The organism is Empedobacter brevis (genome assembly GCF_965118635.1).
Classification (GTDB): Bacteria; Bacteroidota; Bacteroidia; order Flavobacteriales; family Weeksellaceae; genus Empedobacter; species Empedobacter brevis_A.
This window is the reverse complement of the sequence record NZ_CBCPHV010000006.1, coordinates 115,343-173,013: the sequence shown is the minus strand read 5'-3', so window position 1 is coordinate 173,013 and position 57,671 is coordinate 115,343. Positions and strand designations below refer to the sequence as shown.

50 protein-coding genes (2 of these 50 running past the window's edge) are annotated in these 57,671 nt (G+C 30.9%); 24 read left to right on the top strand and 26 right to left on the bottom strand.

Annotated elements, in window-relative coordinates; translation table 11 throughout:
- A protein-coding gene (locus tag ACMHJW_RS10035; protein WP_413533277.1) for an FMN-binding glutamate synthase family protein crosses the window boundary here: on the bottom strand, positions 1-367 show its 5' portion. Its footprint begins 1,217 nt before the window's first position; only the first 367 of its 1,584 coding nucleotides appear in the window; it begins with the start codon at positions 365-367; its stop codon lies off the left edge, out of view.
- A 231-nt stretch (positions 368-598) separates the two neighbouring features.
- The gene (locus ACMHJW_RS10030) at positions 599-2,182 is read right to left on the bottom strand and encodes an ABC transporter substrate-binding protein (RefSeq protein ID WP_413533276.1); all 1,584 of its coding nucleotides are present in this window, start codon (positions 2,180-2,182) and stop codon (positions 599-601) included.
- A 59-nt stretch (positions 2,183-2,241) separates the two neighbouring features.
- Here ACMHJW_RS10030 and mtaB point away from each other — a divergent pair, with 59 nt between their 5' ends.
- The 3 genes from mtaB to ACMHJW_RS10015 all read left to right on the top strand — a co-directional run bounded on the left by mtaB (position 2,242) and on the right by ACMHJW_RS10015 (position 4,928).
- Positions 2,242-3,579, top strand: coding sequence for a tRNA (N(6)-L-threonylcarbamoyladenosine(37)-C(2))-methylthiotransferase MtaB (gene mtaB, locus ACMHJW_RS10025; protein WP_413533275.1), 1,338 nt, complete (start codon positions 2,242-2,244; stop codon positions 3,577-3,579).
- Between the two features lie 109 nt (positions 3,580-3,688).
- Entirely contained in the window at positions 3,689-4,219 is a 531-nt protein-coding gene (locus ACMHJW_RS10020; protein ID WP_413533274.1) for a DUF4136 domain-containing protein, read from the top strand.
- A 106-nt stretch (positions 4,220-4,325) separates the two neighbouring features.
- Positions 4,326-4,928 (top strand): porin family protein, encoded by a 603-nt coding sequence (locus ACMHJW_RS10015; protein WP_413533273.1) that lies wholly within the window; start codon positions 4,326-4,328, stop codon positions 4,926-4,928.
- Positions 4,929-4,959: 31 nt separating this feature from the next.
- On the opposite strand, the gene ACMHJW_RS10010 is transcribed toward ACMHJW_RS10015, so the two are convergent.
- Positions 4,960-6,429: a helix-turn-helix domain-containing protein gene (locus tag ACMHJW_RS10010; RefSeq protein ID WP_413533272.1), complete on the bottom strand. Its 1,470-nt coding sequence runs from the start codon at positions 6,427-6,429 to the stop codon at positions 4,960-4,962.
- Between the two features lie 229 nt (positions 6,430-6,658).
- Here ACMHJW_RS10010 and ACMHJW_RS10005 point away from each other — a divergent pair, with 229 nt between their 5' ends.
- Positions 6,659-8,971: a TonB-dependent receptor domain-containing protein gene (locus ACMHJW_RS10005; protein ID WP_413533271.1), complete on the top strand. Its 2,313-nt coding sequence runs from the start codon at positions 6,659-6,661 to the stop codon at positions 8,969-8,971.
- 73 nt (positions 8,972-9,044) lie between these two features.
- Here ACMHJW_RS10005 and odhB read toward each other — a convergent pair whose 3' ends face one another.
- Positions 9,045-10,280 carry a 2-oxoglutarate dehydrogenase complex dihydrolipoyllysine-residue succinyltransferase gene (gene odhB / locus ACMHJW_RS10000; RefSeq protein WP_413533351.1) on the bottom strand — a complete coding sequence of 412 codons (1,236 nt, stop codon included), beginning with the start codon at positions 10,278-10,280 and terminating at the stop codon, positions 9,045-9,047.
- A 12-nt stretch (positions 10,281-10,292) separates the two neighbouring features.
- Positions 10,293-13,076: a 2-oxoglutarate dehydrogenase E1 component gene (locus tag ACMHJW_RS09995; protein ID WP_413533270.1), complete on the bottom strand. Its 2,784-nt coding sequence runs from the start codon at positions 13,074-13,076 to the stop codon at positions 10,293-10,295.
- A gap of 157 nt (positions 13,077-13,233) precedes the next feature.
- Between ACMHJW_RS09995 and ACMHJW_RS09990 the strand changes: the two genes are divergently transcribed.
- Positions 13,234-14,388, top strand: coding sequence for a sensor histidine kinase (locus tag ACMHJW_RS09990; RefSeq protein ID WP_413533269.1), 1,155 nt, complete (start codon positions 13,234-13,236; stop codon positions 14,386-14,388).
- Here ACMHJW_RS09990 and ACMHJW_RS09985 read toward each other — a convergent pair.
- From ACMHJW_RS09985 to rsmA, 4 genes are read right to left on the bottom strand one after another with little or no spacing between them, the layout of a single operon-like run.
- Complete coding sequence (locus tag ACMHJW_RS09985) at positions 14,366-14,779, bottom strand: hypothetical protein (RefSeq protein ID WP_413533268.1); 414 nt, start codon at positions 14,777-14,779, stop codon at positions 14,366-14,368. The two genes, ACMHJW_RS09990 and ACMHJW_RS09985, sit on opposite strands and share 23 nt — an antisense overlap.
- Before the next feature lie 32 nt (positions 14,780-14,811).
- Positions 14,812-15,261: a GyrI-like domain-containing protein gene (locus ACMHJW_RS09980; RefSeq protein ID WP_413533267.1), complete on the bottom strand. Its 450-nt coding sequence runs from the start codon at positions 15,259-15,261 to the stop codon at positions 14,812-14,814.
- 11 nt (positions 15,262-15,272) lie between these two features.
- On the bottom strand, positions 15,273-16,628 hold the full coding sequence (gene mgtE / locus ACMHJW_RS09975; protein ID WP_413533266.1) for a magnesium transporter: 1,356 nt from the start codon (positions 16,626-16,628) through the stop codon (positions 15,273-15,275).
- Positions 16,629-16,630: 2 nt separating this feature from the next.
- Positions 16,631-17,398 carry a 16S rRNA (adenine(1518)-N(6)/adenine(1519)-N(6))-dimethyltransferase RsmA gene (rsmA, locus tag ACMHJW_RS09970; protein ID WP_413533265.1) on the bottom strand — a complete coding sequence of 256 codons (768 nt, stop codon included), beginning with the start codon at positions 17,396-17,398 and terminating at the stop codon, positions 16,631-16,633.
- A gap of 107 nt (positions 17,399-17,505) precedes the next feature.
- On the opposite strand from rsmA, the gene ACMHJW_RS09965 reads away from it, so the two are divergent.
- From ACMHJW_RS09965 to truB, 4 genes are read left to right on the top strand one after another with little or no spacing between them, the layout of a single operon-like run.
- Positions 17,506-18,399 carry a cell division protein FtsX gene (locus tag ACMHJW_RS09965; protein ID WP_413533264.1) on the top strand — a complete coding sequence of 298 codons (894 nt, stop codon included), beginning with the start codon at positions 17,506-17,508 and terminating at the stop codon, positions 18,397-18,399.
- Entirely contained in the window at positions 18,399-18,701 is a 303-nt protein-coding gene (locus tag ACMHJW_RS09960) for a DUF3098 domain-containing protein (protein ID WP_413533263.1), read from the top strand. The genes ACMHJW_RS09965 and ACMHJW_RS09960 overlap by 1 nt, the downstream gene beginning before the upstream one ends.
- Positions 18,701-19,585, top strand: coding sequence for an undecaprenyl-diphosphate phosphatase (locus ACMHJW_RS09955; protein WP_413533262.1), 885 nt, complete (start codon positions 18,701-18,703; stop codon positions 19,583-19,585). The genes ACMHJW_RS09960 and ACMHJW_RS09955 overlap by 1 nt, the downstream gene beginning before the upstream one ends.
- Before the next feature lies 1 nt (position 19,586).
- On the top strand, positions 19,587-20,297 hold the full coding sequence (truB, locus tag ACMHJW_RS09950; protein ID WP_413533261.1) for a tRNA pseudouridine(55) synthase TruB: 711 nt from the start codon (positions 19,587-19,589) through the stop codon (positions 20,295-20,297).
- A 40-nt stretch (positions 20,298-20,337) separates the two neighbouring features.
- Here truB and ACMHJW_RS09945 read toward each other — a convergent pair whose 3' ends face one another.
- The 3 genes from ACMHJW_RS09945 to ACMHJW_RS09935 are packed head-to-tail and all read right to left on the bottom strand — an operon-like array spanning position 20,338 to position 22,596.
- Positions 20,338-21,078 carry an alpha/beta hydrolase gene (locus ACMHJW_RS09945; RefSeq protein WP_413533260.1) on the bottom strand — a complete coding sequence of 247 codons (741 nt, stop codon included), beginning with the start codon at positions 21,076-21,078 and terminating at the stop codon, positions 20,338-20,340.
- A 25-nt stretch (positions 21,079-21,103) separates the two neighbouring features.
- Positions 21,104-21,766, bottom strand: coding sequence for an alpha/beta fold hydrolase (locus tag ACMHJW_RS09940; RefSeq protein WP_413533259.1), 663 nt, complete (start codon positions 21,764-21,766; stop codon positions 21,104-21,106).
- Between the two features lie 8 nt (positions 21,767-21,774).
- Positions 21,775-22,596 (bottom strand): AraC family transcriptional regulator, encoded by an 822-nt coding sequence (locus tag ACMHJW_RS09935; RefSeq protein WP_413533258.1) that lies wholly within the window; start codon positions 22,594-22,596, stop codon positions 21,775-21,777.
- A gap of 189 nt (positions 22,597-22,785) precedes the next feature.
- Here ACMHJW_RS09935 and ACMHJW_RS09930 point away from each other — a divergent pair, with 189 nt between their 5' ends.
- The 5 genes from ACMHJW_RS09930 (at position 22,786) to ACMHJW_RS09910 (ending at position 27,147) form a co-directional block, all read left to right on the top strand.
- Positions 22,786-24,297 carry a succinate CoA transferase gene (locus ACMHJW_RS09930; RefSeq protein ID WP_413533257.1) on the top strand — a complete coding sequence of 504 codons (1,512 nt, stop codon included), beginning with the start codon at positions 22,786-22,788 and terminating at the stop codon, positions 24,295-24,297.
- 103 nt (positions 24,298-24,400) lie between these two features.
- A complete protein-coding gene (locus tag ACMHJW_RS09925; RefSeq protein WP_413533256.1) occupies positions 24,401-24,682 on the top strand; it encodes a hypothetical protein in 282 nt (93 codons plus the stop codon).
- 6 nt (positions 24,683-24,688) lie between these two features.
- Positions 24,689-25,078: a hypothetical protein gene (locus tag ACMHJW_RS09920; RefSeq protein ID WP_413533255.1), complete on the top strand. Its 390-nt coding sequence runs from the start codon at positions 24,689-24,691 to the stop codon at positions 25,076-25,078.
- 9 nt (positions 25,079-25,087) lie between these two features.
- Entirely contained in the window at positions 25,088-26,224 is a 1,137-nt protein-coding gene (locus tag ACMHJW_RS09915) for a glutathionylspermidine synthase family protein (protein ID WP_413533254.1), read from the top strand.
- A gap of 263 nt (positions 26,225-26,487) precedes the next feature.
- On the top strand, positions 26,488-27,147 hold the full coding sequence (locus tag ACMHJW_RS09910) for a DUF4240 domain-containing protein (RefSeq protein ID WP_413533253.1): 660 nt from the start codon (positions 26,488-26,490) through the stop codon (positions 27,145-27,147).
- A gap of 130 nt (positions 27,148-27,277) precedes the next feature.
- Here ACMHJW_RS09910 and sucD read toward each other — a convergent pair whose 3' ends face one another.
- From sucD to ACMHJW_RS09895, 3 genes are all read right to left on the bottom strand, one after another.
- The gene (sucD, locus tag ACMHJW_RS09905) at positions 27,278-28,147 is read right to left on the bottom strand and encodes a succinate--CoA ligase subunit alpha (protein WP_413533252.1); all 870 of its coding nucleotides are present in this window, start codon (positions 28,145-28,147) and stop codon (positions 27,278-27,280) included.
- A gap of 164 nt (positions 28,148-28,311) precedes the next feature.
- The gene (locus tag ACMHJW_RS09900; protein ID WP_413533251.1) at positions 28,312-29,238 is read right to left on the bottom strand and encodes a UDP-3-O-(3-hydroxymyristoyl)glucosamine N-acyltransferase; all 927 of its coding nucleotides are present in this window, start codon (positions 29,236-29,238) and stop codon (positions 28,312-28,314) included.
- Between the two features lie 86 nt (positions 29,239-29,324).
- Positions 29,325-30,107, bottom strand: coding sequence for an META domain-containing protein (locus tag ACMHJW_RS09895; RefSeq protein WP_413533250.1), 783 nt, complete (start codon positions 30,105-30,107; stop codon positions 29,325-29,327).
- A 167-nt stretch (positions 30,108-30,274) separates the two neighbouring features.
- Here ACMHJW_RS09895 and dnaG point away from each other — a divergent pair, with 167 nt between their 5' ends.
- From dnaG to ACMHJW_RS09875, 4 genes are all read left to right on the top strand, one after another.
- Positions 30,275-32,221 carry a DNA primase gene (dnaG, locus tag ACMHJW_RS09890; RefSeq protein WP_413533249.1) on the top strand — a complete coding sequence of 649 codons (1,947 nt, stop codon included), beginning with the start codon at positions 30,275-30,277 and terminating at the stop codon, positions 32,219-32,221.
- 246 nt (positions 32,222-32,467) lie between these two features.
- Positions 32,468-32,959 carry a septal ring lytic transglycosylase RlpA family protein gene (locus tag ACMHJW_RS09885; protein WP_413533248.1) on the top strand — a complete coding sequence of 164 codons (492 nt, stop codon included), beginning with the start codon at positions 32,468-32,470 and terminating at the stop codon, positions 32,957-32,959.
- 317 nt (positions 32,960-33,276) lie between these two features.
- Complete coding sequence (locus ACMHJW_RS09880) at positions 33,277-33,585, top strand: hypothetical protein (RefSeq protein ID WP_413533247.1); 309 nt, start codon at positions 33,277-33,279, stop codon at positions 33,583-33,585.
- A 4-nt stretch (positions 33,586-33,589) separates the two neighbouring features.
- Complete coding sequence (locus ACMHJW_RS09875) at positions 33,590-33,967, top strand: VOC family protein (RefSeq protein WP_413533246.1); 378 nt, start codon at positions 33,590-33,592, stop codon at positions 33,965-33,967.
- Positions 33,968-34,069: 102 nt separating this feature from the next.
- Here ACMHJW_RS09875 and ACMHJW_RS09870 read toward each other — a convergent pair whose 3' ends face one another.
- Genes ACMHJW_RS09870 through ACMHJW_RS09845 form a run of 6 tightly spaced genes read right to left on the bottom strand, consistent with a single transcriptional unit; the run spans position 34,070 to position 42,699 of the window.
- Positions 34,070-35,407: a hypothetical protein gene (locus ACMHJW_RS09870; RefSeq protein WP_413533245.1), complete on the bottom strand. Its 1,338-nt coding sequence runs from the start codon at positions 35,405-35,407 to the stop codon at positions 34,070-34,072.
- An 18-nt stretch (positions 35,408-35,425) separates the two neighbouring features.
- Positions 35,426-36,109 carry a c-type cytochrome gene (locus ACMHJW_RS09865; protein WP_413533244.1) on the bottom strand — a complete coding sequence of 228 codons (684 nt, stop codon included), beginning with the start codon at positions 36,107-36,109 and terminating at the stop codon, positions 35,426-35,428.
- Positions 36,109-36,678: a DUF3341 domain-containing protein gene (locus ACMHJW_RS09860; protein WP_413533243.1), complete on the bottom strand. Its 570-nt coding sequence runs from the start codon at positions 36,676-36,678 to the stop codon at positions 36,109-36,111. Before ACMHJW_RS09860 ends, ACMHJW_RS09865 begins: the two co-directional genes overlap by 1 nt.
- Positions 36,659-38,062: an NrfD/PsrC family molybdoenzyme membrane anchor subunit gene (nrfD, locus tag ACMHJW_RS09855; protein WP_413533242.1), complete on the bottom strand. Its 1,404-nt coding sequence runs from the start codon at positions 38,060-38,062 to the stop codon at positions 36,659-36,661. The genes ACMHJW_RS09860 and nrfD overlap by 20 nt, the downstream gene beginning before the upstream one ends.
- A 34-nt stretch (positions 38,063-38,096) precedes the next feature.
- Positions 38,097-41,258: a TAT-variant-translocated molybdopterin oxidoreductase gene (locus ACMHJW_RS09850; RefSeq protein WP_413533241.1), complete on the bottom strand. Its 3,162-nt coding sequence runs from the start codon at positions 41,256-41,258 to the stop codon at positions 38,097-38,099.
- A 22-nt stretch (positions 41,259-41,280) separates the two neighbouring features.
- On the bottom strand, positions 41,281-42,699 hold the full coding sequence (locus ACMHJW_RS09845) for a c-type cytochrome (protein ID WP_413533240.1): 1,419 nt from the start codon (positions 42,697-42,699) through the stop codon (positions 41,281-41,283).
- Between the two features lie 389 nt (positions 42,700-43,088).
- Here ACMHJW_RS09845 and ACMHJW_RS09840 point away from each other — a divergent pair, with 389 nt between their 5' ends.
- Positions 43,089-43,577 carry an SPOR domain-containing protein gene (locus ACMHJW_RS09840; protein ID WP_413533239.1) on the top strand — a complete coding sequence of 163 codons (489 nt, stop codon included), beginning with the start codon at positions 43,089-43,091 and terminating at the stop codon, positions 43,575-43,577.
- A gap of 105 nt (positions 43,578-43,682) precedes the next feature.
- Here the strand turns inward: ACMHJW_RS09840 and ACMHJW_RS09835 are convergent, their stop codons facing one another.
- Entirely contained in the window at positions 43,683-44,003 is a 321-nt protein-coding gene (locus ACMHJW_RS09835; protein WP_413533238.1) for a hypothetical protein, read from the bottom strand.
- A gap of 156 nt (positions 44,004-44,159) precedes the next feature.
- Here ACMHJW_RS09835 and ACMHJW_RS09830 point away from each other — a divergent pair, with 156 nt between their 5' ends.
- Positions 44,160-44,483 (top strand): HopJ type III effector protein, encoded by a 324-nt coding sequence (locus ACMHJW_RS09830; protein ID WP_413533237.1) that lies wholly within the window; start codon positions 44,160-44,162, stop codon positions 44,481-44,483.
- 65 nt (positions 44,484-44,548) lie between these two features.
- Here the strand turns inward: ACMHJW_RS09830 and ACMHJW_RS09825 are convergent, their stop codons facing one another.
- Together ACMHJW_RS09825 and ccoG are read right to left on the bottom strand one after the other, a co-directional pair.
- Positions 44,549-46,681, bottom strand: coding sequence for a TonB-dependent receptor (locus ACMHJW_RS09825; RefSeq protein ID WP_413533236.1), 2,133 nt, complete (start codon positions 46,679-46,681; stop codon positions 44,549-44,551).
- A 352-nt stretch (positions 46,682-47,033) separates the two neighbouring features.
- Positions 47,034-48,479: a cytochrome c oxidase accessory protein CcoG gene (gene ccoG / locus ACMHJW_RS09820; RefSeq protein ID WP_413533235.1), complete on the bottom strand. Its 1,446-nt coding sequence runs from the start codon at positions 48,477-48,479 to the stop codon at positions 47,034-47,036.
- Between the two features lie 142 nt (positions 48,480-48,621).
- Here ccoG and ACMHJW_RS09815 point away from each other — a divergent pair, with 142 nt between their 5' ends.
- A complete protein-coding gene (locus ACMHJW_RS09815; RefSeq protein ID WP_413533234.1) occupies positions 48,622-49,050 on the top strand; it encodes a hypothetical protein in 429 nt (142 codons plus the stop codon).
- A gap of 13 nt (positions 49,051-49,063) precedes the next feature.
- Here the strand turns inward: ACMHJW_RS09815 and ACMHJW_RS09810 are convergent, their stop codons facing one another.
- Positions 49,064-49,945, bottom strand: a complete 882-nt coding sequence (locus tag ACMHJW_RS09810; protein ID WP_413533233.1) for an AraC family transcriptional regulator — start codon at positions 49,943-49,945, stop codon at positions 49,064-49,066.
- A 50-nt stretch (positions 49,946-49,995) separates the two neighbouring features.
- Between ACMHJW_RS09810 and ACMHJW_RS09805 the strand changes: the two genes are divergently transcribed.
- Complete coding sequence (locus tag ACMHJW_RS09805) at positions 49,996-51,099, top strand: patatin-like phospholipase family protein (RefSeq protein ID WP_413533232.1); 1,104 nt, start codon at positions 49,996-49,998, stop codon at positions 51,097-51,099.
- Positions 51,100-51,136: 37 nt separating this feature from the next.
- On the opposite strand, the gene ACMHJW_RS09800 is transcribed toward ACMHJW_RS09805, so the two are convergent.
- Entirely contained in the window at positions 51,137-51,463 is a 327-nt protein-coding gene (locus ACMHJW_RS09800; protein WP_413533231.1) for a hypothetical protein, read from the bottom strand.
- A gap of 138 nt (positions 51,464-51,601) precedes the next feature.
- On the opposite strand from ACMHJW_RS09800, the gene ACMHJW_RS09795 reads away from it, so the two are divergent.
- Positions 51,602-52,639, top strand: coding sequence for a serine hydrolase domain-containing protein (locus tag ACMHJW_RS09795; protein WP_413533230.1), 1,038 nt, complete (start codon positions 51,602-51,604; stop codon positions 52,637-52,639).
- 319 nt (positions 52,640-52,958) lie between these two features.
- On the top strand, positions 52,959-57,671 hold the 5' portion of the coding sequence (locus tag ACMHJW_RS09790; RefSeq protein ID WP_413533229.1) for a translocation/assembly module TamB domain-containing protein. It continues 342 nt past the right edge of the window; the window shows 4,713 of its 5,055 coding nt (coding positions 1-4,713); its start codon is at positions 52,959-52,961; the stop codon falls past the right edge of the window.

Below are 57,671 nucleotides of genomic sequence, written 5' to 3'. Positions count from 1 at the left end.
ACCATTCGTAACCTGGTTCGTAAACATCTAATTGTGTTCCGAAAGGAACAGTATCTATCACGTTTTTAGAACGACGATAAACCATACTTCTCATCAAACGGTCAATTGGTTTACCTTCTGTATCCGTTTCAACAAAATATTGCATAATTTCTGGACGAATACTTTCTAATAAATAACGACCATGTCCAATTATAGGAAAGTTTCTTCTGATCGCATGTTTTGTTTGTGTGATGTCAGAAATGCCTAAAGCAATCAATGGAAGAACAATTATTAAAGACCATAAAATCCCTGGCCAAAAATAAGAAATTACTCCAATTGCAACTAGAGTAACGATAGATCCTACTACGAAAAGTTGTCTTACTTTCATAAGTAAAAATTTAAATGATTTTGATTAAAAATTTGGTGTCAAATATATCTAAAAAACTCGGTTTAACTCCTTTATTTTTGAAATAATTTCTTTTAAAATATTGATTTCAAACGATAGAGAAAACTGATTATTTCAAATAAGTTAACAATTATCTAATGTCGTAAAATAAAATGAAAAATTATTCAGTTTTCTTTAAAAGATATTCAAATTTTCGGTAGAATGTCAAAAGAATTATTGTTTATAAACTCTTGTTAAATCTAACAATTTGATTGGTCCCATCGAAAAATTCTTCACTTTTTTATTTAAAAATAACGTTGTTTGATCATAGAATAATGGTAAAATCGGAGCATTTTGCATCATCAATGCATCCATTTTTTGATAAAGTTTAGCACGTTCGTCCGGATTATTAGTCAAAAACGCTTGTTCATACATTTTATCAAACGCACTATTTTTGTAATGTGAGTAATTTGGACCTTCTGGCGCAAAGTTTTTCGAATAATATAAAGACAAAAAGTTTTCTGCATCTGGATAATCTGCTCCCCAATTTGCACGAAAAAGTGTAAATTTCCCTGTTGCTTTTCCATCACGCATGGTTGGTCCAGGAACAACATTCACTTTTATTGGCAAACCTAACTTTGCCATTTCTGCAGCAATATATTCGCAAACATCAACATATTCTTGCACAGTTGTCAACTCTATTGGTGTAATTTTTCCTTGCGATTTTTTATAGCTATTGATTAATTCGCGTGCTTTTTCAGGAGAATATTGATAACCACTTTCGGCAGAATAACCTGGTAAACCTTTTGGTATAAAACCTCCATCTGCTTCAAAAGCTTGACCTTTCATCATATATTTTATGATTTTACTTTTATCAACTCCATAATTTAACGCTTGGCGCAATTTCAAATCAACAGCATTTGGCGCATCAAGATAAAAACATAAATAAACGGTACTTAAATAAGGCACTTTTTGAATGGTTAAAATATTTGAATATTTTGAATTCAAATTTCCGATTGGATCTAAAATCTCATCTTTATAAGAAGGATCTAAATCTGCCATCATATCTAAATTTCCTTTTATTAATTCTAAAAATTCAGAATTTTTCTCTGGCAAGAAAGATAAATTAACCGCTTCCAAATAAGGTAAACGTTCTCCCTTTTCATCAAATTCAAAATATTTTGGATTTTTTCTAAAAACCATTTTTACATTATCTTCCCAAATCTTAAATTGAAAAGGTCCTGTTCCAATTGGATGTTTCAAAAATTCTTCATTACCATTTTTGAACAGTTCTTTCGGGACAACAGAAGCATATTTCATTGAAATTAATCCTAAAAATGCAGGATAAGCTTCTTTCAATTTAATCACGAAAAGTGTATCATTTATTGCTTTATACGAATCAATATTATTCATAATCCAACCGCCAGAACCGCCAGCTTTTGGATCTTTTAGTCGATTAAAACTATATTCAAAATCCGAAGCTTTTACAATTCGTGTCGAATCTTTTCCGAAGGCTTCATGTTTATGAAAAAAAACATTATTTCTCAATATAAAAGAATACGTTTTTCCATCTTCAGAAATTGTCCAAGATTTTGCAATATCAGGTTTAATTTCTAATTCATTATCAATTTTAACTAAACTATTGTACATCAAATTACATGCCCAAGTATTAGCTTGTGTTCGTGCATTAATAGGATCTAAAGAAGAAATATTATCGTAACGATTTAATTTAAATACTTTGTTTTCATCGATTTCAATTTTCTTCGAACATGAAAATATCGAAACGAATAACATGATGTAGATAAAGTATTTAGTCATTTTTAATAGTTGATTTATTTATGTTTCAAAACTATGGATAATTTCTTAAATTTGCAGCTATGAATAATCAAACTAAAACAGTTGCATTTCATACATTGGGATGTAAACTTAATTTTTCTGAAACTTCAACGATCGCGAGAAACTTGAAAGATAATGGTTATCAGAAAGTTGAGTTTACAGATTCTGCGAATGTGTACGTCATCAATACATGTTCGGTAACCGCAAATGCAGACAAAGAATGCAGAACAATTGTGAAAAATGCAATGAAAGCAAATCCAGAAGGTTTTGTTGTCGTTGTAGGTTGTTATGCGCAGTTGAAACCGCAAGAAATTGCGGAAATGGAAGGTGTTGATTTAGTTTTAGGAGCTGCAGAAAAATTTAATATTGCTGAATATTTAGACGATATCAATAAAAAAGATGAAACAATTGTACATTCTTGCGAGATTGAAGAAGCCGATTTTTACGTTGGTTCTTATTCGATCGGAGATCGTACGCGCGCTTTCTTGAAAGTGCAAGATGGTTGCGATTACAAATGTACATATTGTACAATTCCTTTAGCTCGTGGAATTTCGCGTTCAGATACAGTTGAAAATGTTATCAAAAATGCAAACGAAATTGCAGAAAAAGGAATCAGAGAAATTGTCTTAACTGGTGTAAATATTGGTGATTATGGAAAAGGTGAATTCGGGAATAAAAAACACGAACATACTTTTTTAGAATTGGTACAAGAATTGGATCAAGTTGAAGCGATAGAACGAATCAGAATTTCTTCTATTGAACCAAATTTATTGAAGAATGAAACAATAGAATTTGTTTCAAACAGCAATCGTTTTGTTCCACATTTCCATATTCCTTTACAATCTGGTAGCGATGAAATTTTGAAAAAAATGAAACGTCGTTATTTATCTAATCTTTATTTAGATCGCGTTACAAAGATTCGTGAAGTTATGCCAAATGCATGTATTGGTGTAGATGTTATCGTTGGTTTTCCAGGCGAAACAGAAGAATTGTTTATGGAAACTTATAATTTCTTGAATGAATTACCAATTAGTTATTTGCATGTTTTCACTTATTCTGAAAGAGATAATACAGAAGCAATAGAATTTGAAGGAATTGTAGAGCAAAGTGAGCGTAAACGTCGCAATAAAATGTTGAGAATTTTATCGGAGAAAAAACGTCAAGCTTTTTATCAATCTCAATTAAATTCTACTCAAAAAGTACTTTGGGAACATGATAATAAGGATGGAAAAATGTTTGGATTTACAGAAAATTATGTGAAAGTTCAGACAGATTATAACCCAGAATTGGTCAACAAAACCCAAATTGTAGATTTAACAAGAATCAATCACAATGGTATTGTTGAAGTAAAAATTAAAGAGCTAGAATTAGCAAATTAAAATTGTAAATATTAGTTAAAAAGAAGTTTGAATATTTCAAGCTTCTTTTTTTTATTTTACTTTTACATTTAGGAATAATAATTGTAGTTTTAAACAAAAAATCAAGGTCATGAAAATTATACATTTTACTTTTATAATTTTGTTGTCACTATTTGTAACAAGTTGTGGAACAGTCCAAGTAAGTACAGATTACGACAGATCAACAAACTTTTCAGGATATAAAACTTATTCTTTTCATCAAAAAGGATTAGACAAACTAAAAGTTAATGATTTGGATAAAAATAGATTAATCAAATCAATTGATGCACAAATGGCTACGAAAGGATTTACAAAAGTAAGTTCTGATGCAGATTTAGTAATCAACTTATTGACAAGTTCGAAAGAACAAATTTCTGTAAATAATAATAACTGGGGATACGGACCTTATGGTTATTATGGCGGATTTTACGGAGGGAATAGTGTTTCTTCTTATCAAGCAGGAACAATTATTGTAGATATTATTGATGACAAACGTAATATCTTAGTTTGGCAAGGCGTTGGTTCTGATTTAAATTTGAGCAATATTAGTGCAAAAGCAGAAAGGATACCTAAAGCAATTCAAGAAATTTTAGCTAAATTTCCGCCTCAACCAAAAAAATAATTTTTATAAAATAATGATATAAGCTCTTCAGTTGAAGAGCTTTTTTTATGAAATGAAGTTTGTATCGAAAAAAACTTTAATTTTGCTAAAATATATACAATAACTTATGAAAAATTTTAAAACCAATCTATTAAGTTTATTTCTATTAAGTTTATCAACTTTTTCTTTTGCTCAACTTGAATTTGGGGTAAAAGGAGGTGCTGGACTTAGTAACACAACCATTGTCCATGGTGTTTCTAAAGAAAGAATTGGATTCTTAGTTGGGGCTGTTGCTAAATATCCATTAACTACAAAAAACGAAAATCATTATTTACAAGCAGAAGTATTATATACAAATCAAGGAGAATATTCTTTATATAAAGAGGGAGGAAAAAAATATAAAGCCTTCTTAAACTATATTAATATTCCGATTATGTATAAATATTATTTTGATGATCAAGGAAAAGATTTCTTTGTGGAAGCTGGTCCTCAATTAGGTTTTAAAGTATCTGAAAAATTTGATGAAGGAGAACCTGAAAAAGAAAACAATGTTCCAAAATCATTCGATTTTGCATTTAATCTTGGTGGAGGATATTCTATTAATAGACAAATTGAGTTCAACCTTAGATATCAATATGGATTAATCGATACATATGATTTTAAAAATTGGGATAATGGAAAAAATCGTTCTTCATTTCTAACTCTAGGCATAACGTATTTCATTAAATAGATTAAAAAGAACCGCTTTATAGCGGTTTTTTTTATTTTGATAAGTTTTTAATAAAATTAGAAGGTCGAAATCCTGTATGATCTAAAAACGCATCCGAAAAAGTTTTTCTTGAATTAAAACCTGTTTCCTCAGCTAAAGCATCAATTGTATATTTTTTGAGATATGGTTCATCGACTAAACGATTCAAAAGATGATTAATTCTCAATTCATTAATATATTGATTAAAATTTTTGGACCTAGAACGGTTAATATAATTTGATACAATTGTTCGATTAGCATTCAATTCCTTAACCAAATCATTCAACGAAATTTTTGGATTTAAAAACAGTTTCTGTTCTTCAAATAATTGTAAACTTTGTTCAAAATCTTCATCTATTATAACTTCATATTTAGTTTTTTCTAATTGATTTCCTTGCGTAATTTCAGTTTCAATTATTGAAATTTCATCAAGACATTTTTGTAAATATTCTTTCTTTTTTTGATGATTTTGATTCATTTTATAAAAGAAAATTCCACTAAAAATTAAGATTGCTACTAAACAAAAAAATGAAATTCTTTTAAAGCTTTGATTTTTTTCTTTCAATAAATTTCGTTCTGTTTTCAGAAATGTATTTTCATATTTTTCGAGATTTGGTTTCAAAACAGTATGATCAGCCAAATAAAATAAACTATCAAAAGACAATAAATTATTTACAGCTAATAGTTTATCACGATTATTGCCAAACTTCTCGTTGTATTCAACTACTCGTTCATAAGAAAGTCGTAATTCTTCATCAAGAATTTTATATTGTTTCGAGAATTCCACAACATTTTTAAAATAGGCAATAGCTTCTTTATTTCTCTTTTGTTGATATAAAATTTCACCTAAAAATTGTTCCGAAATCACATACCATTTGATATCATTTTGCTTCCAAAAAACTCGTTGCGCTTTTTTCAACGTATTAAATGACGAATAATAATCTTTTTTGTAAAAATCAATAATACCTTTATTCTTTAAAGCATAGTGATAATTTGCTGTATCAACCGTTTCAGACAACTCAATTTTATTGTAATAATTGCTTTTATTCAGCCGATTTGTCTTGCTATACAAATAAGACAATTTCCCAAGAATTGAAAGATAAATACTGAAGGATTTTGACTGCTGTTTATGTTTTTCGAAATATAACAAAGAAGCTTCATACAACTCTATAGACTCCTTTATTTCATACAGATTTTCCTTTGCTTTTGCTATTCCTACAAGAGAAGAATAAAATGTAAAATCATCTTTTATTTCGGTTGATAACTGTTTCGAAATAGTAAAATTTTTCAATGCACTATTGTAATTACGTTGCTCCAAAAAATAATTTCCTTTTTCAATATAAGCTTCACCCAAAACAACTTTATCATCCAATCGATATGCTACTGAGATAGTAGAATCTATCATTCGAAGATTTTCTTCGACTAATTCATTATTTTTTTCACGCAAAAATTCAACTTTACCATTTTCTGTTTTTCCAAACATGTTTACTGAACTGAATATGAACAGAATAATTATGACAAATTTAAGAAATCTATTTCCGGAAATTATAAAGCGTAACATATTGTATTTGTTTAATTTAAATAATATTGTAAACAATTATCATTTGACACCAAGTTGATGAAAAACATTTAAAAATATAAATTAAAATTGTTCAAACAAAAATTTTACTTCTGCTAAATGTAAGTAAAACAATAATTAACACAATTTTATTATGAAATTTTTACAATTAATTCTCATTTTGATCAGCTCTTTTGCTTCTGCGCAAGCAACATATTCGATTACAGGAAATATTTCATTAGAAAATGAAGCAAAAGCAATTCACATAAAAGTTATTTTGTACGATGAATTTCAAAATGTTATTCAAACAATCGAAACTGAAAATTCAAGATTTAACTTTGAAAATTTAGATCCAAAAACTTATTCAATTTCAATTATTTACAACAATAAAATTCAAGATGAAGAACCTTTTTATTTAAATGAAAATAAAATATTTCTCTTTAATATTGATGAAGCTGTGCAAATTGATGAAGTTGTAATCAATGGAAAAAAAGAAACTTTTAAAATAGAAAATGGCAATTATAATATCGATGTCGCTAATTCAAATTTCAATAAACTTGCTACAACCAAAGAATTATTTTCAAAATTACCAAATGTCATCTTAGGCGCAGATCAAGAAACATTGACCATTATAGGAAAAGGAAATCCTTTGCTATATTTGGACGATCAGCAAGTTGATTTTTCGACCATTTCGAACTTAGCAATTGAAGACATAAAATCGATTGAGATTATCAAAAATCCTTCTGCGAAATATGAAGCAAATGGAAAGTCTGTCATAAAAATAAACCTTAAAAAAAGTAAAAAAGAAGGTTTAAAATTAACTTTACAAGAAACATTATCTTTCAAAAGGAAGTTTAATAATTATTTCAATTCGACTTTTCAAATTCGTAAAAATAAAAGCGAGTTTAAATTGAACACTTCTTATAATCAATTAAATCCGTGGGAAGGAAATGGATTTGATTATCGAGTAAAAGACAAAAATATTCAATCCAATTATTTCATAAAATCTCAAACTAAACGTCCACATTTTATTGTAAACACAAACTTTTTTCAAAAATTAAATGAAGCTGGAGATTATCTTTCATTCGCTATTCATTCGAATTTTAGAAAAGATAAAGGTTTGATCTACACCAAAACAGCATACTCAGAAAATAATGAAAATCAATCTATTTTAACATTAAATGATAATGAAAATCACCGAAATCTTGTGAATACTTTGATGAATTACAATAAAAATATTAAGTCAATTGACGCAAGTATTTTAACAGGTTTACAATACACGATTTATAATACAGGAACAACGTATGATTTTTACAATAAGATGGATGAAAATGATGTAGAATACAATCAATCGCGCTATCAAAAATATCGTCTTAAGGTTTTTGCAGGGAAATTTGATGTTGAGAAAAAGTTTGAATCAGACCAAAAAATTGAATTTGGTGGACGTTTTACGCATGCAAAATCAGAAACAACTAATCAAACGTTTTTTCCTAATGAATCATCAGAAGAATTTCTTTATAATTTCAAAGAACTGAATCTAGCAGCCTATTTACAATACACAAAAAACTATGAAAAATGGAATTATAAAGTTGGATTAAGAACAGAAACAACCAATTCTAAAGGTTTTGATGAAATAAAACAACTTTCGGATATTGATAAAAAATACATCGATTGGTTTCCGAATGCAGAAATAAATTACACTTTTGAGAATAAAAATGCACTGACAATCTATTATAAAAGGACAATTGACAGACCGAATTACAGCAATCTTTCTTCTGGGAATTTGTACGGAAGTCCTTATATCGAATATAGCGGAAATTTTGATATTCGTCCAACTTACACTAACACATTTTCGGCAAATTATTCATTGAAAAAATGGAATATGAACGTAACGTATTATCAAAGTAAAAATCCGATGAATTACACATTGATTTATGATAATGTGAGAAATGTATCAATATTTACCACGGTAAATTTTGAAAAAGAAAAAAATTTTTCAATTAGTTTGGATGTTCCTTTTGAATATAAATTTTGGTCAACACAAATTAGTTTAGCCATGATTTACAATAAAATTCTTGATTCGAAAGCTATACTCAATAAATCTGCTCCGTACATCTATTTCTATTCAAATCACAATTTCAAATTAGGAAAAGATTTCAATTTTATGGTTGATGGTTATTGGTTAAGCAAACGAACAGAAGGAATTTATGATCGAAATTCTCAAGTAATGATTAATCTTGGATTGACAAAATCATATAAAAACGTGGATTTTTCAATTCGCTTCAATGATTTATTCAAACAAATGAAGTTTAGCGAAACATTGAATTATGATAAAATTAGTTCTAAGAATTTATTTTTAGTCGATTATCAAGAATTTTCTTTAGGTATTAAATATAATTTTGGTAGACTAAATAAATCGATCTCGAAAGAGAATAAAGTAAATGAAGAAGAGAATAGGATTAGATAATTTCGATGTAAAAATAAAAAAGCCATTCTTACGAATGGCTTTCAATTTATGGATTGTTAGAATGTTTTTTGTATTACAATTCTAAAGCTCTTCTAGCATCTCCTCCCATTAATACATTTAATGGATCTTCTACCGCTTCTTTAACCGCAACTAAGAATCCTACAGATTCACGTCCGTCAATAATACGGTGATCATAAGATAAAGCAACATACATCATTGGAGCAATAACGATTTGTCCGTTTTTGACTACTGGACGCTCAACAATATTGTGCATACCTAAGATACCTGATTGAGGTGGGTTGATGATTGGAGTTGACATCATAGATCCAAATACACCACCATTAGTGATTGTAAATGTACCTCCTGTCATTTCATCAACAGAAATTTTTCCGTCACGTACTTTGATCGCTAAATCTTTAATAGATTGCTCAACACCACGGAAAGTTAAGTTTTCTGCGTTACGTACTACTGGCACCATTAAACCTTTTGGTCCTGATACAGCAACAGAAACGTCAGCAAAGTCAAACTTCACTTGGTAATCACCATCAATCATAGAGTTTACATCTGGATATAACTCTAATGCACGTGTAACAGCTTTTGTAAAGAAAGACATAAATCCTAAACCAACACCATGTTTAGCTTTGAATTCGTCTTTATATTGATTACGTAATTCAAAAATTGCAGACATATCAACTTCGTTGAATGTTGTTAACATTGCAGTTTCGTTTTTAACAGAAACTAAACGTTGTGCAATTTTACGACGTAATGAAGATAATTTTTTCTCAGACTGAGAACGGTTTCCAGAAATTGGAGCTGTTCCCATAGCTGGAGTAAAACGTACAGCATCATCTTGAGTGATACGTCCGTCACGTCCTGATCCTTTTACTTGAGAAGCATCGATACCTTTTTCATCTAAAACTTTTTTAGCAGCTGGAGATGGAGTTCCCGTAGCATAAGTCGTAGCTGGAGCAGCAGGTGCTGGTGTAGCAACTGGAGCAGCTTTTACTTCTTCTTTAACTTCCGCTTTAGGTGCTTCTGCAGCTGGTGCACTTCCTCCTTCTGGTTTAGCAGCTGATGTATCAATAAGACAAACAACTTGTCCTACTTCTACAACATCACCTTCTTCAGCTTTTAAAGTAATAATTCCACTTTCTTCTGCTGGTAATTCTAATGTTGCTTTATCTGAGTCTACCTCTGCTATTGCTTGGTCTTTTTCTACGTAATCACCGTCTTTTACTAACCACGTAGCAATCTCTACTTCTGTGATTGATTCCCCTGGTGATGGGACTTTCATTTCTAACATATCTATTAGCTTTATTTTTTAATTGAATACTTTATTAATTACCTCTTCGTAAATTGCAGCCCAACGTTTACTTGAACCTGGTGCTGTAGCAGCACTTTCTGCTGGAGAAACTACATCGAATGGATATTTTCTTAATTTACGTAAGATGTACATCCAAGCTCCCATATTTTCTGGTTCTTCTTGTGCCCAAATCAATTTAGCTTTACCAAATTTAGAGATGATAGCATCTACTTTTTCTTCATTTAAAGGATATAATTGTTCTAAACGAATAATTGCAGTTTCTGTATCTCCTAATTCTTGGCGTTTTTTGTCTAAATCGTAGTAAATTTTTCCTGAACAGAAAACTACTTTTTTAACTTTTTTCGCATCTACAGTTACATCTTCGATTATTTCTTGGAAACCTCCGTTTGCAAAATCTGCCAATGATGATACTGCTGATGGATGACGTAATAATGATTTTGGCGACATTACAATCAACGGCTTGCGGTAATCTGTTACAACCTGTCTTCTTAATGCATGGAAGAAATTGGCTGGAGTTGTGATATTAGCAACAAACATATTGTTACCAGCACACATTTGTAAGAAACGCTCTAAACGTGCTGAAGAGTGCTCTGCTCCTTGTCCTTCATATCCATGAGGTAATAACATTACTAAACCATTTTGTAATTTCCATTTATCTTCTGCTGCAGAAATATATTGGTCGATTACAATTTGTGCTCCATTTACGAAATCACCAAATTGAGCTTCCCAAATAGTTAACGCTTTTGGATTTGCCATTGCATATCCATAATCAAAACCTAAAACTGCATATTCAGATAATAATGAGTTGTAAATTCTTAATTTACCTTGCTCATTATTGATATGATTTAATAAAATAATTTCTTCTTCTGTGTCTTCAGTTTTTACAACTGCGTGACGGTGAGAGAACGTTCCGCGTTCTACGTCTTCCCCAGAAACACGTACATTACGTCCGTCTGTTAAAATAGAACCGAAAGCTAAAGCTTCTCCTAATCCCCAGTCGATTTTATCTTCCTCAATCATTTTTCCTCGACCTTCAATTAAACGAGAAACTTTTTTGATTAACTTTTTACCTTCTGGAACTGTAGAAACAGCTTTTGCAATTTCTCTTAATTTAGCTTCATTATAAGCTGTATCTGCATGTTCAAAGACTTTCGCCTCGTCTGCAATTTCAAATCCTTCCCACTCTTCTGGCATGAAAGGGAAAATGTGATTACGTTCTATTTCTTTAGAAGCTTCGAAATTGGTTTCTAATAAAGCTTTAAATTCAGCTTCTTTTTGTTTAACAATTTCTTCTCCTATTACACCTTCTTTTAATAATTTATCCTTGTAAATTTCACGAGGATTTGGGTGTTTAGCGATTAAGTTATATAATTTAGGTTGAGTGAATTTTGGTTCATCACCTTCGTTATGTCCATATTTACGGTATCCTAATAAATCGATGAATACATCAGAACCGAATTGTGCACGATAATCTGCTGCAAAACGGAAAGCATGAACTACCGCTTCTACGTCATCAGAATTTACATGCATTACAGGAGATGATGTTACTTTAGCAACATCTGTACAATATGTAGATGTACGTCCATCTAAATAGTTTGTTGTAAATCCGATTTGGTTATTTACAACAACATGTACTGTACCACCTGTTTTGTAACCATCTAATCCTGCCATTTGAACAACTTCGTAAACGATTCCTTGTCCAGCTACTGCAGCATCTCCATGAATTAAGATTGGAATAATTTTAGAATAATCATCTTTGTAATCTTCTTCAACTTTTGCACGAGTTATCCCTTCTACAACTGCATCTACAGTTTCTAAGTGAGATGGATTTGGTGCCAAATTAATTAAGATTTCTTTCCCATTCAATGCTTTGATTTGATTTGAAGATCCCATGTGATATTTAACATCACCTGCCATTAAATCTGTATCAAAAGCTTTCCCTTCAAATTCTGAAAAGATTTGAGAATATGATTTTCCAAAAATGTTAGCCAAAACATTCAAACGTCCACGGTGAGCCATCCCAACGATAACTTCCTGTACTCCGTGATCTGCAGAACGATTAATCAATGTATCCAAAGCAGGAATCAAAGATTCATTTCCTTCTACTGAGAAACGTTTTTGTCCAACATATTTTGTGTGCATAAAGTTTTCAAAAGCTGTTGCTTCATTCAACTTTTCTAAAACACGTTCTTTCTCCTCTTTAGATAATTTTGGTTGATTCAAATTTTGGTTTAACCAATTTTGAATCCAATTAATTCTTTGAGGTTCTCTTACATACATATACTCGATTCCGATAGATCCGCAGTACATGTTTTCTAAGTGTCCAATGATTTCACGTAAAGTGATTGGTCCACCAATACCTAAAATTTCACCAGCATTGAATCTTAAATCTAAATCAGCATCAGTTAAACCGAAGTTTTTGATATCTAATGAAGGTTCAAAAGTTCTGCGAGATCTAACAGGGTTTGTCTTTGTAAACAAGTGTCCACGCGTACGGTAAGCATCAATTAAATTGATTACTTTAAACTCTTTTTGTACATTGTCTGGAACTTGATTAGAAACAGCAGGATTTACAACTGCTTGTGGTGTTTGACTACCTCTGTTAGAAGCTGCTTGCGGTGCAAATAATGGTTCTCCATCATATGTTGCATTTGCAAAGTCATATCCTTGGAAAAAAGCTTTCCAACTTGGTTCAATACTATCCGGATATTGGACGTATTGATCATATAAGTCGCCTATTAACTCTAAATGAGCGGCATTTAAAAACGAAAAACGATCCATAAATTTTACTCTCTATGAGATTTAGCTACAAAAATAAACTATTTAAGGTTTTAAAAAAAATTACTTTCATCATATTTATCTTATCCTGCCATAAAAATATACTATAATCAAATAATCATTACATTTGATATAAATTTAAGAAAGATTTTACACTTAGATGATAAATTTTCTAACAAAAAAAATAAATAAACGTTGGATCGGCTTCTTTATAATATTTGCTATTTTTGCCATTACAATATGGTCGAGTAACAAAATTGTTCAAGAACTAAAACGTGAAGAACACAAACGTGTAGAGAATTATGCACGATCATTGGAATTGATTAGCTCATCTGAATTTTTGGATTCTAAAACACAAGATTTTTTGTTTAAATTAATCGAAGACAACAAATCTATTCCCGTTGTTCTTGTCGATGAAAAAGGTGTTATTATAGATTCTAAAAATATTGATAAATCAATCTTGAATGATTCAGTTCAATTAGAAAAATATATCAATAAAATGAAATCTTCGGAGCAAACTATTGATGTTGAATTGATCGGAACTAAAAATTATGTGTATTTCAAAAACTCAAATCTTCTCAATCAATTACAATATTATCCACTCATAATTATTGTGTTGGTCTTATTGTTTTTTGGTTTTTCGTATTGGTATTTCAAAACGATTCGTGATACCGAAAGAAGTTATTTATGGGCTGGAATGGCTAAAGAAACTGCGCATCAAATAGGAACTCCGCTTTCATCTTTAATGGGCTGGGTAGAACTTTTGAAATTAGAAGATATTGACCAAACATCGGTTATCGAAATTGAAAAAGATGTTGATCGATTGAAACATATTGCTGAACGTTTTTCTAAAATTGGTTCAACTTCTGAATTAAAATTATCCGATATTGTTTCGACTTCAAAACAAACTGTTGATTATATTTCTCAGCGCATTTCTAAAGGAATTGAAGTGAATTTCAAGACCGATGTCGAAGAATATAATATTTACCTCAACGCTTCTTTATATACTTGGGTGATCGAAAATTTAATGAAAAATGCAGCCGATGCAATGCAAAATAAAGGCGTTTTGGATATTGTGATTACAACAACTGCAAATAAATTTGTAGAAATTTCTATATCAGATACAGGTTCTGGAATTCCTATTAAATTACAGAAAAAGATCTTCGAACCTGGATTTACAACCAAAAAACGTGGTTGGGGACTTGGTTTGTCTTTAGCCAAACGAATTGTAGAAGAATATCACAATGGAAAAATATTTGTTTCCAAATCTTCCAAAGAAACTGGAACAGAATTTAAGATTTTGTTGAAGAAGTAAACGTTATATTTTTATTCCATAAATCTCGCATATACGGTGAGATTTTCCACGTATCTTCTAAATTTTCTTGATCGAAAGACGACCAATAGAATATTGTGTATTCATGTATTTTGAAATTTGTATAAAGTAATTTTTGTACGATTTCTAAATATTTAAAAAAGTCCATTTCTTCTTGTTCTTCTAATACTTGAATAATAATCTCCATTAAGGCAAATTTGTTATCTTCATCAACTTCAGAATTATAGTAATTGATATACTTTTCTATATCTTCAGGTTGACCAACAATATATTCCCAATCTTGATAATCCTCTAAATTATAGACAAGATTTAAACCTTTTGTTAATTCCTCAATCGCTTTCTTCGTTACAAATCTCGGTTTTGGTTCTTTCATTATTTTTAATAGAAATGAACAATTCAATCACACTAATCCTTCACTCCAATATAAATTTCAACTTCGGCATCAGCAGGATTTTGAGCTTTTTCTGTGTACAATTCATAATCATAATTGTAAGTACGATTTAGCTTCGCATCATCCTTCCAGATTTCGTTCCACATTCTACCGACAGCTTCGTGCAGCTCTCCTTTTGCACTATATTTTTTGAAAGTTTGAGGTTTGAATTCGCGTCCAATCATTCCTGTCGGAATATCATCTAAAGAAGAAACTTCTAAACCAATTAATGTTGTATATTTTCCTGTAAAATCATTTTCGTAATCTGTGTAAACAGCATAAATATTAGAATTGATTGTGTTCGGAATTTTAGCTATAATATTTTCAGTAAAAAATTGATTCCACAATTTTCCTAAATCTTCTATTGCTTGATTATTATTGTTCGATGTTTGCGTTGCTATTCCTATAATCTTTAAAGTTTTCATTCTATTCCTTTTTAAAATCCTAAAATCATTTTTGCGATTGAGAAATAAATCAATAATCCAAAAATGTCATTACTTGTTGTAATAAATGGACCAGTTGCGATTGCTGGATCAACGCCATATTTATGCAACATAATTGGAATAAAAGTCCCGATTAAACTTGCTAAAATCATTACAATTACTAAAGCTAATACAATGGTTGATGAAATTTCGTAACTCGTACTCATTAAAAAATGTGTGGCTAATAATAAAACTAACGCTAATAATGTACTATTAAGCAATGCCAATAACATTTCTTTTCCTAATCGTTTCCATATAGATCCTGTGATATTACTATTTGCCAAACCTTGTACAATAATCGCTGAAGATTGCACGCCTACATTTCCTGCCATCGCGGCTACAAGTGGTGTAAAAAAGAATAATTGCGGATACAAATTCATTGCATCACTAAAACTTTGTGAAACATTTACAGCAACAAAACTTCCTACCAAAGCTAACAAAAGCCAAGGTAAACGCGCTCTTGTTAATTTCCATATATTATCGTCAGAATCTACATTTTGTGTAATACCTGCTGCTAATTGATAGTTTTCTTCAGCTTCTTCACGAATTACATCAATCACATCATCTACTGTAATTACACCAACTAAACGCATTAATTCATCCACAACCGGAACTTCGTACAAATCATATTTTTCGATTACTTTCGCAACCTCCATATCTTTTGTATAAGTTTTTACATATTGAATTTTTTCATTGTAAACATCGGCTACTTTTGTTTTTGCAGAAGTTGTTAATAAACGTTTTAGACTTAAGGTTCCAAGTAATTTTTCGTCTTCATCTACCACATAAATAGAAAAAACCTCTTCGAAATCTTCAGCTTGTTTTCTCATTTGTTTAACAGCAGTTATTACAGTCCAATCTTTATTGACTTTAATTAACTCTTTTCCCATCAAACCTCCTGCTGTATCTTCGTCATAACGTAGAAGATCTACAATTTCTCTTGCATGTTCTTGATCTTCTAATTGAGCAATTACTTGGTCCTTTTTCTCGTCTGAAAGTTCATTGATGACATCAACAGCATCATCAGTATCCATTTCATTGATAACATCTTCAGCAATTTCTTTCGCTGTAAGTGTTTTCAAGAATTTACGACGATCATCTTCTTCTAATTCGAGAAGAATATCGGCAGAAATCTCATTATCGAGTAAATCAATTACAAAGGATTGTTCCTTGGTCGAAAGCTCATCGAACAATTCAGCAATATCAGCAGGATGCAAGTCTTGTAACATCTCCTTAACTGCTTTTGCATTTTGTTCATTAATTTTTTCGTTTAAAAGTTCAATAAAATCTTTTGTAATTTTCACCTCCATCTCTATTTCATTCTTTTCGTTAATTCAATAAAATCCTCAACAGATAATTGTTCTGCTCGCATACTCAAAAATTCGTGATCATTTAAATCTTCTGGAATACCTAAAGCTTTCAATGAATTACGAAGCGTTTTTCTTCTTTGCCCAAAACCCGCTTTTACAACTTGAAAGAATCTTTTCTGTTCAACTCCTTCAATTTCTGTACGGTAACGTTTCATAATAATCACACCAGATTTTACTTTTGGTGGAGGTGTGAAAACATGTTCGGGTACAGTAAACAAATATTCGCAATGATAATATGCTTGCGCTAAAACAGAAAGTATTCCATAATCTTTTGTTCCTTTTTTAGATGCAATTCGTTCAGCAACTTCTTTCTGAAACATCCCACAAACTTCTGGAACGTTATGACGTTCTTCTAATGCTTTAAAAATAATTTGTGAAGAAATATTATATGGAAAATTTCCTAAAATAGCTATTTGTTCATCAAACTTTGATGAAAAGTCCATTTTCAAGAAATCTTCAGAATGAATTTTAAATCCTGGATGAAATGGTTGATAATATTCTTTTAAATATTCTACCGATTCTGTATCAATCTCTACAACTTCTATATTTTTCTTTGCTTGTAAAATATATTTTGTCAACACGCCCATTCCTGGCCCTATCTCTAAGACACGATTATAACCTTGCCATGTTAAACCTTCGGCAATGTCTCGTGCAATATTTTCATCATTCAAAAAATGTTGACCTAAATGTTTTTTAGCTTTTACTTTCAAAAATTCTAAATTTTAAGTTTTCTTTAACCAACTTACCGTAGAATATATATTAGAATATCTTTCTTGCGAAATAAGTTTTTTTTATCTTAGCCCCAAAATTAACCCAAATGTCAAAAACGAACGATAAATTTGAGAAAAAAAGACTGCGATCATCAAACATCACTGTTGTGATTAGTATTTCGCTTGTTTTATTTCTATTAGGTATTTTCGGCTTAATTGTCATTAATGCACAAAGTTACGCAGAACATCTAAAAAGAGAGTTAAAAATCGAGGCATATTTTAAAGATGTCGAAGATCCAAAATTAAAAGATAAGGAACTTGATTTACAAAAATCTTATATCGATTCGTTGAAAGTTAAATATCCTTTTGTTGAAGCAACACAATATATTAGCAAGGAAGAAGCTGCTAAAATTGCAAAAAAGGATTTAGGAACAGATGGAAGTGATTTCTTTGAAGAAAGCATTTTCCCTGCTTCAGTTCAAATTACTTTGAACCCAGCCTTGATACAATCTGTTGAACAAATTGATTCTATTAATAAAGTATTAGCTAAAAATCAAATCATCGATGAAGTAAAAAGTGATAAAGAAGCTATGGTAACAATTTATCACAGCATCAACAAAATTACTTTCTGGATTATGATTTTCGCTATCATCTTCCTAATTATTGTTGTTGTTTTAATCAACAACTCTATACGATTGAAAATTTACGCAAAACGTTTCAGCATCAAAACAATGCAATTAGTTGGTGCACGTAGACGTTTTATTGTAAAACCATTCTTGATAGAAGCTGCCATTCTTGGTTTCTTCGCTGCTTTTGTAGCCGTAATAGGATTAGGCTTTCTATGGTATATTCTAGCTACAAAAGTAGGTTTAGTACTTTGGAATCCTAACTTTACTCCATTGATTCTTGTTCTTATCGGAATTGGAGTTATCATTGCAGTATTCAGTACATTATTTGCTGCATGGCGTTATTTAAGATTAAAAACTGATCAACTTTACTAATGAAATCAAACACTATCGATACAACAAAAAAATCAGCATCTAAGAATGATGCTGGTTTTACTTTTTTATTCGGAAAAAGAAATTACATCTTTATGGCAATTGGTGTTGCCTTAATTGGTCTTGGATTTTTATTAATGACAGGACACGATGCTAATACAAGACCAGATGGAACTTGGGACGCAAATTATTGGAACGACGAAATTTATTCTTTTCGAAGAATTCGATTAGCGCCATTCTTAGTTGTCGTTGGTTTCATCGTCGAAATTTATGCCATTTTAATCAACCCGAATAAAGAAAAATAATGAATACGTTACAAGCAATTATCATTGCTATTATAGAAGGACTTACTGAATATTTACCAATTTCTTCTACAGCACACATGGGATTCACAGCTGCATTAATGGGAATGCCAGAAAGTGAATTTCTTAAAATGTTTCAAGTTTCTATTCAATTTGGAGCTATTTTATCAATCGTAGTTTTATATTGGAAAAAATTCTTTGACTTCAAAAATTTTAATTTCAATTTTTATATCAAATTAGCTTGTGCAGTTGTACCTGCTCTTATTCTAGGAAAATTATTTGACGATAAAATCGAAGCTGTTTTAGGAAATCAAGTTGCTATTTCTGGAATGTTAGTTTTCGGAGGAGTTATTTTATTATTTGTGGACAAATGGTTTAAAAATCCTAAAATTAACGACGAAAAAGATATTACAATAAAAAAAGCTGTTATTATTGGTTTTTGGCAATGTTTAGCTATGATGCCAGGAACTTCTCGTTCTGCCGCTTCAATTATTGGTGGTATGACACAAGGTTTATCGCGTAAAGCAGCAGCAGAGTTTTCATTCTTTTTAGCTGTTCCTACCATGTTGGCTGTTACCGTTTATTCTATCTTCGTAAAAACTTGGGGAGAAAATACAGCAAATCCAATGAAAGGTTACGAAATGATTTTGCAAGATCAAGAACATATAATGTTATTTGTAATTGGAAATGTTATTGCATTTATTGTTGCCTTAATTGCCGTGAAAACATTTATCACAGTTTTAACAAAATACGGTTTCAAATTTTGGGGTTGGTACAGAATAATAATCGGTATTATTTTATTGATTTATTTCTGGAATAATAATCCTTCTCAAGTAGAAAAAGACAATGCTGCTTCTATAGAAACTACAATGATTCAGCACAAATAAAATGAATGTAGAGAAAATACAAGAAGGTCATGTTTTTTTGATTGATAAACCTCTTGATTGGACATCTTTTGATGTCGTAAACAAAATTCGTTGGAACATCAGAAAAGCATATAATTTAAAGAAAATAAAAGTTGGACACGCTGGAACTTTAGATCCAAAAGCAACAGGACTTTTATTGGTTTGTACAGGAAAATGGACAAAACGAATTGATGAATTTCAAGCTCAAGAAAAAACATATACTGGTACAATAAAACTTGGAGTTACAACGCCAACATATGATTTAGAATCAGAAGAAGATCAAACTTTTCCTACTGAACATATCACAGAAGAAATTATTCACGAAGCTACAAAACAATTTATTGGAGAAATAGAACAATTTCCTCCTATGCATTCGGCTGTAAAAGTTGATGGAAAACGTTTATACGAATTAGCTCGAGAAGGTCAAGAAATAGAACGTAAAGCACGTAAAATTACAATTCACGATTTTAAAATCACAAAAATAGATTTACCTTTTGTCGATTTTGAAGTAAATTGTAGCAAAGGAACTTATATTCGTTCTTTAGCTTTTGATTTTGGAAAAGCAGTTAATTCAGGCGGATATTTAACAGCACTTCGTCGAACAAAAATTGGCGAATTTGATGTTATTAACGCTGAAAATTTTGCTTTAGAAAAAAGTTATTTCGAAGAAGAGAATACAACAGAAGATTTATAAATTAAAAAAGCTTGAACAAATGTTCAAGCTTTTTTTCATTTTATGAATTTACTTCAATAAATTCTAATGTTTTTGATACTATTAGATTTAAGTCATTATCTAATGTAGCTACGTGATAGCTATTTTCTAATTCTATTAATTCTTTTGATAGACTAGAAACATGGTCATAAATATATTTTGAATTTGCAGGTGGAACGACATGATCTTCTATTGAAGAAAAAATTAATATAGGACAAGTAATTTTATTCAGTTCTTCCCTAATTTCTTTTGTAAAATCAACGATTTCTTTTATCGATTTTTTAGGAGTTTTCTCGTATGCCAATTCTACAACTCCGTCTTTTTTAATATCAGAACCTATTCCCTCTATAAAACGTTGAGAAGTAGGATTTTTATAGACTTCTTCCATAGAAGTAAGGTTTACAGCTCCATTTATAACTATTGCACCTTTAATAGGGAAATTTATAGCACTATATAAAGTCAAAGTTCCTCCCATAGATAATCCCAAAACAAAAATTTCTTTTACTAAAGGTTTCAATTCATTGTAAGCTTCATTCACAGATTCTTTCCAATCATTATAGGTACAAGATTCCATATCTTCTGGAGTAGTTCCATGACCTTTTAAACGAGGCATATTTACAGTAAATCCTTTTTCATGAAGAGCGTAAGCTACTAATCTCATACTCTGCGTTGTGCCTGTAAAACCATGTATAACTAAAACTCCAACATTATTTGATCCTTTCAATAGCTCTGCTTCTGCTCCTTTTAATATATTTTGTTTCATTTTTTTATTTGTATATATATTAATTTTATAAAGTGATTAATACTTTATTTATTTCTTCGCTTACTAATTTTGGCTTTTGCATAATCATAATGTGCGTTCCTCCTTCTATTGGTATCGCATCTTTAATACAGTCAATTGGAAAAACAATATCTTTTGTTCCATGAATATGCGTAATATTTTCTTCGTGATAAGACGTAGAATGCTCCCAATTCACAATTTTATGAATCGACCAACGCAAATATTCTTCATTTCTAAACTCAAAAATATCATCTATATTATCTTTTTCACGATCAGTATAATACAATTTTCGCATCATCATATATGAAAATGTTCGGTCTGAAGTTAAAAAACTCATCGGAATTATTTTGTGTGCATTAATAGAAGCTGAAAATCGAAATAATTTTGGCAATTCTGCCCTATTTTTTACAGTAGAAATAAGAAAAGTATGTTTAGGATTTATAAACCGATTCATTTCCTGAACAATTATTCCACCAAAAGATAATCCCATCAAAAGAAAATCTTCTGTGGGATTTATTTTATCTAATAATCTTTCGGTATAATGAGCCAAAGTTTCATCTTTCTCTGGATTTAACCAAGGAATATAAACTTGCTCAAAATCTTGTTCCAAGCGTAGATTTCGAAAAGCATTTGCATTTGCACCCAATCCACTTACTTGATAAATTTTCATACCTTATTTTATAATATATTTTTCTTCTTTGAGTAATCTGTTGGTCGAACACCAATTACTTTTTGGAATGTATTGCTAAAAGTTGGTAAACTATTATAACCAACCATTGTCGAAATCTCGCTAATAGAGTATGTATTATCAATCAATAATTGTAAAGCTCGTAACATTCTCAAAATCGTAAAATATTGAACAAATGTCATATTCAAATCCTTTTGAAATAATCGTGACAATGATCGTTCCGAAAATCCAAATTCGGCAGTTATTTTCTTCATTGTGATTGAAGAATCCATATTATCATCTAAGAATTGAACAATTTTTTTCAGACGTTCATCATGTGGAAGTGGCAAAGCCAGACGTAAACTACTTTTGCTTACTTTAGGTAATATTTCTTTGAAAGCTTGCGCAATAATATATTCGCTTCTATTTTCTGGAACTATATCTCCTTTCCATTGATTCGAAAATAATAAAAGTTCTAACAACAATCCATCTGCAGGGTAAATACCAACTTTTTTGTAAAAAGAATTATCACTTTCATTAATCGGAAAATATAGATTTCTCATAATCACCTCTGGTGTATTTGGGTGTATACTATGTTCTACATGAGGTGGTATCCACATAAAGTGTCTTGCAGGTAAATAAAAGGTATCTTTTCCTATTTTTACATAAACTATTCCTCCTTCACAATAAAGAAATTGAGCTTTGTTATGTTTATGTTCAACCACGTAAGCTTCGGAAATTTCCTTATGATAACAGAAAATCGAAGTTGGCAGCTTATCAATTTCGGTTAAATAATATCGCGTCTCGAACTTATTATCCAAATGTATATTCATAATTTCTTAATTGTGAACTAATATAATAATTTATTTCATATAATGTATTATGTACACAAATAATAATGACTGAAATGAATAATTATTTGACTTTTTTTGATATTAACTTTTTATTAATTAATTCAATATTTGTCATTATCCCTTTTCAGGGAACAATTATTGAAAAGTTTTAGAAAGAAAAAGTGCATTATGTTGGAAAGAATAAAATTAACTGACTTACAGTCAAAAGTAATGACAGCAGAGGAATCTGCTAAACTTATAAAAGATGGAATGACTGTTGGTTCTAGTGGTTTTACAAGAGGAGGTGATTCAAAAGTTGTATTAAAAGCTTTAGCTGAACGTGCAAAATCTGAAAATTTAAAAATCACTTTAGTTACAGGAGCCTCATTAGGACATGGAACAGATACTGCTTTAGTAGAGAGTGGAGCACTAAAAAAACGCTTACCATTTCAAGTTGATACTGTAATGCGTAAAAATATAAATGCCGGAAATGTTTTATTCATCGATCAGCATTTAGGAGAATCAGCTGAACATATTTTAGATGGTCAATTCAAAATTGATTTAGGAATTTTAGAAGTCGCTGAAATCCTAGAAGATGGGTCTTTAGTTCCAACAACTTCAGTCGGAAATAATGCTGAAATAGCTGCAAGTGCAGATAAATTAATTATAGAAATCAACACAGCTATTCCTACAAATATAAAAGGTATTCATGATATTTATAGTGTAGAAGAATATGGAAAACGTACGCCTATTAATATTACAGCTTGTGACACAAAAGTTGGAACAGAAGTTTTAAAAGTAGATCCTTCAAAAATTGTCGGAATTGTTTTTCACAATATTCAAGATGCGCCAGGAGATATCCAACCGGCTGACGAAACAACTACTGCTATTGCAAATAATATTGTAAAATTCTTTGAAAAAGAAGTTGAAGAAGGTCGTTTAACAAAATCATTAATTCCATTACAATGCGGAATTGGTAAAGTAGCTAATGCTGTTTTAGGCGGTTTAGAACATTCAGATTTTGAAGATTTAGTTATGTATTCTGAAGTTTTACAAGATTCTACATTTGATTTAATTGATTCTGGTAAAATGAAATTTGCTTCAGCATCTTCTATGACAGTTTCACAAGAATGTTATGATCGTGTAATTGGAAATATTGAAAATTATAAAGGTAAAATCCTTTTACGTCCTCAATCAATTTCTAACTCTGCAGAAGTTATTCGTCGTTTAGGAATTATTGGTATCAACACTTCTTTAGAATGTGATATTTATGGAAATGTAAATTCAACTCATGTTTTAGGAACACATATGATGAATGGAATTGGAGGTTCTGGAGATTTTGCCCGTAATTCATTTATTTCAATATTCGTTACTTCTTCTACAGCAAAAAATGGTAATATTTCTTCTATCGTTCCTATGGTTTCTCATACAGATCATACAGAACACGATGTCGATATTATTGTAACAGAACAAGGTTTAGCCGATTTAAGAGGATTAGCGCCACGAGAAAGAGCCATCGAAATCATTAACAATTGTGCTCATCCAGATTATAAAGCAGAATTATTATCTTATTTCGAAAGAGCTTGTGCAGAAAGAGGTGGTCAAACGCCACATATCTTAGAAGAAGCGTTTTCTTGGCACACAAGACTGAAAGAAACTGGTTCTATGAAGAAAGAAGAATTATTAATTTTAAACAATTAGAATAATAAATTATAAAAACTATACTTTTTAAAAGCATAATTCAGAATTTCTGAATTGTGCTTTTTTTGTGAAATAATGTAACTTTGTTCGAAGTCTATAAAACATGAAAAAAATACTTTTATTAATAACTCTTCCATTGACAACTTTTTTCGCTTGTCAATCTAATCAAAACGAAAATCAAAATTTAGAACAGATTGATAAAAAGTCTGCTCGTGAAGTTGTTCTAACAACCGAAACAAAAGGCGATTCTGTTTTGCATATCACCAAACAAAAAATTTGGTCAAACGATTTGATGATTGCAGAAAAAATAGATACATTGATTACACACAAACAATATACACCAACCGATTCTACAAAAATTCCTATTTACGTAACCATACAATAACCAATCATGAATAAAAGAAAAAAAAGAGCAAGTAAAGTCGTTACTTTAGTATTAGTTTCTTCCGTTTTAAGTTCGTGTATGAATCGTGAAGAAGCTCCTGCTACAAATAATGCACAAAAAGTATATATGCGTGCAGATTCTACTGCGCCGTATACAGATGTAACATCAAATTATGCCTCAAATTCTGGTGGTTCACATCATGGTGGAATAGGAAGTTCATTACTTTGGTTTATGGCTTTTCGTAGTTTAACTGGTGGCGGAATGGGTTATGCAAGCCAAGGTTTACATAAACAATCTAATGTAGGAACAAATGCAGCAAAAGCAAAAGCATATAAAAGTCAAACAATTCGCGGTGGATTCGGTAAATCAGCATCTTCTCGTTCAGTTTCATCTTAAACAAATTTTATGCAATTAAAAAGAATAAAAGCGGACGAAAACTGGCAAGAAAGACTAGAAAATATAGGCTTTGGCTATCATACCGACGAGAATAAACAAACCTATTGGGTAGAAGATTATTACTATTCAATTTCAGAAAAAGAAGCGGATACTATTTTTGAAGCGACAAACGAATTGTGGGAAATGTGCTTAAATGCTGTAGAACATGTAATTAAAAATAATCGTTTAGACGAATTTAAAATCCCAAAATTTATCCAACCTTATTTGATTGATACATGGGAAAATGATGCGCCAAGCATTTATGGGCGCTTTGATTTTGCTTACAATAACAATCAGTTAAAATTATTAGAATTCAATGCTGATACACCAACTTCTCTATTCGAATGTGGTGTTGTACAATGGCTTTGGATGGAAAATTATTTTGGAGAAACGAAAGATCAATTCAATTCTGTTCATGATAAATTAATCGAAACATGGAAAATGTTAAAACCTTATTTGAAAGGTGAAACCTTACATTTTTCTTGTGTAAGAGAATCGTTAGAAGATTTGACAAATATCGAATATATAAGAGATTGTGCTATACAAGCCGGAATTAATACCAAATTAATTTACATTGACGAAATTGGTTGGAACAATGTCAATTTTGTTGATTTAGAAGAAGAACCAATTATAGATATTTTCAAACTTTATCCTTGGGAATGGCTCGTAAATGAATTATTTGCGTACAACATCAAGAATGATGAATTGAATGCAAATTGGATAGAACCAGCTTGGAAAATGATTCTTTCGAACAAAGCTATTTTGCCTGTTTTATGGGAATTGTACCCAAATCATCCGTTGTTGTTAGAAGCTTATGCAGATTCACCAAAAGAGATGAAAAATTATGTCAAAAAACCATTATTATCTCGAGAAGGCGCAAATGTAGAAGTCATAAAAGACGGAATTCTTTCGGAACAAACTTCTGGTGAATATGGTGAAGAAGGCTTTATTTATCAAGCTTTAGCAGATTTACATCACGAAGAAACAGGTTATACAATTATCGGAAGTTGGATTATCGGACAAGAATCCTGTGGAATAACATTCCGCGAAAGTGACCAGTTTATCACAACCGATAAAAGCCGTTTTGTTCCACATGTTATTAAGTAATTAGAATTATAACTTCTTATAATTAATCAAAAAAAATGAAATATTTCATTTTTCTTGATTAAAATCTTTTAGTTTCAACAAAATCAAATATTTATCTAAATAATTGCAAATAGTTGAAAATTTAATAGGTTTCAACGCTTTTTTTTTATAAATTAAACAAAGATTTTGCTAAAAAATTTTATAAATTAAATATTTAGCAAATAAAACGTTAGATAATTTTTTAGTAAATAAAACCAACTAAATAAAAACTAAAAAGTAGAAATATGAGTTTTTTAGATGATTTGTTTAATTCTTCAACCCTTCCCTCTGAACGCATTTCGCGTATGCTAGAGGAAGATTTGTTTTGGCAAATTATAGAGAATTCTTTGCAAAATGCCAATAATTTGCAAGAACAAGAAAAGGCTTTAGTGCAAGAATTAGAAAATCTAACAGCTGATGATATTATTGGTTTTCAATTACGATTAGAATTTTATTCGTATTCCTTACATTCTACCGAAACTTGGTGTGCAGCATGCATTATGAATGATGATACGGATCCTATACATTTCTATTTTTACAAGAACTGGATTATTTCTCAAGGGGAAGAATTATTTGAAAAAGCAATACTGAATCCAGATAACTTAGCTGATTATTTCAACGAAGGTTTCAACGAAAATGATTTATATGAGTTTGAAGATTTTCATCTGATTGCCGATGATGTTTTCTACGATAAATTTGGACATAAAATTATTGATTTTGTAGATAAAGGATGTTTTAAATTTTTTACAGAAAAATCTCCAAAGCCTGATTTTGATTGGGATGATGAGAATTTAACAAATCTACAGATTATTTGTCCAAGATTATTCAAAGTTTTTATCGAAGATTATTCTCCAGAAGATGATGAATTGGGAGATGATTTTGATGATGATGACGAGTTTTTGTAGCTCTTTCATCGAATTGAAATTAATTTGGTAAATAAAAAATTCTGACAAAAAGTATTTATATTAAATAACTAGAAATAAAAAAAGGAACTCAAATTTGAGTTCCTTTTTTTATTTTGATTAAGAATTTTTCTTATCCTAAAACTTTTGCTACAGTAGCACCGATATCAGCAGGAGATGCAACAACGTGGATTCCACATTCTTCCATAATTGCCATTTTAGCTTGTGCTGTATCATCAGCTCCACCAACGATTGCTCCAGCGTGTCCCATTGTACGACCTTTTGGTGCAGTTTGACCTGCGATAAATCCTACAACTGGTTTAGTTCCATTCTCTTTGATCCAACGAGCAGCTTCAGCTTCTAATTGTCCACCAATTTCACCAATCATTACGATACACTCAGTTTCTGGGTCATTCATAAATAATTCAACAGCTTCTTTAGTTGTAGTTCCAATAATTGGATCACCTCCAATTCCGATTGCTGTAGAGATTCCGTAACCAGCTTTTACAACTTGATCAGCAGCTTCGTATGTTAAAGTTCCTGATTTAGAAACAATACCTACTTTACCTTTTTTGAAAATGAAACCTGGCATAATACCAACTTTAGCTTCCTCAGAAGTGATAACACCTGGACAGTTAGGCCCAATTAATGTTACATCTCTTTGGTCTACATACGCTTGTACTTTTACCATGTCTTCTACTGGAATACCTTCTGTAATACAGATAATTACTTTAATACCTGCTTCTGCAGCTTCCATTACAGCATCAGCAGCAAATGCTGGTGGTACAAAAATGATAGAAACGTCTGCTCCAGCTTGATCAACAGCATCTTTTACAGTGTTAAAAATTGGCAATCCTAAGTGAGTTTGCCCTCCTTTTCCTGGAGTTACACCACCAACTACTTGAGTTCCATATTCAATCATTTGTTCAGCATGAAAAGTTCCTTCTTTCCCTGTGAAACCTTGAACGATTATTTTTGAATCTTTGTTTACTAATACAGACATTGTGATTTTTAATTTACACAAATATAAAAGGACTTTTGCATTTTAAAAAATATTCAATGTAAAAAATAAACTAAATCTTTATTAGAATAAGACAAAACAGCATAACATATTTCATAAAAAAAGCTGACCATTAGGCCAGCTGCAATAATATTTGATAAAATATTTTATTTTTTCTTAAAATCACGAATCATTAATTCTGTAATAGCCATTTTTTTATACAAGCCTCGTGCTTCTTCTGCTGGATAGCCAAAATATGTTTTACCACCTTCTAATGATTTGCTTATTCCTGCTTGTGCCAACAATACAGCTTTAGTACCGATTGTTATTCCACTTGTTATTCCGACTTGTCCCCAAATAGAAACTTCATCTTCTATATTTACACAACCTGCAATTCCGACTTGTGAAGCAATCAAACATTTTTTACCAATAATTGTATCGTGCCCAATCTGAATTAAATTATCCATAATTGTTCCTTCTCCAATAATTGTTGAGGCAGAAACACCTCTATCTATTGTACAATTTGCTCCTATTTCCACATTATTTTCGATGATAACATTTCCTACAGATTTTAAACGATCAAAACCTGTTTCACGGTTTTTATAATAAAATGCATCTGCTCCTAAAACTGTTCCTGAACGAATAATTACATTATCTCCAATAATCGCATAATCATTAATAGAAACATTCGAATGAATAACACAATTTTTTCCTATTTTAACATGATTTCCAATAAAAGCTCCTGGTTGAATAATTGTTCCTTCACCTATTTCTGCCGAATCAGAAATTTGTTTAGTAGCTGGTTCAAATGCCATAAAGTGTTGACCAATTTTTACAAAATCACGGAAAGGATCATCCGAAATTAATAACGCTTTTCCTTCTGGGCAATCAACTTCTTTGTTTATTAATACAATTGTTGCATTAGACTGTAATGCTTTATCATAATATTTTGGGTGATCAACAAAAACAATATCCCCCGCTTCTACACGGTGAATTTCATTGATTCCTTCTACTGGGAAATTTTCATCTCCAATATATTTTGCATCAATAATAGATGCGATATCTTTTAACTTATGTGTTTGTGGAAATTTCATCTCTATTTACTTTAAAAAGTCTACAAATATAAAAATAAAAAAGCTGCCAAAAATGACAGCTTTTATGATTTATGAATTGAATCTAATTATTTTTTCTTGAAAACCATTGTTTTAGCATCGTTTGCGAACAAAATTAATTTTCCATCTTTAATTTCATATTTATTTACATTGTTAAAACGTTCTCCAAAAGAATAAGAATCTACTCCTTCACACGCCATACGTGTTGTTGCAACATTTTTAACAGTCAATGAATTTCCAACAGCTAAATAAGCACCAGTCAAATTATTACATCCATCATTTCCAGAAACTTTATTGTTTTGGAATGTTAATGTTGGTTTTTGATGTGGAAAAAGAGTATTTAATGATTTTTCATTTTTATCTTTTCCAATGAATTCTTCTAATTCCCAAGAACCAGCTAAATTACTAGGACGAACAAAAGTCATAATCACAATATCTCCTTGTATTAACAATAATTGATCATCTGAAATAGAATATTTTAATTTTCCTTTTAATTTTGAACTAAAATTAAAATCTTCTACATTATCACAACCTTTCATTGTAGACATCATATTTCCGAAAGTGATTTCATTTCCAGCGATTGTTATTCCACCATTCAAGGTATTACAACCATCTGAAGCATTTAGCATACTATTCGAAATGAAGTTTAAATAAGGAACTCCCATCGGATAAGCTTCTTCAATAGAAGCTGCTTTCATAAAATTAATTTGGCTCAATTCCCATTTTCCTAAAATTGAGTTATTTGTTGTTTTTTCTTTATTCTCAGTTACGTTACTTACAGTAGAACATGATGTTAAAAAACCAGTTGCTAAAATTGCAGCAAATGATATTTTTAAAATTGTTGATTTCATAAAATTTAATTTCAAGTTTCCTCTTGCTATACCAATATCATACCAAAATATATAACATCTTAAAATCCTTCTGCTAAACCTTTTTGAAAAGATAAAGCCAAATAAAGAATTTGTTTTAATTTTGATAAATAATTTATTAATTAAATTCTCAAAAAAAATAATTCAGCTTGATTTCTCAAAGAACCATAGATATAATTTTCGAAACAGCTCGTGTAGAAGAAGTTGTTGGTGATTTTGTTACATTAAAACGTGCAGGTTCTAGCTTAAAAGGACTATCTCCTTTTGGTAACGAAAAAACACCTTCTTTTGTCGTTTCTCCTGCCAAACAAATCTGGAAAGATTTTTCTTCGGGACGAGGAGGAAATGTTGTAACTTTTTTAATGGAAGTTGAACAATTCACTTATCCAGAAGCTTTGCGTTGGTTGGCAAAACGTTATAACATCGAAATTGAAGAGGATGGTGAATATACATTTGAGCAACAACAAGAGGAAAAAGAACGCGAAAGTTTATATATCTTAACGGATTTTGCAAAAAAGTTTTTTACAGATCAATTACACAATTCGGAAGAAGGAAATTTAATTGGTTTAAGTTATTTCCGCGAACGTGGTTTTACAAAAGAAACTATTGATAAATTCGAACTTGGTTATTCGCCAAAACAATGGGATGCTTTTGCTGAATATGCTTTAAAGAAAGGTTATTCGAAAGAATTGATTGAAGAAGCTGGTTTAGCAACTTTCAAAGAAGATAATAAGAAATATGACAAGTTTCGCGAACGTGTAATGTTTCCTATTCTTAGTTTTTCGGGGAGAACATTAGGTTTTGGTGGTCGTATTTTACGAAATGATGCGAAAGCTGCCAAATATTTAAACTCGCCTGAAAACAAAATTTACCATAAAAGTAAAACACTTTACGGCTTATTTCAAGCCAAACAACATATTACAAAAGCCGATCAATGTTTTTTGGTTGAAGGTTATACAGATGTTTTGTCTTTGCATCAAGCCGGAATACAAAATGTTGTAGCAAGTTCTGGAACTGCGCTTACAAATGAACAAATCCGCTTAATAAAACGTTTAACAGAAAATATCATTGTCATGTATGATGGTGATAATGCTGGTATAAAAGCTTCTTTCCGTGGAATTGATATGATTTTGGAGCAAGAAATGAATGTCAAAATTCTATTGTTACCAGAAGGCGAAGATCCAGATTCTTTTGCTAAAAAACATTCGACAACAGAAATCGAAACCTATATAAAAGAGAATGCATCCGATTTTATTCGTTTCAAAGCAAATGTTTTATTAGATGATGCTAAAAATGATCCAATAAAAAAAGCGGAATTAATTCGAGAAATAGTCAAGTCGATTTCACTTATTCCGAATATCATTAAACAAGAAGTTTACATTGCAGAAACTTCTAAAATTATGGAAATTCGTGAAGAAGTTTTGTTCAAAGAATTGGCTCAATTACAAAATTCGAATGATAAATCGTCTTCATCATCTTCTCATATAACAGATAATGCTAGAACAAAGAAACCAGCTATTTCGGTGATTCCTTCAACCAAAGAAGTCATCAATGTTCAGCAAACTGTAGAAAATGAAATCATAAAACTAATTATGCAATTTGGTGATTTGGAGGTTGATTTAAAGAATGAAAACAACGAACTATATAAAACAACCGTGAATCAAGAAATTGTTTCGCAATTTGAAGAAAACGAATTATGCTTAAACAATCCACTTTATCAATCAATATTAGAAGAAGTAAAAGCTGGTTTAGTAAATGATGAATTGCGAACAGGAACTTATTTTTCACGATTAACCAATCCAGAAATTGTTCAGCTTGCTTCAGAAATGATGTTAGAAAAACATAGTTTAAGTGAAAATTGGACAGTAAAACAAGGCATCAACATCAAGAAAAGAGAAGAATTTGTACACAAAGATTTATTTGATGTTCTACTTCGATTTAAGATTATCTACATTGATAATATGATTAAAGAATTAATGAATCAAACAAAGAATCCTGAATTATCAATTGAAGAAACAAGTCAAGTACTACAGCAAATCATGCATTTTACAGGTCTAAAAAATATCTTAAATGAACATCTTAATCGTGTAATTTAATTTAACATTTATCTTAAAAAAAATAAAACACTGATTAACTGCTGTTTACAAATAAAACACTAATAATTCTTAAAAAAATTAATAAGTCAACTTATTTTTAACTTATTCTTAACAATCGTTCGTAAACCTACTAAATACAATAGTTTAGCTTCTTAATCACAACTTAATATATAGGAAACGAATTATGAACGTACAGGATAAAATCTAAATTCTTAATTTAGGTAAAGATTCAGAAAAAACTAAAGAATGACAAAGAATTTTTTAACATTATTAGTAATGCTGATGATTATCCCAATGGCGCAAGCAAAGGGAAAATCAAACTTTTCGACTGAGAATCCTTTACCAGTAGTTATAAGTAAAAATTTGAAAATAAATCTTATGAATAAGATTTCAGATTTTAATAAATCAGAGAATACTACTATTTCAGAAATTGTTGAAAAAGCTGGAAAAAAAGTAAGTGGAATTGTATCTTGGTACGCTGACAAATTCCACGGCAAAAAAACATCGAGTGGCGAATTATATGATAAAAATAATTTTACTGCAGCTCACAAAACTCTTCCATTCGGTACAAAAGTAAAAGTGACTAATACAAAGAATGGTAAATCTATTTTAGTCAAAATAAATGATAGAGGACCACACACAAAATCACGCTTATTAGATTTGAGCAAAGCTGCATTTTCTTCTATCGGTTCTACTAATTCAGGAACATTAAACGTTGAAATGGAAGTTGTAGAATAATACAACAATTCGAATATAAAATACAAAAGATTGAATAACATTCAATCTTTTTTTTTTGACTTTATTTTAATAATTGTTATTTTCTAATAATTTATATACTATTTATTTTCAATATTTTACAAAACATCAATTATAACAAAACTTTCCACATCTAACTTTCGTAGAATAACTAACCTTTCGATAAATTCTTAGTTATAAAACTACTTTCATATAGCTCTAATTCATTAATTATAAACGATATAAAAATTTTATAATGTTTTCAATAAATCTATTTGATTGGAATAGTATTTGAGATTCATTTATGAAACTATAAAGATATGAAAGAAAAAATTCAATACCGCTATAAATCAACTCTGTTAGCTTTAGAGGATTTGGAAGAGTTAGGTTATATTATTGATTATAATATCGAAAAAAATCAAATAAAAACGAATCCTGAAAATTTCGATATAGAATATATTTATCGATACGAAGGAATGTCCGATCCTGACGACGAATCTTCTGTTTATGGTATTATAAATAATGAAAATGGTGATAAAGGAGTATATGTGGTTGGAAATTTATCTACCGACGAAGACGTTGATCATTTTTTAATTAATCTGGAAATAAAACGTAGAACTGTAGAATAAGAAAATGAAAAAGACAAATCCTGTCATTTATTTTGAAATTCCAGTTAATGATTTAGAAAGAGCTAAGTGTTTTTATAACAATGTATTTGGCTTTCATTTTGAGAATGAAATAATTGATCATTATGAAATGAGCATATTTCCGTTCAATAACTCCAGCAAAGGTATTTCTGGAGCGTTAGCAAAAGGAGATGTTTACAATCCGTCAAAAAACGGTATAATAATTTATTTTAATACAGATGATATTGAGAAAATTCTTGAAAAAACACTTCAACAAGGTGGTAAAATTCTTTATCCGAAAACAAAAAATGAAAAATATGCATTCTCTGTTGCTGAAATTGAAGATACTGAAGGAAACCGAATTGCAGTTCAACAATATCATTAAATTCAAAAAAACAATCCTTATCAGGAGATATTGATTTTTTAAAAATAAAAAAAGCTCGATGCAAATTGCATCGAGCTTTTAGTTTATATAACATCTTTCCAATTAGAAAGGATATTCATAAATTTTTGATTCGTGGAAATAAGGATGACCTTTTGCTTCTAAGTTTAATTTAGATGCTGCATTCATAACTACGAATGTAAATAATCCTCCAATTCCTACTAATGATCCAATTTCCATTAAACCAAAGTTATGGAATGGTCCAACAGCTGCTGGCATAATTTGGTTGTAGAAATCCCAGTAATGTCCAAAAATAATCACGAATCCCATAACGAAAACGATTTGGAAACGACGTTTCATACTAGATGAAATTAAGATTAAGAATGGAGCAAGTAAGTTGATAATCAACATCCAAAAGTATAATGGATACTGTGCGATACGTTGTTGGAAGTATTGAGCTTCCTCAGGAATGTTTGCATACCATTGTAACATAAATTGACAGAACCATAAGTATGACCATAATAATGAGAAACCGAACATGTATTTTGTTAAATCATGTAAGTGGTTGTCATTGAATAATGGTAAAGCATTCTTTCTTTTTAAGTAGATAGAAATAATTGCCATAATAGAAACCGCAGAAACTAAGTATGAAACCATTCCGTACCACATAAATAATGAAGAGAACCAGTGTGGATCTAAAGACATAACGAAATCCCAAGCAAATGCTGCAGAACATAATGCGAAAATCACTAAATAAATTACTGATTTTTTGTACAATTGAGCATATACTTTTAAATCTCCGTTAGTTTCATCTAATTTGCGAGTTGCATTTTTAATTACTGGTACCATAAAAGATAATACTACCAAGTAAATAACACAACGAACTAACCAGAAGTTAGGGCTTAACCAAAGCTGAGCCTTGTTTGCCATGAAAATATCATATTTAGGACTTTCAGGGTTAATTAAATCAGCATCCATCCAGTGGAATAAATGATTCATATGAAAATAAGATCCTAAAACGATAATCCCAACAAGTATAGAACCAACTGGTAGAAATGATGCGATAGCTTCCATAACACGAGAAACTACCATAGACCAACCAGCGTTAGCTACGAATTGAATACATAAGAAAAACAAAGCAGACGCAGCAATACCAAAAAATAAATAAGCTGGTACATAAAAAGCTGCCCAAGGTCTATTTTTCAATAAATTTGTCAAATGTTCCATGTGTCCAGCATGATCTGTGTTCATAGAAGCATAAGAATCTGAAATATAATCACCGAAAAATTGAGTTGGGTGAGCTTCAATCAAACCGTTAATATATTCAGTTGAATTAGCAACATCTTGTTGATGTAAGAAAAATCCTATCCCGTAAAGTACAGCACCTATAACAGCTAAGATAAGTGATGTATTTTTTAATCTTGGGGAAAATGTATATTGCATAATAATTAACTTATTTTATTATTTATTAGTTGCTGTTTCAGTTTCTGTTGCAGGCTTAGCTTCAGCTGTAGCTTCTCCGGCAGGAGCAGCTGTAGCAGTAGCAGAACCACCTTTCAAACTCATTACATATTCAGCAACTCTCCAACGGTCTGCAGGAGTCAATTGAGATGCGTAAGAACCCATCGCATTTTTTCCGTACATAATTACATGATAAACAGAACCTACTGTAACATCTCTTTCGCTATAATTAGGAACACCTGAATAAGCTTTAGATTTTACGATTGATCCTTGTCCATCACCAGCGTCACCGTGACATACTGCACAGTTTTGTCCAAATAATAACTTACCTCTTTCTAAGTCTGCAGCTTTATTAGCAGCATTCAAAGGAGAAACAGTTACTGTTTTTGCTTGCGCATAACCAGCGTTATTATTTTTATAAGTCCATGGTAAAATATCACCATCCGTTCTTGCAACAGCACCTTCTACAGATTCTAATGCAGACATATTGTGATTTTTACTAAATACAGGAACTTCAGAATTTTCTTCGTCATGTGGGTAACCAAAAGTTGCCTTTTCGTAAGGATCGTAAGCTGTCGGATAATACATATCTGGCATATATACGATACTTGGGTGACGTTTTTTATCAGAACAAGAAGTGATAATAATACTTCCTAATCCTATAAGTAATGCTATCTTTTTCATTATGCTTCTTGTACTAAATTGTTAACAATTGGTTCTACGACTACATCACCTTTTACAGTTACTTCTTCAGCACCAGTTTCTACAAATATATTTTTGATTTTCTCTACATCAGCAGTTCTGATTTCAATCAAGAATTTATCATCTGTTGTACGTGGATCTGGGTTTTTAGCTTTTGCTCCTGGATACATTTTGTTACGCACTAAATATGTTAATGACATAAAGTGCGCAGCACAGAATACTGTCAACTCGAACATAATAGGAACGAAAGCTGGCATATTCTCACCCCAAGAAAATGATGGTTTACCTCCAATATCTTGAGCCCAGTCATGGTTCATAATAAACCATGTCATCAAAGATGCTAATGTTGTACCAAATGCACCGTAGAAGAAAGCAAGGTCAGAAATACGAGTTTTCTTTAATCCTAAAGCTTTATCTAAACCGTGTACAGGGAAAGGTGTATATACTTCATCTATCGTAATACCTTGTTTACGAATAGATTTTACTGCTTTTAATAAATCATCGTCGTCTCCGTAAAGACCATAAACGATTTTAGTGTTCGTGATGCTCATCTTCAGTATGATGTTTTTTATAGCTTTCGCCTGATGATTTCAAAATAGTTTTTAATTCAGATTGTGAAATAACTGGAAATGTACGTGCGTACAATAAGTATAACACAGAAAAGAATCCCATAGTACCTAAGAAGATACCTACGTCTACCCATGAAGGCATAAACATTGTCCAGCTCGATGGTAAATAGTCACGAGATAAGTTGATAACGATAATATCAAAACGCTCGAACCACATCCCGATGTTAACTACAATTGAGATAACAAATGTCCAGAAGAATGAACGTCTAATTGGACGAATCCATAATAATCCTGGTACTAAAACATTACAGATAATTAATGCCCAGAATGCCCACCAATAAGGTCCTGTTGCTGCTCCTGGAGAGAAGTATGTAAAGTCTTCGTAACGAGATCCTGAATACCAAGCGATCCATAACTCTGTTAAGTAAGCTACTGCAACCATACCACCTGTTACAACGATTACAATATTCATGTATTCGATATGTTTACGTGTGATATAATCTTCGTAATGTAAAACTTTACGCATTACACTTAATAATGTTTGTACCATTGCGAAACCAGAGAAAATAGCTCCGGCAACGAAATATGGAGGATATACTGTTGAGTGCCATCCTTTGATTACCGACGTTGCGAAGTCAAAAGATACAATCGTGTGTACCGAGAATACTAATGGTGTACATAAACCAGCTAATACTAAAGATAACTCTTCGAAACGTTGCCAGTGTTTTGCTCCACCACCCCATCCGAATGATAAGATTCCGTAGATTTTCTTAGCGAATGGTTTTGTTGCACGGTCACGTACCATAGCGAAATCAGGAATTAATCCCATCAGCCAGAAAACTGTTGATACAGAGAAATACGTAGAGATCGCGAATACGTCCCATAATAATGGTGAGTTAAAGTTAGGCCATAAAGATCCAAATTGGTTAGGGATTGGGAAAACCCAATACATTAACCATGGACGACCCATGTGGATTACAGGGAATAACGCTGCCTGTACAACGGCGAAAATTGTCATGGCCTCCGCTGAACGGTTAACCGACATTCTCCATTTTTGACGGAATAATAATAAAACGGCTGAGATTAACGTACCTGCGTGACCGATACCTACCCACCATACGAAGTTGGTGATATCCCATCCCCAGTTAATCGTTCTATTTAATCCCCATACACCAATACCAGTTCCTACTGTATAAGCAATTGCACCAACTCCGAAGATGAATGCTACCATTGCTATACTGAAACATGTCCACCACAGCTTACTTGCTGGCGTCTCTATTGGACGAGCAATGTCTACTGTGATATCGTGGTAGGTTTTATGTCCTAAAATAAGGGGTTCTCTTACCTGTGATTCGTAATGTGACATATTTGTTTACCTTATTAATTCTTTATTAATTTAATTAAGCTTGTTCTTTTCTGTTTCTAACTTTTACTTGATAGATAACATTCGGTTTAGTTCCAATCTCTTCTAATAAAACATAAGAACGTTTATCCTTAGATACTTTTCTTACTTCTGATTTATCATCATTGATGTCTCCAAATTTCATAGCCCCTGTTCCACAAGCTGCAGCACAAGCACAAGCATCCATAAATTCTTCATCTCTAACAGCTCTGTTTTCTTTCTTAGCTTTTAAGATTGTTGCTTGAGTTGCTTGAATACAGAATGAACATTTCTCAATTACACCTCGTGTACGTACAACAACATCTGGATTAAGTACCATACGACCTAAATCATTGTTCATGTGGAAGTCGTATTTGTCATTATTCGCCCAGTTGAACCAATTGAAACGACGTACTTTGTAAGGACAGTTATTTGCACAGTAACGAGTACCAACACAACGGTTATAAGCCATCATGTTTTGACCTTGACGACCATGAGATGTTGCACCTACTGGACACACAGTCTCACAAGGAGCGTGGTTACAGTGTTGACACATTAATGGTTGGAAAATCACATCTGGATTTTCAGCCTCTGGCTTAATTAAACGTGTATATTGTTGTGGTTCGTTATCTGGATCAGATTCTAACGCAACTTTTTGAGTTAATTTTCCGTTTGGATCGCTGTAAGTAACATCAGAGTAGTAACGGTCAATTCTTAACCAATACATATCTCTTGACATACGCATTTGCTCTTTACCTACAGTTGGCACGTTATTTTCTGCTTGACAAGCAATAACACACGCTCCACATCCTGTACAAGAGTTCATATCAATTGTTAAATTGAAATGAGGTCCTACAGAACGATCAAAACTAGCCCATAAATCTACTTCACCTACAGGAGAATCTCCTCTCCAAGTTGGCATTTTAGCAACTGGGTTCCACTCTTCACGGTCAGCATTAATGAAATCTGCCAAAGAAACTTCTCTTGCGATTTCATAACGTCCCATCAATGTTGGTTGTTGTTGCATATTAGCAAATTCATGCTTATCTGTACGAGAAGATTTTTCAATCTTAACATTAGATGCACCTACATTACCATTATATAATGTGAAAGCGTTAACTCCGACATTGTTTGCAACTTTACCAGCTTTTGTACGACCGTAACCAAAGGCTAAACCTACAGTTCCGATAGCTTGACCTGGTTGAATGAATACAGGAACGTTTTCTAAAACAACTCCATTAACAGTTAAGTTTACATACTCACCGTCAAATTGCATTCTTCCATTAGTAACGTTGTAGTTATCTTGAATTTTGATTCCTAATTTTTCTGCATCATTTGGATTAACTGTTAAATAGTTATCCCAAGAGTTACGTGTAATTGGATCTGGTAATTCTTGTAACCAAGGATTGTTTGCTTGAGTACCATCTCCTAAACCAGCTTTAGAATAGAATTGGATTTCCCATTCTGTTGCTTTAGCTCCAGCTAATTTTGTAGCAGCTGCCGCAGCAACACCAGTGTTAGCAGTAAATGAAGTGATCTCAGCAGTTTCATTATAACCATTGTATAATGCTTTGTTGAAATCTACACCTAATTTTGGTAAAATACTTGATTCCCAGTTTTGTTTTACGTATAAGTAATATGGAGAAACTTTTTGTCTTGTCGCAGATACCGCCATCACCATAATTGGATCATTTGGATCTTCAACTTCAGTTACTTTAGTTACTCCTGTCATCCAAGCAATTAATGAATCTTGGAATTGACGAGAATCAAATACACGTGGAATTGTTGGTTGTTGTAATGAATAAACACCTGTTAATGGAATAAAATCGTTCCAAGATTCTAAACCATGAGTAACTGGAGCAATAACGTCCATTACTGATGCTGTTTCATCTAATTTTTCAACTAAACCAACTTTAAGTCCAATATTTTTGAAAGCTGCTTCAATTTCTTTTGCATTTTTAGCATTGTAAATTGGATTTGTTTGGAAGTTTAATAAAACTCCAACTTGTCCAGCTTTTGCTTCTGCAACGAATTGATTAAATACAGCATCATTCGACTCTTTTAATAATACAGCTTTGTCTGTAACTGCTGCTGATCCTAAAATTTGGTTAATTGCAAATGCAATTACATAAGCTTCTTTAGAACCATCAGCCATTACAACTGCTTTAGAACCTTTCTCTTTCAATTCAGCAACAATTGCTTTTGCTTCTTTAGAAGAAACAGATCCTCCTGTTAATCCTTGATAAACTTCAGCCAATACTTTTTCAGTATCTGTTGGTTTTAAAGGATAACGAGTATCAGCATTTGCACCTGTTAATGATAAAACAGATTCTACTTGGATGTGACGCATCATGTTTACTCCTGGTTTACGAGCAACCCCATAATCACCTTCCATTCCTCCACCGTTGTAATCTCCTAAGAAATCTGCATTGAAAGAAACAACTAATTCAGCGTTCTTAAGATCGTAGAATGGTAATTCTCTTTTTCCGTAAACTTCTTGAGCAGCGTCTAATGCATTCGTAGAAGAAATTGCATCATAAACTACGTGTTGAGTTGTTGGATATTTAGCTGTGAATTCACCAATCAACTTTTTAGTTGTTGGAGAAGGTAAAGATGAAGTTAAGATAACTACTTTTTTACCTCCTACTGATGCTAATGCTTTTGAAACACGTGCATCAATATCTTTCCATGCTATCGCTTTAAATTTATCACCGTCTTTTGTTAAAGGTGATTTTATTTTATCAGAATCGTATAATGATAATACAGATGCTTGAACACGAGCATTTGTAGAACCATAATATTTCGCGCCTTTATTTGCATCAATTCTAATTGGACGACCTTCTCTTGTACGTACTAATACGTTCGCATAATCGTATCCATCAAAAATTGTTGATGCATAATAAGTAGGTACACCAGGCATAATATTTTCTGGTTTAACTACATAAGGAACAGATTTTATGATTGGAGCTTCACAGGCTGCCAAAGTAACAGCAGCTGTACTGAACCCTAAAATCTTCAAAAAGTCACGTCGTGAAGTTTGACTATTCTCCATGGCGTTATCATTCCCTAAGAAATTATCTACAGGAATTTCTTCTGCAAATTCATTGGTAGTTAACTTTTCATTTAATGTATTGTCAGTTAACTCCTCAAAACTTTTCCAGTAATTTTTCTTCGAAGCCATTTATACTCCTCTCTTTTTTATATTAATAATGACATTTACCACACTCTAAACCTCCGATAGCATCAACTGTAATTTTAGTTGCGTCACCGTACTGTTTTTTCAGTTTTTCGTGTAGTTCTGCGTAATATTCTTTGTTATACTCGTTGTCCATATCTACCTCAGTAGTTCTGTGACACTCGATACACCATCCCATTGTGAAATCATTCGCCATTTTCACTTCGTTCATTTCATCAACACGTCCGTGACATGCGAAACAAACTTGGTCTCCTGATCCAATATTCAATTCTTTAGCATTTGGAATTGTTCCGTCTTTAATAGCTTTCTTAATTGCTTTTTCTCCTGCAACAACGTGTTGTGCGTGGCTAAAGAATACAAAATCTGGCATATTATGAATACGTACCCATTCGATTGGTCTTTGTGGACCATCGTATTTGTTCGTTTCTGGATTCCATCCAATAGCTTTATACATTTTTTGAATTTCTCCTGTATAGAATGTTTTTACAGCATCTTCATCAGCAAATTTTCCAGAAGTGATTAATTCTTCTTCGAAGTAATCTCCTTTGTACTCTTTAATTGTTTTGTGACAGTTCATACATACGTTTGGTGAAGGAATTCCAGACACTTTTCCGTATTTAGCTGAACTATGACAGTACTGACAATCGATACCTTGTACTCCTGCGTGAACTTTGTGAGAGAAATAGATTGGTTGTTCTGGCTCGTAACCTTTATCAACACCAATTCCCATTAATCCCCAATACACATTATACAATGCAAAGAAAGCTAATACAGCGATTAATACACCTCCAACTTTTTGGTACTTTTGGAAGAACTCTGCAAAAGAAAAAGCAGCTTTTTCTTCTTTAGAATCTAAATCTTCTGTTGCTGTTGCTTTAACTAATGCATTAACGCGAACCAAAATCCACAATAATAATGCTGCTAATACAACAAATCCAACTGCAATAACTCCTGTTGCAGCACCACCACCATTTCCGGCAGCAGCAGCTTTAGCAGCAGCAGCTTCTTTCTTTTTTGCAGCTTTTGCATCATCAAAAGCTTTTTTACCACCATCAGGATCGGCAGTATATGCTAAGATATTATCAATATCACCATCAGATAAGTTAGGGAAAGCTAACATTTCAGTGTTATTGTACTCAGCGAAAATTTTGTTTGCATACGCATCTCCAGATTCGCGTAAAGCTTTGTTGTCCTTAATCCAAGCGTGTAACCACTCTTTTCCAAGTCCAGCTTCTTCTTGTACGCGTTTCTCAACATTACGTAATTCCGGCCCAATCAATTTACCATCAATCTGGTGACAAGCAGTACAGTTGGCTTCGAATAATTCGTAACCTTTACCTGCGTCTTGGGCATTTGCTAAGGAGAACGTCGATAGTATTATCGCACAGCTCCATAAACGTATTCTTTTTAGAAATCTTGCCTTCATTTACTTAAATAATCTCAGTTCGTTGTTTCTTTTAACTCGTTTTATTTGAACACTTAACTAACAGCAAAAATAACTTCAATACTTAATAAAATCATAAAGTTTACATACTGAACTTTGTCATTGAGCTTAATTTAAAACGTTTCTAAATTAATTGTTAAAAATATCGCTTTAAAATTATTCTCTTTTTTGACTTGATTAAATAGGATTTCAACAAAAAAAATTTGTTTAACATAACTGTATAAATAATCTGTTTCATTTTTATTAGAATCAGCCAATCAATTATTTGTCCTCAAAAAAATTGGAACAATATTCGTTGTAAGAAAATAAAAGACGATAAAATTTAATAACTTAATTCTAAGAAGTATATTTGCACAAATTAATTTCATCCTATGAAAAAATTTATCTTTTTATTCCTTATTACTTTTTCTTGTTACGCTTTTGCTCAAGATAAAATTGATACTGTTCAAATTATTAATAATGGTACGTTGAACATTGAAATTGATAATAGAATAAATAATGTACTAAAAGCAAAAGAAGATGTAGTTTGTAGCTACACTGCTCCAGTAAAAAAGGTTACGGAGAAAAGACCCGTTATACAATCTAATGATCCTTGCGCAGGAACACCACAAGTAAGCGGTTTCAAAATTCAGATTTATTATTCGAAAGACAGAAAAGATGCTGAAAAAGTAAGAAATGAATTTTCTCGTTCTTATCCAGATTTATCATCTCAGACAGCTTATTTCTCTCCCGATTATCGCGTTTTGGTTGGAGATTATTTTACACGAGCATCCGCTTCGAGAGATATTCGCCGATTAAAATCAAAATACAATAGTGCATTTTCTATTCCTTTTAAGGTATTATGTAGAAAAGCAAAATAATAGAAACAGAAATTATTCTATATAAAAAAAGCGTTATCAATATTCTTGGTAACGCTTTTTACATTTTAATGGTAATATTTAGTAGTCGATTCATAAGTTAAAAATTTAGTTTTTTATAACGAAACCTCTTCCCTCTATTTCTAATTGTATTAATATCGATGCTAAATTGGTTTGAGCAAAACCTAAATTTCCTGCGACTAAAACTCCTTTTTCGCCAGTCGAAATTTTTTCGATTCCATAAACACTCGATTCATCTTCAGGATTTGAATTTCCTTCATATCTATAGATATAAATAATCTTAAAATCATGTGGATGATCGATCAAATCACTTTCTAATAAATTAAAATCTTCTTGATATCCTTTTTCAGCAAGTTCGCGTAGCGCAACACTTGATGTTTCGTAATTAAATTGTCTTCTTTCGAACATAATATTTGCTTTTTTTGATTAATAATTATAAATCTAATTAATTAATAGACAGAAAGTTGTTAAACATTCGTTAAGTATTTGAATACACAAATTAATTAACATACTTAATGATTTATTGTATTAAAAATAAGTTCTTATTTTTGACAAAAAGATAAAATGATTTTAGAAAAATTGAGCCAAAATGAAGCGAATTTCGCAGATGTAATTGCGTATATTGAACAAAACTATAACTATACAGCTTCTGCATTTGTTAATGGAAATCAGGAAAATGCTGCGGATCAAAATCAAGGAAGTGCAAAAGTGTTTGCTTTCGCAAAATTGAATGGTTATTCTGAATCGGATACATTAAAATTGTTTGCGGAACATTACAAAGCTGTTTTAGAAAATCCAGAAGGAAAAGATCATAACAATATTCGTCAATTTATGCAAAATGGTTGGAATGGTGTAAAGTTTGAAAACGAAGTATTGATTAAAAAATAATAAATGAAAAACCTGCATTATTTATTCCAAACAATGCAGGTTTTCTATTTAAAAATGATATTATTTTAGTAATTTACTGTGAAGCCTAAAGTAAAATATCGTCCATTTCCTCTGGCATATTCATCATCTCTAGCCATCAACATAGAAGAACTTGTGTAATAAGCTTTATTAAATAGGTTTTCTATTCCTAAACTTATTGTCATATTCTTCATTTTATAGTTAGATGAAAGATTAAATAAATCTATAGGAGATACTTTTCCTTCTCCACCATTGTAAACATAATTTCCACTTTTATTAAGTGTTGGTTGAAATCTATCTCTTTTTTGAGTGTGTGTATACAATAAATTAACTGTGAAATTATTTACAGGCATAACTGTTGTAAATAAACTAAGTTTTGGAGCTGGAATACTTAATCCTGACATGTAATCGTCATATTTTGAAGATCCATCTGGTTTTAATTTACCTTCTAAATAAGAATAACTTCCTCCAACAAAAATATTTTTATTGATTTTAGTATCAGCTTGTATTTCTAATCCTTGTATTAATTGTGGATTTCTAACAACTTTCCAAAAACCATCATCACCAATTGCTAAATCGCTTCCTAATTTAGAGTGTGACCAATAATAAGCAAATTTTAAATTAACTTTATTAGCAATCTTACTTACAAAACCAACTTCATAATTAGTGGTTGCAACTGGATCTGTTTCTATTTTAGAAACAACATCTGCGTTGGCAGATCTAAGAACACGACCTAAATCAAAGATTGCAAATGCTTGTGAAAAGGAAACATAAGGATTGAATTCTTTTACAATATAATATTGCAAAGATGTATTAAACGTTGGTTTATCGTATCTAAGATTTCCTCCTTTTATTGAAAGCCATTCTTGATTAGCTTTAGTTGGGATTGTTTTATAATCTGGAACTTTAACTAAAATATTATCGTATCTAACTCCTGCTTTTAAGCTGAATTTATTCGAAAAGTTCGTTACTGTTTGTAAAAAAGCGGCAGAATTATATGCTTTTAATTCAGGAACCCAAAGACGTCCATCTACAAGAGGTTGACTTGTTTCATCTAACATAAAATCTCCTCCGTATAGAACAGACATTTTAATATCATTAGATAAATTTATTGATGATAAGAAATTTAATCTCGCTCCATATTTTTTTGCTTTTACAGCAGATTGCCCTCCTGTTTCTTCCCATCTAGGAGTTTTAGGATCATTTGCTCTATAATCAAAAATCGTATACAAGTTTTGTGTATATAAAGACAAATCTAAATTGGTATTTTTAAAAATATCTTTACTTATAAATTTTATATAAGCATTATGATTGTATCTAGTTCCTTCATTTACAGCTTCAGGATCTTGTTTTCCAATTACTCCAATTCTTGGCGATTCTAAATACTTACCTCCAGCAGCAATTAAATCAGTATCTTGTTCACTAGAAAAGTAATTGTACATAGCTTCAATACGAGTTTTCTCAGAAAAATTATAGCCTAATTTTGCCATAACATTTTTCGTCATTACATCGCTTAAACCATATCGTGGAGAAATAAATTCTCCTTTCCCATCTATTCCTCTTCCAGTTGTAACAATACTTCCATTTACTAAATAATCGAACTTCTTTACCTTTCCATAAAACTGTTGATTTAGTTTATAACCAAATGCATGATCTCCTTGTTTGAATCTTGCATCTGTAATTCCTAGCGATGTTTCACCATTAAAAACTTTATCTGTTTTATTCTTTTTGGTTACAAAATTCACAATACCTCCAATAGCTCCAGAACCATATAAAGAACTCGCACCTTCTATAACTTCTATTCGTTCGATAACAAATGGACTTATAGAACGAATATCTCTATCTGTAGTTCGCAATGGCGTTGATTGTGGAATTCCATCAATCATAATCAACATTGGTCTACCGCGCATTGTTTGCGATCTATTACTTGTTGTATTAGAACTTAATCCTATTGATGGAACTGCCAAACCTAATATAACAGACATATCAGGATTAGACATTGCTAAAGATTCTATTGTTTCTTTTGGTACTATAATAACAGAACTAGACGAATTTTTTACAATTTCTGGAATTCGAGTTGTTTCAACAACGACTTCATCTAACTGTAAATCTTCTGATTCTTGCGCATAAGTTTGAGATGCTATTTGTAGTAGTAATAGTAAAATTATTTTTTTCTTCATTTTAAACTCAAGTTTTAATTTTTGCAAAGGTATGACCATTTAGACTTAATCTAAATATGAAAAAGTCAAATAAGAGAAAAGTCATATTCTAGTTTATGCCTGATTAACACTGTATTAATTCCCTAATTGTCTTGTTGTAAATGCGATCTGTTTTTAAAAAATATTAAATCTAAATATCTAGTTAAGTTAATGTTTGACAATGGCTGTTTTAAATAAAAATATAACTATTATACAATCTTTACTTTAACGAAAATTTACTGAAATGATGTAAAATTTAAAACTAAGTATTAACTTAAAATCAGAATAAAAAAAAACGTTTCACAAAAATGTAAAACGCTTTTTAAAAATTACTTTAAAAAGGAGCCATAAAACTAATTGTATAATAATCAATTGTTTTACCTTTTAAATCCTTTAATTCCAAAATAACAGGAACTTTATAAGATTTTAGCTCATTTCTCGGAATTTTAATATCTATTAATCCTTGCTTTAATTCACCTTCATTAATCTGAATATATTTATTTGGTTCGACCAATAATATTGTTTTTCCTGCTTTGAAACCATTTACATTTACGATTAATTTATACGGTTTGTTCGTTTTGTTCATCAAACTATATTGCATCGTATTAATGATATAATCGCCTTCTACCACATAATCTTTTCCTGGTACTTGTAAAAATTTGACTTCAACATCACTTCTATTTAACATAAAAATTGTCATAGCAGAAATCATTGCGATTAGAACCAAAGTAAAAGCGACTAATCTTACTGAAATTTTGAACGATTTTCCTTGTTCAATATTTTCTTCTGAAGCATATTTTATTAAACCTGTTGGCAAATTAATCTTCGTCATAATATCATCACAAGCATCCATACAAGCTGTACAATTGATACATTCTAGCTGAGAACCATTTCTAATATCAATTCCTGTAGGACAAACCGCTACACATTGACCACAATCGATACAATCTCCTTTTTTTGCTTCGATACGATTTTCACCTTTTCTAAATTTAGAACGTCCATTTATATTCTCGCCACGTTTGAAATCATACGAAACTTGAATTGTCTTTTTATCAATTAAAACACCTTGAAATCTTCCATAAGGACAAACCAATGTGCAAACTTGCTCTCGAAACCAAGCAAAAACAAAATAGAATAAAAGACTAAAAATAAATAATCCAAAGAATTTACCTGCGTGTATAATTGCTCCTTCGGTATATATTTTCAATAATTCATCTACTCCTATAATATAAGCGAACATAATATTTGAAAAGAAAAATGAAATTATGTAAAATACAATCCACTTTCCTCCTCTTTTCAAAATCTTCTCTTCGTTCCATTCTTGTTTATCCAAACGAATTTGTTTGTTTCGATCGCCTTCTATCCAAAATTCAATTTTTCTAAAAACACTTTCCATAAAAATTGTCTGCGGACACAACCAACCACAAAACAACCGGCCATAAACCGTAGTAAATAGAATAATAAAAACAACGCTGACAATCATTCCAAAAGCTAACAAGAAAAAATCTGTTGTGAAAAATGGATAACCAAATAAGATAAAATTGGTATTAAAAACGTCAAATTTGAAAACTGGATTACCATTTGGAAGTTTTATAAAAGGTAAAACAATCAATAACAGCAACAAAACAGAAGAAACTATTGTGCGATAATTGGTATATTTCCCTGAAGGTTTTTTCGCATATACCCATTTTCTACTTCCTTTTTTGTCCATTGTTGCAACTTCGGTTCTGAATTGCTCATTCTCTTTTTCAAAACCCAATTGCAAAAATTCTTGTTCCATATCACTCATACTCTTCTTATATGAAGCAAATTTACAGCTACAAAACACTTAGATTTTGGCACTATTTATGGTATTTATGGTACTATTTACGGATTGATATAAATCATTAATTCAAGAATAATAACCAACCAAACCAACTATTATGAAAAATATATTAACATTAATAAGCTTATTGATAGCTTTCAATTCATTTGCACAAAAAATATATGCACCTAAAAACGTTAACCAATTTGCTATTTATCCAGGCTGCGAAGATTCTTCAGAAAATCAAATCGAATGTTTTAATACAAAACTAACAGAGAATGTCAATGAACGATTAGGGCAAGTAAAATTGGATAAGATATTAAATGGAGCTGGAGATTATTTTGCAAAATTGTTTTTTGTAATTGATGAAAATGGAAATTTTAGCAATGTGACATCACAAGGAAATGAAACGTTAGCAAGAATTTCGACTCAGATTTTATATAAAATAAATCGTGAACAAGAAGAAGCTTCAATCAAAATAAAACCAGCTTTAGTAGATGGAACACCCGTGAAAGTAAATTTTAATATTTCTGTTCGTTATAAATAATTTTACAACATAATTACGAATAATATTGTTTTCTGAATTGTTCTGGCGTGAATGCTGTATGTTTTTTGAAAAATTTCACAAAATAAGAAGCATCCTGAAAATTGAGTAAATAAGCGATTTCAGTTACAGAAATTTCTTTGTTTACAAGCAAACGTTTTGCTTCTAAAACTACACGATTTCGAATTAATTTTCCTGCTGAAATTCCTAAAATATCTTTGCAAAGTGCATTCAGATGATTAGGAGTTATATACAACAACTCTGCATATTCTTTTGGTAACTTTTTGATTTTAAAATTTTGATCAATAAGCGTTTGGAAATTATGTAATAAAACCGATTGATATTCATTCGTTTTTATATTTTCAGTTTCTGAACTTCGTTCAACATCAACGAATAAATTCATCAAATGAAAACCAATTTTTAAGTTAGAATATTGATTGTTCTGATGATTTTCTTTTATCATTTCTTCAAAATAATTCGCAATTTTTTCTTGTAAATCATTCGATATTTCAACAACATGATCTTTTACTATAATCGATTGTAAACATCTGAATTTTTGCAAAATAGAAGAATTAATCCCAATCCAATCAAAAAAATTATCAAAGAAATTCACAACAAATCCATCATATTCTTCCTTGAAATACCACTGATGCACTTGCCCTGGTTTCATAAAATACATGGTTCCAGATTTTGCCTCAAATTTTTCAAAATCTATCAAATGTTCACCGCTTCCTTCCGTAAAATAAACCAAATGATAATAATTGTGACTATGAACTTCTTGTAAATGCGGATTACTATCAACATATCCTCTAAATCTATCAACAGAAAATAATTCGTTACTATTTTTTTCTGTATTCAAATTACAGATATCGTAAGTTGGAAATAATTTTTGAGGCATAACAAGTAAATTATCAAGCGTAAAAATAAAGACTATTGAGAATATTTGAAATGAAAAGTTTAACTTTAAGCAATAGAACATCAAAAATGGATTTTAAAGAAAAAAAAATAGTCTTACTTTCTTTGGATGGCGGAGGAATTCGAGGAATTATTTCGTGTGTTATTTTAAAATACATTGAAGATAAACTAAAAGAAATTCACGACGAAAATGCTAAAATAGGCGATTATGTCGATTTCATCACAGGAACAAGCACAGGAGCTTTAATTGCTTCTTTGCTTTTATTACCTTCTGATGATGATAAAAAGAAAGCAAAACATTCGATTACAGATGCGCTGAATATATATTTGGGCGAAGGAAAAAATATCTTCGCAAAAACATTTTGGACAATTATTAATAATCCTTTAAGCGTTTTTAAGGACAACTTGCCAACTCTCGTTTTGGAAGAAAATTTAAAAATTGTTTTTGGAGATTCAGAATTAAAAGATTTAATTCGCCCTTGTGCATTAGTTTCATATGATACAGAACATCAAAAGCCTAAAATCTTCAATTCTATTGATGGAATTTCTCCATTTCGAAATTTTTATGTGAAAGATATTTGCCGAGCTTCATCTGCTGCACCAACATATTTTGAACCAGCTAAAATAAAATCATTTGCCGATCAAGAATTTTGCTGTATTGATGGTGGAGTTTTTGCCAATAACCCAACTTTTGTCGGATTTATAGAAACGCAAAAAATAAACTTTTGTAAATACTTCAAAGATGATTCAAAGTTTAATGGAACAGCACCTTTACAAGAATTTTTTATTATCTCAATAGGAAATGGATCGCGTGCAAAATCTTATAAATATGAGGAGTTAAGTGGAATTTCAAAATCTAAATGGGTAGATCCTTTGGTTGATATTTTTATCTCAACAGGCGTTGATATGGTCGATTTAGAAATGAAAAGTATGTTCGGGTTATTAAAACCAAAATATCAGCAAAATTATTATCGATTTAATCCAGAAATTCCAGAATCAGCGTTAGATTTAGGAAATGTATCTAATAGTAACATCAAAACTTTGTTAGGTGTTGCCAACGATTATGTAGCCAAACATAAGGAACAATTGGATGAAGTTGTTCAAAAACTAATCTTTAATCAAGTTGAGATTTCATAAAAAAAGGCTTTGATAAAAATATCTAAGCCTTTTTGTTTTATTTGTTTCGAACATAAACAAAAATTTCTTGTTCTTTGTTCAATTCTATATTATCAATAATTCGTTCTATATAAGAATGAGGATCTGTGAGAATTTCGTCCCCATTGTAATTTAAATAACTTCCATTATCCTGTGCAATCACATATGGTTTCAATGAATCTGCAGTTAATTTTTTGCGTTCTCCAATTAAGGTATACACATATTCGCGTCCAGTTTCGTCAGTAAAATTATCCACTTTATAAATTTGATCCAATTCTCTTTCATGATCAATTACAACAAATAAATAATCTTTGTGGCTATCTTTTTCAAAAAAAATTCTTCTCATAGCTTCAATTATTAAACTCAAATTTAATAAAAGAATATCGTTTTTACCAATGAAAATCAAAAAGTTTAGGAGATTTTTTAATTATTATCAAAATAAAAACAGATAATATTTTACTTTTACATAACCAAATCACAAAAAATGAAAACTCTTCTGAAAATCTTTACTTTAGGATGTATCTACCTTATTTGCCAACCAATTCTAGCGCAAACGAATACTCAATTAAAAAACGATTTCGACAAAATCATCCATTCAAAACATTCATTTCCCTTTAATGGAGTTGTAATCGTTTCAAAAAATGGAAAAACGATTTATGAAAAAGTAAATGGTTTTAAAAACATTGAAGAGAAAAATCTTTTGAAAAAAAATGATCAATTCGAGATCATGTCAAATTCGAAACTATTTACATCTGTTTTAATTTTAAAAGAAGTTGAAAAAGGTAAAATTGATTTACAACAATCCATTAAAACATATTTACCCGAACTATCACAATCGTGGGCAGATTCTGTTACTGTTCATCAATTGCTAAATCATACACATGGAATAAAGGACATTACAAAACCTTTGTTATTCAAACCTGGAACTGAATTTAAATACGGCAATTATTCGAATATTCTTTTAGGTAAAATCTTGTTTAATGTTACCCATAAAACATTCCGAGAATTGGCAACAAATCTCTTCAAAGAAATTGGCTTGAATGAAACTTTTGTTTATTCAGAAACTGAAAAACATCACTTAACACAAGGTTATTTCTTCCGAAATGATTCGCTTATTCCCAATCATCAAACACTGATTAATGAAGAAAATTTACCTGCTGATGGAATAATTTCTACGGCTAAAGATTTGACGAAATGGGATAATCTTTTACATAATGGCAAGATTTTAAAACCAGAAACTTATCAACTTTTGATAACGCCTTCTACCCTTTCGCAACATGATGCTTTTGGAAAAACACCACAAGGATATGCATACAACATCAGAAATGTGCACGAAAATAGCATTAATTATGTCGGTCATACTGGTTTAGGCGATGGTTTTTTAGCGATTAATATTTATTTCCCAAAATCAAAAGTTAGTTTAGTTGTATTGCAAAATATTATGCCTGATGATACTGAAGACTATTATTTCTATGAAAAGCAATTCAAAAATTCACTTTTGAAAAGTGCTTTAATCAAGTAAAAAAGATTTATCTTCAACACGTATATTAAGTATTTATAAACAACATTTTTTTAGAATTATCCATATCGAAAATTGTTTTATAATAATCCTAAACGAATAAAAATCAAACCAATTGAAATTCAGCATAAAAAAATTTGTCAAATATTTTTCAATCACTCTTTTGTCAATCATTTTGCTATTGACAATTGCAATTTTTAGTTTGCAGTTTCCAGCAGTGCAAAATTTTGTCAAAAATAAACTTGTCAATTATCTCGAAAATAAAATACATACAAAAGTTCAATTAGACCGCGTTTATGTCGATTTTCCAAACAGTTTGGTTATGGAAAATCTTTTTCTACAAGGAGAAGATGTGGACACACTTTTATCGGTAAAAAAATTTGATGTTAGCTTAGATATTTGGCAACTTACAAATAGTAAAGCTGAGATAAGAGCAATCGATTTAAGCGGCGTACATGCAAATGTTGTTCGCAAACCAGATGGAACATTTAATTTTGATTACATTATCAATGCTTTTGCTACAGACGAAAAAGACGAAAGTCCGTCAAAACCTTTTATTATTTCGCTCGATAAAATAAAACTGAATGATATTAATGTTTCGTTCATCGATCAACAAGCTGCAAACAACATCAAAGTTCATTTGAATTCATTTGATACGCGTGTCAAAAAATTCGATTTACAACAAAATTCGTATGGAATTGGTGATATTAATCTCGATGGTTTAAAACTAAAATTGAAACAAGATCTTGTAAAGGAAGTTGCCAAAAAAGTTGAAGTAAAAGTTGATTCTTTGAATAATCAGCAACCAATAAAAATTGAATTAAATGGGATTAATTTAACCAATTTTGATGTTGATTATGGCGATGATATTTCAGGAATGTTTGCAAAAGTAAAGTTCAATGATTTCAAAACGCGTGTTAAAAAACTTGATTTACAACAAAATTCTTATGCAATAGATGATATTTTAGTAAATGGATTGTTCGTTGATTTTAATCAAAAAACAGTTGAAAAAATTCAAGAAAATAATGTCGATAAAGTTGATTCAAAAACCAAACAAAATCCTTTGCAAATTGCTTTGAATAAGATTAATTTGAATGATCTTAAAGTGAATTATGGAGATGAAAATTCAAAGATTTTTGCAAAAATTAATTTAAACGAATTTGAAACCAAAGTCAATCAACTTGATCTTGAAAATTCGATTTACGACATCGAAAATATCTTATTAAAAAATGCTGATATCGAAGCCAATTTATATCTTTCTTCAAATAAAACAGCTTCATCTTCTTCAACACAAGCCGCTTCAACACCAATGAATTTGGCTTTGAATAAAACGATTTTAGAAAATGTAAAAGTAAAATACAACAATACAGCAGAACGTAGAACTTCTCAAGGAATGGATTTTAATCATTTAGATTTCTCTAAATTAAATCTTGATTTACGCGATTTCAAAATGTACAACAACACATTCGCCGGAGAAGTAAAAAAGGCCGAAATTAAAGAATCAAAAGGATTAAATATTCAAAAGTTTACAACAAATTTCTTGTATGCAGATACACAAACTTATCTGAAAAACTTGTATTTACAAACTCCAAAAACTGTTCTTCGAGACGAAGTTATTTTGCGTTATAACACAATTGATGAATTAACTTCTCATCCAGAAAATATTTTGGTTAATGCCAATATCAAAAACTCGAAAATTGGTTTTGCTGATATTTTAAACCTTGTTCCAACACTTAGAAAAACAACGCCTTTCGATAAATATCCGAATGCAGTTTTAAGTGTGAATACCAATGTAAAAGGAAAAGTAAACGATTTATTTATTGATAATTTACACGTTTCTGGTTTAGATGATTTACAAGTTTCTGCTTCGGGAAGAGTAAAAAATGCAATGAATCCGAAAAAGTTATTTTATGATTTAAACATCAAAAACTTTTCTACTTCATCAAAAACTATTTACAATTTAGTTCCGAAAAACACGATTCCAAATACGATTCGAATTCCTTCAAAACTTACTGTAAAAGGAAAAGCAAAAGGAACAACGGAAGCAATTAATACACAATTAGCAATCAATTCTACATTGGGAAATGTAAAAATTGATGCAATTGTAGACATGCAAAAAAAGGATGCTGAAAAGTATGTTGTAAAAGCAGATGTACAGAATTTGGATGTCGGAACACTTATTAGTAACAAAGATTTAGGAAAAATTACAGGAAAAATAAACGCGATTGGAACAAGTTTTAATCCTGAAAAAATGATTACAAAACTTTCGGGTTCCGTTTCATCAGCTTATTACAATAAATACAATTATCAAAATATTTCACTTGAAGCAAAAGTAAATCATGGTGCATTTAATGCGCATGTTTTCTCGAAAGATGCAAATGCAAATCTTAATTTGACTGCTTCGGGCGTTTATAAAAAAGATTTATCTAATGTAGAATTAAATGGAAATATTACCAAATTAGATATTCAGAAACTTGGTTTTTACAACGAACCAATGATTATAGCTGGTGAAATTGCTGCTAATTTTGCCGATTTGAATCCTGATAATTTGAATGGTTCTTTACATCTAAAAAACTTTGCATTGTCCAACACAAAAGATGTTTTCCCAATGCAAGAAGTGAATTTGATTGCTACTTCTACAGCCGATTCGAATCGAATTAATATCACTTCTCAGTTGGTTGATTTGGATATGAAAGGAAAATTCAAATTGACACAAATTTTTGGTTCATTGGCTTCAACGATTAATCAATATTATGAATTTCAGCAACCAAATAAAGATGAAAAAATACAACCTCATCAATTCTTTACTTTGAATGCGAAAATTAAAGATGATGAATTAATTAGAAGATTTCTTCCGGATTTAAAAGATTATGAAACCATTTCGCTCGATGCAGCTTATAATGCAGATACAAAACAGATAAACGTAAATGGGAGTATTCCGAATTTGACATATGGAGCAAATACTATAAACAATGGAATTTTAAAACTTTCTAATCAAAATGAAGCTTTATTGTATTCGTTGAATCTCGAAAATTTGAAAAACGAAAATTTTCAGTTACAAAAAGTTGATTTGAATGGAGATATTGCCAACAATGTTATCAATTACAATGTTTTAACAAAAGATAATAAAGATGTTACGCAATTTTTAGTTGCCGGAAATCTAAAAACATTAAACGATGTAACAGAAATTAGTTTAAATCCGAATGGATTGATCTTAAACTATGATCAATGGGAAGTTGGCGAAGGAAATTTAATCCAACTGAAAAAAGACGGAATTGTTGCCAATAATTTCAGTTTGATGAATAAGAATAGTCAAATTTTATTGCAATCAGAATCAGACAAAGGAACAAGTCCGCTTAATATTACGATTAAAGATTTTAAAATTGAAACAATTACTGAGCTGATCAAAAAAGATGATTTACCAGCCGAAGGAACAATTAATGGAACAGCACAAATCCGAGATTTGAATAAAGAAATGACTTTTAATGCTGATTTAACTCTTTCAGATTTAAAAGCTTTTGGAAATCCAATTGGAACAATTGTCGCAAAGGTAAAAAATACTTCTCCAACACTTATCAATGCTGATGTTACCTTAGAAGGAAACAACAATAACATGAAGATTTTTGGAGATTATAATACCAAAGAAAGTGCCTTTGATTTAGCTTTAGATATCAATCGATTAGAAATGAAATCGATTCAAGGATTTGCGATGAATCAAATAAAAGATACAGAAGGTTATTTATCTGGAAATCTAAAAATTACTGGAACTGCAGATAAACCAAGTATTTTAGGAGCAGTAAAATTTAATCAAGTTGGTTTAACAATTGTTGAATCTGGAAGTAATTTCAGAAAAATTGATGATGCAATTGATTTTACGAACAAAGGAATTGAATTCAATAAATTCAAAATTAATGATAACGAAGGAAATTCATTAACCGTAAGAGGTGAAATATTAACTGAAACATACCGAGATTTTGCATTCAATTTAACAGCAAATGCACGTGATTTCAATGTAGTGAATTCCGAAAAATCAAACGATGCCATTATGTATGGAAAGTTAGCTGTTGATGCCAACTTAACGATTAAAGGAGATTTAGATTTACCAAAAGTAAACGGAAGTTTAACGGTGACAGATGATACCGATTTCACCTTCGTTTTACCACAATCTTCACCTTCTTTACAAGAAAGAGAAGGAATTGTAGAATTCATCGATCAAGATCAAGTAGCACTTGACAAAACAATTGAAACACCTGAATTAACAGCAGATTCAAAAATAAAAGGAATAGATGCCAATGTAAACATACAGATTAGCAAAGAAGCAAAAACATCTATTATTATTGACAAAGCAAATGGAGATTTTGTAGAAATACAAGGAGAAGCAGATTTAACAGGCGGAATGGATCCTTCAGGAAAAATGACATTAGTTGGTGTTTATCAAGTAGAAAAAGGAGCGTATGAACTTTCTGTAAGTTTACTAAAACGTCGTTTTGATATTCAAAAAGGAAGTACCATTACTTGGACAGGAGAACCAACAGCTGCTACCTTAGACATTACAGCGATCTATAAAACAAAAGCAGCGCCAATAGATTTAGTGGAACAACAAATTTCTGGTTATTCATCGTCTGAAATGAATATGTATAAACAACAAATACCTTTCAATACGGAATTAATTCTGAAAGGAGAATTGTTAAAACCTGAAATCTCCTTCAATATTTCAATGAACAACGACAATCCTTCTATTGCAACAGCTGTGATAGAAAATACACAAACAAAATTAGATCAGTTGAAAAATGATGAAGCTGAAATGAATAAACAAGTTTTTGCATTGTTATTATTGAATCGTTTTATTGGCGAGAATCCGTTCGAGAGTAAAACAAGTGTTTCAGCAGAAACAATGGCATTACAAAGTGTGAGTAATCTTTTATCACAACAATTAAATAATTTGGCGGATGATTTAATTCACGGCATTGACATCAATTTAGGATTGGATACACAAGACGATTATTCTTCTGGAACAAAAAATACACGTACAGAT

Excerpts from the sequence above, each read along its gene's own strand:
- ACMHJW_RS10030 (WP_413533276.1), bottom strand. The coding sequence starts at position 2,182 with ATGACTAAATACTTTATCTACATCATGTTATTCGTTTCGATATTTTCA.
- mtaB (WP_413533275.1), top strand. The coding sequence starts at position 2,242 with ATGAATAATCAAACTAAAACAGTTGCATTTCATACATTGGGATGTAAA.
- ACMHJW_RS10020 (WP_413533274.1), top strand. The coding sequence starts at position 3,689 with ATGAAAATTATACATTTTACTTTTATAATTTTGTTGTCACTATTTGTA.
- ACMHJW_RS10015 (WP_413533273.1), top strand. The coding sequence starts at position 4,326 with ATGAAAAATTTTAAAACCAATCTATTAAGTTTATTTCTATTAAGTTTA.
- ACMHJW_RS10010 (WP_413533272.1), bottom strand. The coding sequence starts at position 6,429 with ATGTTTGGAAAAACAGAAAATGGTAAAGTTGAATTTTTGCGTGAAAAA.
- ACMHJW_RS10005 (WP_413533271.1), top strand. The coding sequence starts at position 6,659 with ATGAAATTTTTACAATTAATTCTCATTTTGATCAGCTCTTTTGCTTCT.
- ACMHJW_RS09995 (WP_413533270.1), bottom strand. The coding sequence starts at position 13,076 with ATGGATCGTTTTTCGTTTTTAAATGCCGCTCATTTAGAGTTAATAGGC.
- ACMHJW_RS09990 (WP_413533269.1), top strand. The coding sequence starts at position 13,234 with ATGATAAATTTTCTAACAAAAAAAATAAATAAACGTTGGATCGGCTTC.
- ACMHJW_RS09985 (WP_413533268.1), bottom strand. The coding sequence starts at position 14,779 with ATGAAAGAACCAAAACCGAGATTTGTAACGAAGAAAGCGATTGAGGAA.
- ACMHJW_RS09980 (WP_413533267.1), bottom strand. The coding sequence starts at position 15,261 with ATGAAAACTTTAAAGATTATAGGAATAGCAACGCAAACATCGAACAAT.
- mgtE (WP_413533266.1), bottom strand. The coding sequence starts at position 16,628 with ATGGAGGTGAAAATTACAAAAGATTTTATTGAACTTTTAAACGAAAAA.
- ACMHJW_RS09965 (WP_413533264.1), top strand. The coding sequence starts at position 17,506 with ATGTCAAAAACGAACGATAAATTTGAGAAAAAAAGACTGCGATCATCA.
- ACMHJW_RS09960 (WP_413533263.1), top strand. The coding sequence starts at position 18,399 with ATGAAATCAAACACTATCGATACAACAAAAAAATCAGCATCTAAGAAT.
- ACMHJW_RS09955 (WP_413533262.1), top strand. The coding sequence starts at position 18,701 with ATGAATACGTTACAAGCAATTATCATTGCTATTATAGAAGGACTTACT.
- truB (WP_413533261.1), top strand. The coding sequence starts at position 19,587 with ATGAATGTAGAGAAAATACAAGAAGGTCATGTTTTTTTGATTGATAAA.
- ACMHJW_RS09945 (WP_413533260.1), bottom strand. The coding sequence starts at position 21,078 with ATGAAACAAAATATATTAAAAGGAGCAGAAGCAGAGCTATTGAAAGGA.
- ACMHJW_RS09940 (WP_413533259.1), bottom strand. The coding sequence starts at position 21,766 with ATGAAAATTTATCAAGTAAGTGGATTGGGTGCAAATGCAAATGCTTTT.
- ACMHJW_RS09935 (WP_413533258.1), bottom strand. The coding sequence starts at position 22,596 with ATGAATATACATTTGGATAATAAGTTCGAGACGCGATATTATTTAACC.
- ACMHJW_RS09930 (WP_413533257.1), top strand. The coding sequence starts at position 22,786 with ATGTTGGAAAGAATAAAATTAACTGACTTACAGTCAAAAGTAATGACA.
- ACMHJW_RS09925 (WP_413533256.1), top strand. The coding sequence starts at position 24,401 with ATGAAAAAAATACTTTTATTAATAACTCTTCCATTGACAACTTTTTTC.
- ACMHJW_RS09920 (WP_413533255.1), top strand. The coding sequence starts at position 24,689 with ATGAATAAAAGAAAAAAAAGAGCAAGTAAAGTCGTTACTTTAGTATTA.
- ACMHJW_RS09915 (WP_413533254.1), top strand. The coding sequence starts at position 25,088 with ATGCAATTAAAAAGAATAAAAGCGGACGAAAACTGGCAAGAAAGACTA.
- ACMHJW_RS09910 (WP_413533253.1), top strand. The coding sequence starts at position 26,488 with ATGAGTTTTTTAGATGATTTGTTTAATTCTTCAACCCTTCCCTCTGAA.
- sucD (WP_413533252.1), bottom strand. The coding sequence starts at position 28,147 with ATGTCTGTATTAGTAAACAAAGATTCAAAAATAATCGTTCAAGGTTTC.
- ACMHJW_RS09900 (WP_413533251.1), bottom strand. The coding sequence starts at position 29,238 with ATGAAATTTCCACAAACACATAAGTTAAAAGATATCGCATCTATTATT.
- ACMHJW_RS09895 (WP_413533250.1), bottom strand. The coding sequence starts at position 30,107 with ATGAAATCAACAATTTTAAAAATATCATTTGCTGCAATTTTAGCAACT.
- ACMHJW_RS09885 (WP_413533248.1), top strand. The coding sequence starts at position 32,468 with ATGACAAAGAATTTTTTAACATTATTAGTAATGCTGATGATTATCCCA.
- ACMHJW_RS09880 (WP_413533247.1), top strand. The coding sequence starts at position 33,277 with ATGAAAGAAAAAATTCAATACCGCTATAAATCAACTCTGTTAGCTTTA.
- ACMHJW_RS09875 (WP_413533246.1), top strand. The coding sequence starts at position 33,590 with ATGAAAAAGACAAATCCTGTCATTTATTTTGAAATTCCAGTTAATGAT.
- ACMHJW_RS09870 (WP_413533245.1), bottom strand. The coding sequence starts at position 35,407 with ATGCAATATACATTTTCCCCAAGATTAAAAAATACATCACTTATCTTA.
- ACMHJW_RS09865 (WP_413533244.1), bottom strand. The coding sequence starts at position 36,109 with ATGAAAAAGATAGCATTACTTATAGGATTAGGAAGTATTATTATCACT.
- ACMHJW_RS09860 (WP_413533243.1), bottom strand. The coding sequence starts at position 36,678 with ATGAGCATCACGAACACTAAAATCGTTTATGGTCTTTACGGAGACGAC.
- nrfD (WP_413533242.1), bottom strand. The coding sequence starts at position 38,062 with ATGTCACATTACGAATCACAGGTAAGAGAACCCCTTATTTTAGGACAT.
- ACMHJW_RS09850 (WP_413533241.1), bottom strand. The coding sequence starts at position 41,258 with ATGGCTTCGAAGAAAAATTACTGGAAAAGTTTTGAGGAGTTAACTGAC.
- ACMHJW_RS09845 (WP_413533240.1), bottom strand. The coding sequence starts at position 42,699 with ATGAAGGCAAGATTTCTAAAAAGAATACGTTTATGGAGCTGTGCGATA.
- ACMHJW_RS09840 (WP_413533239.1), top strand. The coding sequence starts at position 43,089 with ATGAAAAAATTTATCTTTTTATTCCTTATTACTTTTTCTTGTTACGCT.
- ACMHJW_RS09835 (WP_413533238.1), bottom strand. The coding sequence starts at position 44,003 with ATGTTCGAAAGAAGACAATTTAATTACGAAACATCAAGTGTTGCGCTA.
- ACMHJW_RS09830 (WP_413533237.1), top strand. The coding sequence starts at position 44,160 with ATGATTTTAGAAAAATTGAGCCAAAATGAAGCGAATTTCGCAGATGTA.
- ACMHJW_RS09825 (WP_413533236.1), bottom strand. The coding sequence starts at position 46,681 with ATGAAGAAAAAAATAATTTTACTATTACTACTACAAATAGCATCTCAA.
- ccoG (WP_413533235.1), bottom strand. The coding sequence starts at position 48,479 with ATGGAACAAGAATTTTTGCAATTGGGTTTTGAAAAAGAGAATGAGCAA.
- ACMHJW_RS09815 (WP_413533234.1), top strand. The coding sequence starts at position 48,622 with ATGAAAAATATATTAACATTAATAAGCTTATTGATAGCTTTCAATTCA.
- ACMHJW_RS09810 (WP_413533233.1), bottom strand. The coding sequence starts at position 49,945 with ATGCCTCAAAAATTATTTCCAACTTACGATATCTGTAATTTGAATACA.
- ACMHJW_RS09805 (WP_413533232.1), top strand. The coding sequence starts at position 49,996 with ATGAAAAGTTTAACTTTAAGCAATAGAACATCAAAAATGGATTTTAAA.
- ACMHJW_RS09800 (WP_413533231.1), bottom strand. The coding sequence starts at position 51,463 with ATGAGAAGAATTTTTTTTGAAAAAGATAGCCACAAAGATTATTTATTT.
- ACMHJW_RS09795 (WP_413533230.1), top strand. The coding sequence starts at position 51,602 with ATGAAAACTCTTCTGAAAATCTTTACTTTAGGATGTATCTACCTTATT.